The sequence below is a fragment of the Dongia sp. genome (assembly GCF_041910485.1).
Classification (GTDB): Bacteria; Pseudomonadota; Alphaproteobacteria; order Dongiales; family Dongiaceae; genus Dongia.
In genome coordinates, this window is the sequence record NZ_JAYRQR010000045.1 from 57,167 (window position 1) to 112,842 (window position 55,676).

Annotated in this window: 53 protein-coding genes and 1 riboswitch (2 of these 54 running past the window's edge); of the genes, 25 read left to right on the plus strand and 28 right to left on the minus strand. The window is 60.6% G+C overall.

The window, feature by feature from the left end:
• Positions 1 to 1,391, plus strand: partial view of a PAS domain S-box protein gene (locus ACE3PP_RS14455; protein WP_374383482.1) — the 3' portion only. 706 nt of this gene lie to the left of the window's left edge; 1,391 of the gene's 2,097 nt are visible here — the last part of the coding sequence; its start codon lies off the left edge, out of view; the stop codon is at positions 1,389 to 1,391.
• 78 nt (positions 1,392 to 1,469) lie between these two features.
• Here ACE3PP_RS14455 and ACE3PP_RS14460 read toward each other — a convergent pair whose 3' ends face one another.
• A complete protein-coding gene (locus ACE3PP_RS14460) occupies positions 1,470 to 2,402 on the minus strand; it encodes a dimethylarginine dimethylaminohydrolase family protein (RefSeq protein WP_374383484.1) in 933 nt (310 codons plus the stop codon).
• 126 nt (positions 2,403 to 2,528) lie between these two features.
• The gene (locus ACE3PP_RS14465) at positions 2,529 to 3,449 is read right to left on the minus strand and encodes a LysR substrate-binding domain-containing protein (RefSeq protein WP_374383486.1); all 921 of its coding nucleotides are present in this window, start codon (positions 3,447 to 3,449) and stop codon (positions 2,529 to 2,531) included.
• A 204-nt stretch (positions 3,450 to 3,653) separates the two neighbouring features.
• Between ACE3PP_RS14465 and ACE3PP_RS14470 the strand changes: the two genes are divergently transcribed.
• A complete protein-coding gene (locus tag ACE3PP_RS14470; protein WP_374383488.1) occupies positions 3,654 to 4,121 on the plus strand; it encodes a DUF992 domain-containing protein in 468 nt (155 codons plus the stop codon).
• A gap of 188 nt (positions 4,122 to 4,309) precedes the next feature.
• Complete coding sequence (locus tag ACE3PP_RS14475; RefSeq protein WP_374383490.1) at positions 4,310 to 4,837, plus strand: c-type cytochrome; 528 nt, start codon at positions 4,310 to 4,312, stop codon at positions 4,835 to 4,837.
• A gap of 50 nt (positions 4,838 to 4,887) precedes the next feature.
• Here the strand turns inward: ACE3PP_RS14475 and speB are convergent, their stop codons facing one another.
• The gene (gene speB / locus ACE3PP_RS14480) at positions 4,888 to 5,856 is read right to left on the minus strand and encodes an agmatinase (RefSeq protein WP_374383492.1); all 969 of its coding nucleotides are present in this window, start codon (positions 5,854 to 5,856) and stop codon (positions 4,888 to 4,890) included.
• A 216-nt stretch (positions 5,857 to 6,072) separates the two neighbouring features.
• Between speB and ACE3PP_RS14485 the strand changes: the two genes are divergently transcribed.
• A complete protein-coding gene (locus ACE3PP_RS14485; RefSeq protein WP_374383494.1) occupies positions 6,073 to 7,257 on the plus strand; it encodes a pyridoxal phosphate-dependent aminotransferase in 1,185 nt (394 codons plus the stop codon).
• A gap of 8 nt (positions 7,258 to 7,265) precedes the next feature.
• Here ACE3PP_RS14485 and ACE3PP_RS14490 read toward each other — a convergent pair whose 3' ends face one another.
• Both ACE3PP_RS14490 and ACE3PP_RS14495 read right to left on the minus strand, forming a co-directional pair.
• Positions 7,266 to 8,000 carry an MBL fold metallo-hydrolase gene (locus tag ACE3PP_RS14490; RefSeq protein WP_374383496.1) on the minus strand — a complete coding sequence of 245 codons (735 nt, stop codon included), beginning with the start codon at positions 7,998 to 8,000 and terminating at the stop codon, positions 7,266 to 7,268.
• A 2-nt stretch (positions 8,001 to 8,002) separates the two neighbouring features.
• Positions 8,003 to 8,644 (minus strand): TetR/AcrR family transcriptional regulator, encoded by a 642-nt coding sequence (locus ACE3PP_RS14495; RefSeq protein ID WP_374383498.1) that lies wholly within the window; start codon positions 8,642 to 8,644, stop codon positions 8,003 to 8,005.
• 97 nt (positions 8,645 to 8,741) lie between these two features.
• On the opposite strand from ACE3PP_RS14495, the gene ACE3PP_RS14500 reads away from it, so the two are divergent.
• From ACE3PP_RS14500 to ACE3PP_RS14520, 5 genes are read left to right on the plus strand one after another with little or no spacing between them, the layout of a single operon-like run.
• Entirely contained in the window at positions 8,742 to 9,830 is a 1,089-nt protein-coding gene (locus ACE3PP_RS14500) for a PotD/PotF family extracellular solute-binding protein (protein WP_374383500.1), read from the plus strand.
• Positions 9,823 to 10,680, plus strand: coding sequence for an ABC transporter permease (locus ACE3PP_RS14505; protein WP_374383502.1), 858 nt, complete (start codon positions 9,823 to 9,825; stop codon positions 10,678 to 10,680). The genes ACE3PP_RS14500 and ACE3PP_RS14505 overlap by 8 nt, the downstream gene beginning before the upstream one ends.
• A gap of 2 nt (positions 10,681 to 10,682) precedes the next feature.
• On the plus strand, positions 10,683 to 11,471 hold the full coding sequence (locus ACE3PP_RS14510) for an ABC transporter permease (RefSeq protein ID WP_374383504.1): 789 nt from the start codon (positions 10,683 to 10,685) through the stop codon (positions 11,469 to 11,471).
• On the plus strand, positions 11,464 to 12,516 hold the full coding sequence (locus ACE3PP_RS14515) for an ABC transporter ATP-binding protein (protein WP_374383506.1): 1,053 nt from the start codon (positions 11,464 to 11,466) through the stop codon (positions 12,514 to 12,516). The genes ACE3PP_RS14510 and ACE3PP_RS14515 overlap by 8 nt, the downstream gene beginning before the upstream one ends.
• An 11-nt stretch (positions 12,517 to 12,527) precedes the next feature.
• Positions 12,528 to 13,136, plus strand: a complete 609-nt coding sequence (locus ACE3PP_RS14520) for a dimethylsulfonioproprionate lyase family protein (RefSeq protein ID WP_374383507.1) — start codon at positions 12,528 to 12,530, stop codon at positions 13,134 to 13,136.
• Here the strand turns inward: ACE3PP_RS14520 and ACE3PP_RS14525 are convergent.
• On the minus strand, positions 13,133 to 13,723 hold the full coding sequence (locus ACE3PP_RS14525) for an ABATE domain-containing protein (RefSeq protein ID WP_374383509.1): 591 nt from the start codon (positions 13,721 to 13,723) through the stop codon (positions 13,133 to 13,135). The genes ACE3PP_RS14520 and ACE3PP_RS14525 overlap by 4 nt on opposite strands.
• A 73-nt stretch (positions 13,724 to 13,796) precedes the next feature.
• On the opposite strand from ACE3PP_RS14525, the gene ACE3PP_RS14530 reads away from it, so the two are divergent.
• From ACE3PP_RS14530 to ACE3PP_RS14540, 3 genes are all read left to right on the plus strand, one after another.
• Complete coding sequence (locus ACE3PP_RS14530; protein ID WP_374383511.1) at positions 13,797 to 14,675, plus strand: alpha/beta fold hydrolase; 879 nt, start codon at positions 13,797 to 13,799, stop codon at positions 14,673 to 14,675.
• A gap of 72 nt (positions 14,676 to 14,747) precedes the next feature.
• Entirely contained in the window at positions 14,748 to 15,617 is an 870-nt protein-coding gene (locus tag ACE3PP_RS14535) for a dimethylarginine dimethylaminohydrolase family protein (RefSeq protein ID WP_374383513.1), read from the plus strand.
• Positions 15,618 to 15,843: 226 nt separating this feature from the next.
• The gene (locus ACE3PP_RS14540) at positions 15,844 to 17,523 is read left to right on the plus strand and encodes a formate--tetrahydrofolate ligase (protein WP_374383515.1); all 1,680 of its coding nucleotides are present in this window, start codon (positions 15,844 to 15,846) and stop codon (positions 17,521 to 17,523) included.
• A gap of 60 nt (positions 17,524 to 17,583) precedes the next feature.
• Here ACE3PP_RS14540 and ACE3PP_RS14545 read toward each other — a convergent pair whose 3' ends face one another.
• Positions 17,584 to 18,456 (minus strand): helix-turn-helix domain-containing protein, encoded by an 873-nt coding sequence (locus ACE3PP_RS14545; RefSeq protein WP_374383517.1) that lies wholly within the window; start codon positions 18,454 to 18,456, stop codon positions 17,584 to 17,586.
• Positions 18,457 to 18,597: 141 nt separating this feature from the next.
• Between ACE3PP_RS14545 and ACE3PP_RS14550 the strand changes: the two genes are divergently transcribed.
• Positions 18,598 to 19,431: an N-acyl homoserine lactonase family protein gene (locus tag ACE3PP_RS14550; protein WP_374383519.1), complete on the plus strand. Its 834-nt coding sequence runs from the start codon at positions 18,598 to 18,600 to the stop codon at positions 19,429 to 19,431.
• Between the two features lie 63 nt (positions 19,432 to 19,494).
• Here ACE3PP_RS14550 and ACE3PP_RS14555 read toward each other — a convergent pair whose 3' ends face one another.
• The gene (locus ACE3PP_RS14555; protein ID WP_374383521.1) at positions 19,495 to 20,514 is read right to left on the minus strand and encodes an NAD(P)-dependent oxidoreductase; all 1,020 of its coding nucleotides are present in this window, start codon (positions 20,512 to 20,514) and stop codon (positions 19,495 to 19,497) included.
• A gap of 55 nt (positions 20,515 to 20,569) precedes the next feature.
• On the opposite strand from ACE3PP_RS14555, the gene ACE3PP_RS14560 reads away from it, so the two are divergent.
• Positions 20,570 to 20,776 (plus strand): hypothetical protein, encoded by a 207-nt coding sequence (locus ACE3PP_RS14560; protein ID WP_374383523.1) that lies wholly within the window; start codon positions 20,570 to 20,572, stop codon positions 20,774 to 20,776.
• On the opposite strand, the gene ACE3PP_RS14565 is transcribed toward ACE3PP_RS14560, so the two are convergent.
• From ACE3PP_RS14565 to ACE3PP_RS14575, 3 genes are all read right to left on the minus strand, one after another.
• A complete protein-coding gene (locus ACE3PP_RS14565; protein WP_374383525.1) occupies positions 20,734 to 21,075 on the minus strand; it encodes a hypothetical protein in 342 nt (113 codons plus the stop codon). The genes ACE3PP_RS14560 and ACE3PP_RS14565 overlap by 43 nt on opposite strands.
• A 191-nt stretch (positions 21,076 to 21,266) precedes the next feature.
• Complete coding sequence (gene serA, locus ACE3PP_RS14570; protein WP_374383527.1) at positions 21,267 to 22,847, minus strand: phosphoglycerate dehydrogenase; 1,581 nt, start codon at positions 22,845 to 22,847, stop codon at positions 21,267 to 21,269.
• 2 nt (positions 22,848 to 22,849) lie between these two features.
• Complete coding sequence (locus ACE3PP_RS14575; RefSeq protein ID WP_374383529.1) at positions 22,850 to 24,037, minus strand: phosphoserine transaminase; 1,188 nt, start codon at positions 24,035 to 24,037, stop codon at positions 22,850 to 22,852.
• A 167-nt stretch (positions 24,038 to 24,204) separates the two neighbouring features.
• Positions 24,205 to 24,404, plus strand: a riboswitch (cobalamin riboswitch).
• A 31-nt stretch (positions 24,405 to 24,435) separates the two neighbouring features.
• Between ACE3PP_RS14575 and ACE3PP_RS14580 the strand changes: the two genes are divergently transcribed.
• Positions 24,436 to 24,741 carry a hypothetical protein gene (locus ACE3PP_RS14580; protein WP_374383531.1) on the plus strand — a complete coding sequence of 102 codons (306 nt, stop codon included), beginning with the start codon at positions 24,436 to 24,438 and terminating at the stop codon, positions 24,739 to 24,741.
• On the opposite strand, the gene ACE3PP_RS14585 is transcribed toward ACE3PP_RS14580, so the two are convergent.
• The gene (locus ACE3PP_RS14585) at positions 24,742 to 25,134 is read right to left on the minus strand and encodes a hypothetical protein (protein WP_374383533.1); all 393 of its coding nucleotides are present in this window, start codon (positions 25,132 to 25,134) and stop codon (positions 24,742 to 24,744) included. It abuts the gene before it with no gap.
• Positions 25,135 to 25,352: 218 nt separating this feature from the next.
• Positions 25,353 to 25,949: an NAD(P)H:quinone oxidoreductase gene (gene wrbA, locus ACE3PP_RS14590; RefSeq protein ID WP_374383536.1), complete on the minus strand. Its 597-nt coding sequence runs from the start codon at positions 25,947 to 25,949 to the stop codon at positions 25,353 to 25,355.
• Between the two features lie 136 nt (positions 25,950 to 26,085).
• Here wrbA and ACE3PP_RS14595 point away from each other — a divergent pair, with 136 nt between their 5' ends.
• Together ACE3PP_RS14595 and ACE3PP_RS14600 are read left to right on the plus strand one after the other, a co-directional pair.
• Positions 26,086 to 27,000, plus strand: a complete 915-nt coding sequence (locus tag ACE3PP_RS14595) for a LysR family transcriptional regulator (RefSeq protein WP_374383538.1) — start codon at positions 26,086 to 26,088, stop codon at positions 26,998 to 27,000.
• Between the two features lie 176 nt (positions 27,001 to 27,176).
• On the plus strand, positions 27,177 to 28,073 hold the full coding sequence (locus tag ACE3PP_RS14600; protein ID WP_374383540.1) for a cytochrome c: 897 nt from the start codon (positions 27,177 to 27,179) through the stop codon (positions 28,071 to 28,073).
• A 57-nt stretch (positions 28,074 to 28,130) separates the two neighbouring features.
• Here the strand turns inward: ACE3PP_RS14600 and ACE3PP_RS14605 are convergent, their stop codons facing one another.
• Positions 28,131 to 28,568 (minus strand): cytochrome c, encoded by a 438-nt coding sequence (locus tag ACE3PP_RS14605; protein ID WP_374383542.1) that lies wholly within the window; start codon positions 28,566 to 28,568, stop codon positions 28,131 to 28,133.
• A gap of 212 nt (positions 28,569 to 28,780) precedes the next feature.
• Between ACE3PP_RS14605 and ACE3PP_RS14610 the strand changes: the two genes are divergently transcribed.
• Positions 28,781 to 30,337 (plus strand): CHAD domain-containing protein, encoded by a 1,557-nt coding sequence (locus ACE3PP_RS14610; protein ID WP_374383544.1) that lies wholly within the window; start codon positions 28,781 to 28,783, stop codon positions 30,335 to 30,337.
• Here ACE3PP_RS14610 and ACE3PP_RS14615 read toward each other — a convergent pair.
• Positions 30,334 to 30,849, minus strand: coding sequence for a histidine phosphatase family protein (locus ACE3PP_RS14615; protein ID WP_374383546.1), 516 nt, complete (start codon positions 30,847 to 30,849; stop codon positions 30,334 to 30,336). The two genes, ACE3PP_RS14610 and ACE3PP_RS14615, sit on opposite strands and share 4 nt — an antisense overlap.
• A gap of 161 nt (positions 30,850 to 31,010) precedes the next feature.
• On the opposite strand from ACE3PP_RS14615, the gene ACE3PP_RS14620 reads away from it, so the two are divergent.
• Complete coding sequence (locus ACE3PP_RS14620) at positions 31,011 to 33,167, plus strand: RNA degradosome polyphosphate kinase (protein ID WP_374383548.1); 2,157 nt, start codon at positions 31,011 to 31,013, stop codon at positions 33,165 to 33,167.
• A 3-nt stretch (positions 33,168 to 33,170) separates the two neighbouring features.
• A complete protein-coding gene (locus ACE3PP_RS14625) occupies positions 33,171 to 34,676 on the plus strand; it encodes a Ppx/GppA family phosphatase (RefSeq protein WP_374383550.1) in 1,506 nt (501 codons plus the stop codon).
• 55 nt (positions 34,677 to 34,731) lie between these two features.
• Here the strand turns inward: ACE3PP_RS14625 and ACE3PP_RS14630 are convergent, their stop codons facing one another.
• A complete protein-coding gene (locus tag ACE3PP_RS14630) occupies positions 34,732 to 35,697 on the minus strand; it encodes a 2-hydroxyacid dehydrogenase (RefSeq protein ID WP_374383552.1) in 966 nt (321 codons plus the stop codon).
• A gap of 150 nt (positions 35,698 to 35,847) precedes the next feature.
• On the opposite strand from ACE3PP_RS14630, the gene ACE3PP_RS14635 reads away from it, so the two are divergent.
• Positions 35,848 to 36,648 (plus strand): EipB family protein, encoded by an 801-nt coding sequence (locus ACE3PP_RS14635; RefSeq protein WP_374383554.1) that lies wholly within the window; start codon positions 35,848 to 35,850, stop codon positions 36,646 to 36,648.
• Positions 36,649 to 36,652: 4 nt separating this feature from the next.
• On the opposite strand, the gene ACE3PP_RS14640 is transcribed toward ACE3PP_RS14635, so the two are convergent.
• Positions 36,653 to 37,960, minus strand: coding sequence for a DNA polymerase IV (locus ACE3PP_RS14640; protein WP_374383556.1), 1,308 nt, complete (start codon positions 37,958 to 37,960; stop codon positions 36,653 to 36,655).
• A gap of 179 nt (positions 37,961 to 38,139) precedes the next feature.
• Between ACE3PP_RS14640 and ACE3PP_RS14645 the strand changes: the two genes are divergently transcribed.
• The gene (locus tag ACE3PP_RS14645; protein WP_374383558.1) at positions 38,140 to 38,547 is read left to right on the plus strand and encodes a response regulator; all 408 of its coding nucleotides are present in this window, start codon (positions 38,140 to 38,142) and stop codon (positions 38,545 to 38,547) included.
• A 19-nt stretch (positions 38,548 to 38,566) separates the two neighbouring features.
• A complete protein-coding gene (locus tag ACE3PP_RS14650) occupies positions 38,567 to 39,949 on the plus strand; it encodes a PleD family two-component system response regulator (protein ID WP_374383560.1) in 1,383 nt (460 codons plus the stop codon).
• Between the two features lie 5 nt (positions 39,950 to 39,954).
• Here the strand turns inward: ACE3PP_RS14650 and ACE3PP_RS14655 are convergent, their stop codons facing one another.
• From ACE3PP_RS14655 to ACE3PP_RS14705, 11 genes are all read right to left on the minus strand, one after another.
• Positions 39,955 to 40,890: a dimethyl sulfoxide reductase anchor subunit family protein gene (locus tag ACE3PP_RS14655; protein WP_374383562.1), complete on the minus strand. Its 936-nt coding sequence runs from the start codon at positions 40,888 to 40,890 to the stop codon at positions 39,955 to 39,957.
• A 9-nt stretch (positions 40,891 to 40,899) separates the two neighbouring features.
• Entirely contained in the window at positions 40,900 to 41,649 is a 750-nt protein-coding gene (locus ACE3PP_RS14660) for a 4Fe-4S dicluster domain-containing protein (protein ID WP_374383564.1), read from the minus strand.
• Positions 41,646 to 44,555, minus strand: a complete 2,910-nt coding sequence (locus ACE3PP_RS14665) for a molybdopterin oxidoreductase family protein (protein ID WP_374383566.1) — start codon at positions 44,553 to 44,555, stop codon at positions 41,646 to 41,648. The genes ACE3PP_RS14660 and ACE3PP_RS14665 overlap by 4 nt, the downstream gene beginning before the upstream one ends.
• A 34-nt stretch (positions 44,556 to 44,589) precedes the next feature.
• Positions 44,590 to 45,900: an aminotransferase class III-fold pyridoxal phosphate-dependent enzyme gene (locus ACE3PP_RS14670; protein WP_374383568.1), complete on the minus strand. Its 1,311-nt coding sequence runs from the start codon at positions 45,898 to 45,900 to the stop codon at positions 44,590 to 44,592.
• A gap of 117 nt (positions 45,901 to 46,017) precedes the next feature.
• Positions 46,018 to 46,818 (minus strand): nucleotidyltransferase family protein, encoded by an 801-nt coding sequence (locus ACE3PP_RS14675; protein WP_374383570.1) that lies wholly within the window; start codon positions 46,816 to 46,818, stop codon positions 46,018 to 46,020.
• Positions 46,819 to 46,825: 7 nt separating this feature from the next.
• The gene (locus ACE3PP_RS14680; RefSeq protein WP_374383572.1) at positions 46,826 to 47,962 is read right to left on the minus strand and encodes a dATP pyrophosphohydrolase; all 1,137 of its coding nucleotides are present in this window, start codon (positions 47,960 to 47,962) and stop codon (positions 46,826 to 46,828) included.
• A gap of 25 nt (positions 47,963 to 47,987) precedes the next feature.
• On the minus strand, positions 47,988 to 48,776 hold the full coding sequence (locus ACE3PP_RS14685; RefSeq protein WP_374383574.1) for a sterol desaturase family protein: 789 nt from the start codon (positions 48,774 to 48,776) through the stop codon (positions 47,988 to 47,990).
• Between the two features lie 112 nt (positions 48,777 to 48,888).
• Positions 48,889 to 50,049, minus strand: coding sequence for a CDP-alcohol phosphatidyltransferase family protein (locus tag ACE3PP_RS14690; protein WP_374383576.1), 1,161 nt, complete (start codon positions 50,047 to 50,049; stop codon positions 48,889 to 48,891).
• A 54-nt stretch (positions 50,050 to 50,103) separates the two neighbouring features.
• Complete coding sequence (gene lptG, locus ACE3PP_RS14695; RefSeq protein WP_374383578.1) at positions 50,104 to 51,195, minus strand: LPS export ABC transporter permease LptG; 1,092 nt, start codon at positions 51,193 to 51,195, stop codon at positions 50,104 to 50,106.
• Positions 51,192 to 52,397, minus strand: a complete 1,206-nt coding sequence (gene lptF, locus ACE3PP_RS14700; protein ID WP_374383580.1) for an LPS export ABC transporter permease LptF — start codon at positions 52,395 to 52,397, stop codon at positions 51,192 to 51,194. The genes lptG and lptF overlap by 4 nt, the downstream gene beginning before the upstream one ends.
• Before the next feature lie 41 nt (positions 52,398 to 52,438).
• A complete protein-coding gene (locus ACE3PP_RS14705) occupies positions 52,439 to 53,419 on the minus strand; it encodes a metallophosphoesterase (RefSeq protein ID WP_374383582.1) in 981 nt (326 codons plus the stop codon).
• A 197-nt stretch (positions 53,420 to 53,616) separates the two neighbouring features.
• Between ACE3PP_RS14705 and ACE3PP_RS14710 the strand changes: the two genes are divergently transcribed.
• Both ACE3PP_RS14710 and ACE3PP_RS14715 read left to right on the plus strand, forming a co-directional pair.
• Entirely contained in the window at positions 53,617 to 54,732 is a 1,116-nt protein-coding gene (locus ACE3PP_RS14710; RefSeq protein WP_374383586.1) for a CDP-alcohol phosphatidyltransferase family protein, read from the plus strand.
• 18 nt (positions 54,733 to 54,750) lie between these two features.
• On the plus strand, positions 54,751 to 55,676 hold the 5' portion of the coding sequence (locus ACE3PP_RS14715) for a diacylglycerol kinase family protein (protein WP_374383588.1). Its footprint extends 31 nt past the window's final position; the window shows 926 of its 957 coding nt (coding positions 1-926); it begins with the start codon at positions 54,751 to 54,753; its stop codon lies off the right edge, out of view.

A 55,676-nucleotide genomic window follows, 5' to 3' on the forward strand; every position in this document is an offset into this window, starting at 1 on the left:
GGACTTATGTTCACAAGAACGGCAGTCGAATTCCGGTTCTGCTGAGTGTGACGGCTCTCCGCGGCGAGGAAGGAGATGTGACGGGCTTTCTCGGCATGGCGGTGGACATTTCGGAACGGCGCGAACGCGAAGCCGCTTTGGCGCGCGCGCAGTCGGAATTGCAGCGGCGGCTGGCCGACCTCGAAGTCGCCAATGAGCGCATCGAGATGGAAGCCGCGCGCCAGGTCACATTGCTGGAGACTTTGGCCGAAGCCCGGGATGAAGCCCAAGCCGCCAATGTCGAGAAGTCCCGCTTTCTGGCGACAATGAGCCATGAAATCCGAACGCCGATGAACGGCATCATGGGCGTGTTGGGATTGCTGAAATCCACCGATCTGTCGGTCGAGCAGGCCAATCTGGTTGCGACCGCGATGCGATCGGCGCATGAACTGATCCAGACCACGTCGGACATTCTGGATCTGTCCAAGCTTGAGGCGCACAAGACCGAACTAGAGAAAGTTGATTTTGCCCTTTGTGAGCTGATTCATGATGTGGTGGGGCTTCTGCGTCCCTCAGCCAATGCCAAGGGAATTGATCTTACCTACGAAATCGAGAATGAGCCGCCAAAATTCCTGCGCGGAGATCCACATCGCATACGTCAGGTCCTGCTCAACCTGATCTCCAACGCCATCAAGTTCACTCTGCAGGGTTCGGTGACTCTGTCAGTGGCATGGAAGCCGCGGGGCGATGAGGAGATATTGCTGATCGCACGCGTCCGCGACACGGGGATCGGCATCGATCAGGAATCGGCGAAGCGTCTTTTTGCTCGCTTTACCCAAGCCGACAGATCCACCACAAGGCAGTATGGCGGTACGGGCCTGGGGCTTGCCATCTGCAAGCAATTGACCGAGTTGATGGGGGGCGAGATCGGTGTCGAGAGTCAATTCGGTGTCGGCAGCACGTTCTGGTTCCAGATTCCGCTCGAAATCGGTCAGGCCCCCAACGAATCCGGCGAGCCGCAGAAGCGTGGTCTTGAAGACCGTGCGTTGAGATTGCTGGTGGCGGAGGATAATGCCACCAATCAATTCTTGATGCGCGCTGTCCTAGAAGCGCTTGGGCATACTGTCACCATTGCCAGCAACGGTTCAGAAGCTGTTGCGATGGCGCAGAGCCAAGAGTTCGACGCCATTCTGATGGATGTCCAAATGCCGGTCATGGATGGCCCGACCGCGACCCGTGAAATCAGGCACCTGCCGTCAAGGGCGGCAAATCTGCCAATCGTCGCACTGACCGCCAATGCGATGCCGGGGGACCGAGAGAGCTATATCGCCGCCGGTATGGACGACTATGTCAGCAAGCCCGTCGATCCGGCCAAATTGATGGAAGTTCTGGCGCGGATCATGTCGCGGTGAAGATCCGGTAGCTATGTCCGAGGTCGTGCCGAAGGGATGACCCTCGCCGACTTTCGCCGGCGAGGGTCGATATCCAGATCAGGCAGCTTCGCGGTTGAGCGGCTGGCACATGCAGTGAACGCCACCGCCGGCCCAGGTGAACATGGTCATGTCCGGGTCATAGACGGTGAAGCCATTGGCGCGCAGCTTGGTGTTGAGGTCCTTGGCGCCCGCCGTTGAGAGGATGCGGTCTTTGCCAAGGGCGACGACGTTACAGCCGAGAGCCATCGTTTCCTTGAACGTTGCCGGAATGATTTCGATCTTCTTCTGCTTGAGGAAGTCGATGATATCGTCCTCGGTCGTCTCCAGGCAAACAGCCGCGACATGCTCGTTGAGCATGCAGACCATTAGATCGATATGGACGTAGAACTGGTCGATCGGCGCGAATTTGATCTCCCAACCTTCTTCCTTCATCCAGCCGGAAATCTGGCGCGCCGAGATTTCCTCGGATCGATGGTCGGTGTAGCCGATGAGCGCTGTCTTGTCGGCGATGATATTGAAGTCGCCGCCTTCAAAGTTGCCCGAGCTGACCATATCGTAGATCGGAATGTCATTCTCCAGATAGAAGCGGAGACAGGAGGCGTACTCACCGCGGCGGCGCGGGTTCGCCATCTGGCAGATGACGGCGCCATAGGGCGTCATGAACGACGAGTCACGCGCGTAGACCTGATAGGGATTGTCTTCATCGAGCGGCAGGAAATGGCAGTTGACGCCGGCACTCTCGTAAGCGCTGACCATTTCGCGGTGCTGACGCATGGCGAGCTGCTTGTCGAACTTGTAGCCCTTGCGCATGGTATCGCGCACGAGGGAGGACCAGGCGGCGTTCTCCAGCCCCATCCAGCGGAAGCCTTCGGCCGGGCCGAGGAGCACGTCCTTGAGGGCGCCGGATTCGGAGGCAAGATTCCATTTTTTCATAAGCGGCGTGCCGCCGCCGACGACACGGGCGCGGAGCGGGGTTTGCGGGCTGGTCATCCGATCGTTCCCTGATCTGGTGGAAGGGGTGGCAAGAGTAGCAGCCCGCCCGGCACGCGGCCCAGGGAGTAAAATTGCCGGCTTCATCCACTTTAGTTCACAGGTGGCCGAAGCGGGTTTTGCGTTTCAAAGCGCCGGGTCGGCCATGAACAGCGCAATCTCTGCCTCCAGCCATTCGGCAAAGGCTCGGGCGGCCGGCGACACCAGCGGCGGCAGGACCACGAAGTAGGCGCCGAGATGTTCGATGGACTGGCGGAAGGGGCGCAGCAATTGACCCCGAGCCAGGTCCTCACCGGCCGTGAGCTCGTCGGCAAGGCAGAAACCGAGGCCCTGGCGGGCGGCAGCAAGAAGTAGATTGAAGTCCTGGAAATAGAGCGTGCGGGTGATCTCGGCATTGGGCAGGCCGGCACCGGCGAGCCAGCGGCGCCAATTCGCTCCTGCGGGGTCGTCGAGGAGCAGCGTGTGCCGCAAGAGATCATTGGGTGTGCTGAGGGCTTCGCTGCCGGACAGAAGGACCGGGGAGCAGACCGGGAAGGAACCGACATGAGACAGCAATCTGGCTGTTCCATCCTTCCAGACCGGCTCGCCGAAGCGGACGGCGAGATCAAGTCCGTCGCCGAGGACATCGGCAATGGCCGGGTCGTAGCTGGCATGTGCGGAAAGGAGCGAAAGCTTGAGCTCGGGCGCCGCATCGGTGAACTTGGCCAAGCGTGGGATCAGCCATTTTTCGGCAAAAGCAGACGGGACCGAAACACGTAGTTCGCCGGCAATCGCCTGGCCCTCAAGGCGCGCGATGGCATAGGACAATTGGTCGAAGGCATTTCCAGAAGCCTTTAAGAGCTTGAAGCCGGGTTCGGTCAGTTCCAGCCGGTTGCCGATGCGGCGAAAGAGGGCGAGGCCCAGCTGTTCCTCGAGATTGACGATCTGCTTGGAGACTGCGCCGTGAGTGACGCCGAGCTCGTCCGCAGCCCGTCCCATGTGCAAATGGCGAGCGGCGGCTTCGAAAGTTCGCAGGGCATTGAGGGGTGGAAGATGTCGCTTCTGCAAGGTCTTGGCGGCTCTTTAAGAACTTGTCCGGCGATAGTTCACGGATCGGCCGGAGATGTCCATAGGGCGATAAATGCCTAGAAATTAAGGGTTTGTGAGGGCCGTCACAACCTCTGGTCTGGGAGATTCGGGGGACGAGTGCTAGATTGCAATCACCGCCGCGGACGGGCGACGGAGCACTTTTCATTCAAGGGAGCTTCAAAAATGAAAGTTGGTAGCCTGATCGCCGCGGCCGCGGCATTGATGATTTCTGCTGCCCCGGCCTTTTCGGCGGCGGGTGTGAATGTGGGCTCGCTCAGCTGCAATGTGGCTGGCGGGATGGGGTTCATTTTCGGCTCTTCGAAGTCGATGTCCTGCGTGTTCACCCGCGCCGACGGTTCGGCCGAAGTCTATAACGGTGAGATCAACAAGTACGGTGTCGACATCGGCTTCACCAAGGAAGCCCATATGATCTGGGTCGTCTTTGCGCCGGGCAATGTCGCTCCGGGTGCCCTGGCCGGCGATTACGGCGGAGCGACCGCCGATGTGGCGGCTGGCCTCGGCCTTGGCGCCAATGTGCTGGTCGGCGGCGGCAACAGCCAGATCGCCCTGCAGCCGGTGAGCGTCACGGGCAGCGTCGGCGTTAACGTCGCCGCCGGTGTCGCGCAGATCACACTTCGTCCGGGTATCTGATCCGCGTCAAACAGTTAGCTGCTGTTTTGGAGAGGGCTGCGGTACTATCCGCGGCCCTCTTTGCATATGGGGGTTACCGGGAATGGGTGGCTCCGCAGACCCGTTTAGCATTGTCTTATGTTTTCTCTTTGCGCCTCCGACCGTAAAGAAGCGCCGCGAAATCACGGGCTGATCCGGAAATCGGGGACGTGACCGGTCGCTCTATCGAGGAGCCAGGAAAGATGAAGAACCTCATTCCGGTCATGCTGGCCGGTGCAATGACCATTCAGTCGGCCGGATACGCGCTGGCGGATGCAAACGCAAAGCGCGGCGAATATCTGAGCCACATCATGGATTGCGGCGGCTGCCACAATAGTGGGGCATTCACGCCCAAGCCCAATCTGGAGACGCCGCTGGCGGGATCCGATATTGGATTCGAGATACCGGGGCTCGGTGTCTTTTATCCGTCGAACCTGACCCCGGACAAAAAGACCGGTCTCGGCGATTGGACCGACGAGCAGGTGATTGCCGCCTTCACCCAAGGCGTGCGCCCAGACGGCCGTCAGTTGGCGCCCGCCATGCCGTGGATGTCCTACAGCCATATTTCCAAGGAAGATGCTGCCGCTCTGGTCGCGTATCTGCGGACCTTGCAGCCGGTCGAGCATCAAGTGCCCGGTCCTTTCGGTGCGCAAGAAAAGCCGACGGCACCCTACATGACCGTGAAGATGCCGGAATAGGAAACACGCCCGGACGAGGTGTCCGGGCGTGTTTCATTCTTGAGCTGACTTCAGGCGCGATATTTAACGCCCGGCAGAACGCAGAGCATTTCATATAGCAGGTTGGCGGCCAGCAGCGACGTGTTACCGCTGGGGTCATAGGGCGGCGAGACTTCGACAAGATCGCAGCCGACGAGATCGAGGCCGCGGCAGCCGCGGATAATCTCAAGGCCTTGGATGGTGGTGAGGCCGCCCACTTCCGGCGTGCCTGTGCCCGGCGCGGATGAGGGATCGAGCCCGTCAATGTCGAAGCTGAGATAGACCGGACCCTTGCCGAGCTGTTCCCGGATTTCGGCCATGAGCGGGGCGAGGGACTTGTACCAGCATTCCTCGGCCTGAACGACGCGGAAGCCTTGGGAACGCGGCCAATCGAAATCCTCGGCCGAATAACCGGTGGCGCGCAGCCCGATCTGGGCGACGCGCTTGCCGTCGAGCAGGCCTTCCTCAACTGCGCGGCGGAAGGGCGTCCCGTGGGCGATCTTCTCGCCGAACATGGTGTCGTTGATGTCGGCATGCGCATCGACATGGACCATGCCGACCGGGCCGTATTTCTTCTTCATGGCGCGCAGGATGGGGAGGGCGATCGTGTGATCGCCGCCCATCGTCAGCGGAATGCAATCGTGGGCGAGGATCTCGTCATAGGCCGCCGCGATGATGGCGATGCTCTTTTCGAGATTGAAGGTATTGATGGCGACATCGCCGATGTCGGCAACGCTCAATGAATCGAAGGGGGCGGCGCGCGTCGCCATATTGTAGGGGCGGATGAGGCAGGATTCGGCCCGGATCTGGCGCGGACCGAAGCGTGTGCCGGAGCGGTTCGAGGTGCCGATGTCGAAGGGCACGCCGACAAAGGCGGCGTCGAGGCCGGCAGCACTCGTCTTGGTCGGCAGGCGCATCATGCTGGCATGGCCGCCGAAGCGCGGCATCTGATTGCCGCCCAGTGGCTGGTGGAAGACTTTGTCCTGCGGAACCTTGTTCATGATCTTGACCTCATTTGTCGTAGTAAATGGCGAAACGCCGAGAAGGCTGGCGAAACGCCGTTATTGAACTCATTCTAGCACGCGTTTCCGAGCGGCGAGATCGCCTTTCAACTGCTTGAAAAGACACGTCTTGACCCCATTCGGCGCGGACTCTACTCCTTGTGCGAATCCAACTGGCACAAAAAAGAAAAGTGCCGCGACTGTCGGGGTCTCATCATGCGCTTTTCCCAACTGACCGAACGTGTTGCCGGCGAAGGTGCTGCCGCCTGGGATCTTCATGTCGAGGCGCTCACTCAGAAGCGGGCCGGCAAGGACGTCATCATCCTTTCCATCGGCGATCCCGATCTCGATACGCCGAAGGAAATCACCGAGGAAGCGGTGCGTCTGCTGCGCGCCGGTGACACGCATTATGCCGACATTCTGGGGTTGCCGCGGGCGCGCCAGGCCGTGGCCGCCCAGCACAGCCGCACGACCGGTCAGGCTGCGACGGTCGACAATGTGGCGATCATGTCGGGTTGCCAAAGCGGCCTCTTTGCCGTCGCCATGACGATCCTCGATCCGGGTGACGAGGCCATCGTCCTCGAGCCGATGTATGTGACCTACGAGGCAACCATTCAGGCGAGCGGTGCCAAGCTGGTGCGCGTGCCGCTGAAGGCCGCCAACAATTTCCGCCTCGACATCAACGATCTGGCCAAGGCGATCACGCCGAAGACGCGCGCGATCTTCTTTGCAACGCCGAGCAATCCGACCGGCGTCGCTTTCAATCGGGCCGAGCTTGAGGGCATAGCCGCTCTGGCGAAGAAGCATGATTTGTGGGTCGTGGCCGATGAAGTCTATTCGACGCTGATTTTTGACGGCGCGCATGTCAGCATCTGCGGTCTTGACGGCATGGCGGAACGGACGGCGACGGTGAGCAGCCTCTCCAAATCCCACGCCATGACCGGCTGGCGTTTCGGCTGGGTCGTCGGTCCGAAGGCGCTGATCGATCATTGCGGCAATCTGGGGCTTGCCAATCTCTATGGCCTGCCGCCCTTCATCCAGAACGCCTCGGCGATGGCGCTGGAGCATGAGGTGCCGGAAGTCGCCGAAATGCGCGAGATCTATCGACACCGTCGTGACATGGCGGTGCAGGCGCTGAGCCAGCTTCCCGGCATCGTCTGCCGCAGCCCCGCCGCCGGCATGTTCATGCTGGCCGATGTGCGCGGCACCGGCATGAGCGGCCATGAATATTCCTGGGCCCTGTTCCGGGCGACGGGGGTGGCGACGCTTGATGCGACGGCGTTCGGACCGAGCGCCGAAGGTCATATCCGCATTTCGTTTGCGATCGACGAGATCAGCCTGACCGAGGCCTGCCGCCGGATTGCCGATTTCACGCGCCAGCTGATGGAGAAGGTGGCTTAAGCCGCCACTCACCGATCGAATTCCGCGAGGAACGCCCGCGCGATCGCCAGCATCCGGTCGCGGCCGAAACTCGGGTAATGTCCCCCGTGGACCATGCGGACAGGCAGATCGAGCAGCCGCTTCATGCTGGCCACATATTGGCGCATCTCGTCCGCGTTCCCGGCATCATAGGCGAGCTCGCCGTCATAGATGACATCGCCTGAGAAAAGCGTCTCGGTCGCGCGCTCATAGAGCGCGATGGAGCCGTCGGAATGGCCGGGGAGATGGAAGACTTCAAACGACCGGTCGCCGGTATCGACGATGCTGCCTTCCTCAAGCAGCGTTTGGGCCGGTGCCGGCATGACTTCGTATTTAAGCGCTTTCCAATCGCCGGGTGGGAGAGCGGTAAAGATGGAATCATCGGCAACGTAATAATCGGCGGCTGTGTTTGCCCTCGTTGGATGAGCGAGAATTTCTGCTTCGGCCGGGTGCACGGCGCGGTCGGCAAATTCGTGATGTGTGCCGATATGGTCGAAATGGGTATGCGAGGCGACCGCGAGGATCGGCCGTTCCGCCAACCGAGCAATTTGCTCGCGCAGCGAAACGACGCCCATGCCGGAATCGATCAGCAGGTCCCGGTCGCGCCCCCGGACATGCCAGATATTGCAGCGGTAATATTCCTTGATGAAGGGCTCATAAATCCAAGTGACGCCGTCGCCGATCTGGCGCGTTTCGTACCAATTCTCTGCCGACGCGATCTGCATGTTCAGGCGCGCCTCCGTTGCGGCTGCGCGGGTTCGATCAGGCCGCTTACCAGGACCGCGAGCTGATCGCGCAGGCGTGTGCTCAGCGCTGATTTCGGCATCTTGTCTTTGGCGACGAACTGCATGAACAGGCCGTTGACCAGGATGAAGAGAGCTGACCCGGCCGCCGTGGCGTCAAGATCGGCACGGACCCTGTCGGCCGTCTGAAGGGCCGTGACGAGCTCGGCGACCTGTGCCGCCATCAGCCGGTCGTTTTCAGCATAGCTAATGCCGAAAGGAGAATCCGCCTGGGTGAGGGCGGTCGCCATCGCGTTGCGCCACAATTCCTTGGTGAGATGGATGAGGGCATGGTCGACATACATTGAGAGGAGGCCGAAGATTGCCTCCATAACATCGTCGTGGGCGCGCTTGATGTATTTCTCGCCCTTGGCCCGGGCCTGCTCGCCGTCGAGGGCCACCAGGGCCATCAGCAGATCGCCCTTGGACGAGAAGTAGTTGTAGACAGTGCCCGTGCCGACCTCAGCGAGGGCGGCAATCGCTTCGACGGAGGTGTCGGCAAAGCCGTTCTTGCGGAACAACTGGCTGGCGGCGGCGAGGATATCGCGGCGGCGGCCGGCTTTCTGTCTTTCGCGGAGACCGGTCATCGAGGCTCTCGAAAATCTGAATTGACTTTATTTTGGAGTTCATTCACTTTTTTCGCAATAAGAAAAACGCGAGGCTTCGCTTCTTTTAGGGAGACGGATGATGATCAGTTCCATGGGTCGACACATGATTTCGCGCCGCCGCGCATTGCAGGCCGGTGCCGGCGCGTTGGCGTCGCTGAGCTTCATGCCGAAGGGCGCGCGTGCCGCGGATGAACTCAACCTGCTGGTCTGGTGCGATCACACGGGTGCGGCCTTGCTGGATCCCTTCGCCGAGAAGCACGGCATCAAGATCAACACCAAGGAGTACGACCTGCCGGGTGTTGCCTACAGCATTCTCGAGCAATCGCAGCCCGGCGATTGGGATGTCTTCGTCGCCGATACCGGGGATATCATGAGCGCCGTTGCCAAAGGCTATCTCGGCGAACTGCCGGATGCGGAAATGCCCTGGGCCGACATCTTCCCGGAATTGAAGCAGCCGGATTCGCATTACAAGGACGGCAAGCTTTACGCGGTACCGGAGAAGTTCGGCTACAACACCATCGCCTTCAACAATACCAAGGTGAGCCAGGAAGAGGCGCGCCAAGCCAAGGTGATGTGGGACCCGAAATATGCCGGCCGCATCGCTATCTATGACTATTACATCCCGACGATGGAGATGGTCGCGATCGCGCTCGGTATCAAACCGCAGGAGATCACCAAGATGCATCTCCCCGCCATCAAGGAAAAGCTGGTGGAGATGAAGAAGCTGTCGTCACTGGTGGGCGACGTGCCGACCACGCAGAACGCGCTGGTTACGGGGTCGGCTGACATTATCGTCGGCGGCGGCGAATTCGCGGTGGCCGGGCTGATGGCCGAGAAGCCGGAACTCGACTGGGTACTGCCCAATGAGGGCGGTGTGCGTTGGTCGCAGTCGATCGGCATTTTCAAGGAGTCGACCAAGAAGGACCTGGCCGTCGAATTCGTGAAATACATTGTCTCGCCCGAGGGTCAGGGCCGTTTGGCCACGGCTGACTGCTATTGGGCGATGCCGTCCAATTCGAAAGCAGACCTCAACGACGAGCAGAAGAAGCGCCTGCGTTGGGACCAGCAGCCGGAATTCATCGCCAAATCCTATCCGTATTTCTTCGGCGATGCGGAGCTGGATGCAGCGATGCAGGAAGTCTGGACGGAAGTGCTCGGTGCCTAAATCCAAACTGCCGGGCTTGAAGAGCTGGGGTCATGCCCCGGCTCTTGCCTGGACTGTCCTGTTTTTCATCCTGCCACTCGTTGCCATGCTGGTGATGAGCTTTTCGGCACGGATCGACGGCAAGATTGAGCTTGTCTGGACGCTCGACAATTACCGCGCCTTCCTGACCCGCGCCGATGGCACCTTCGTCGGCGCCTTGTGGAATTCGATTGAGGTGACGGTGATCACGTCGATCGTCTCTGTCGTGGTTGCTTATCCGCTGGCTTACATTCTCGCCTACAAAGTCCCCAGGCATTGGCAGCGTTTCGCCCTGGTGCTGACTGTCCTGCCGTTTTGGACGTCCTACGTGGTGCGTTCCTACAGCTGGCTGCTGGTGCTGTCGGAGAACGGGATCATCAACCAGTTTCTGCTCTCGGCCGGCATCCTCGACACACCCATCGGCATGGGCAACAGCCGCTTTGCGACCGTGCTGGGCTTCGTTCACTTCTTTGCCATGCTGCTGACCCTCACCATCTACGCCAATCTGGTGCAGATCAAGGAGAGCTACCGCAAGGCTGCAGCCGATCTCGGCGCCAACGGGTGGCAGGTCTTCTGGCACGTGACGCTGCCCTTGAGCCTGCCCGGCGTTTCGGTGGGAGCGTTTCTGACCTTCGTTCTGGCGATCGGCGACTACATCACGCCGCAAATCCTGGGCGGATCGAAGGAGATGCTGCTGCCGCAGGCGGTGATGCTGCAGATCGGGCGGCAGGCGGACTTTCCGCTGGCCTCGGCTCTGTCCATGATCCTGATGCTGGTCATCACGGCGGCGTTCCTGGTCTTCGCCAAGCGCCTCAAGATGGAGCGCGTCTGATCATGAAGGCGCTCGGCCGCGCGGTACCCTGGGTCTATCTCGCCTTGATGCTGCTGTTCATCTTCTTGCCCGTCCTGGTACTGATCCAATTCTCGTTCCAAGGCGGCCTCGCCCCCGTGCCGCCATTCGACGGACCCAGCCTCAAATGGTGGGCGAAGGTATTGGCGAACCGCAAGATCACCGACGGATTGACGAATTCGCTTCTGGTGGGGCTGGGTTCGGCCTTCATGGCGACGGTGCTCGGTTTTCTCGCCGCCTATGCGATGGCGCGGCAGAAGCGGCGCCTAGCCGGCTTCTACCAGTTCCTGCTGATGGCGCCGATCACGGTCTCGTACCTCATCATTGGTATGGGTTTGCAGATCACATTCAACTATCTGGGAATCTCCAAATCGCTGTGGGCCATCGGGATAGGCCACGTAGTGATCAATCTGCCACTCACTTTCGCCATTCTTTATGCCCAGCTCGGCGAGCATCAGGCCAATATCGAGCGGGCCGCCTATGATCTGGGCGCCAAGGATTGGCAGGTCATTCTGCTGGTAACGGTGCCGATGCTGTGGCCGGGATTGCTGGCGGCCTTCTTCATCGCCGCGACTTTGTCCTGGGATGAGTTCGTCATCGCCTTTCTGCTCAGTCGCTTCGACGTGACCCTGCCGGTCGTGATCTGGAGCATGCTGAAATCGGGCCTGTCGCCGGAACTCAACGCCACCGGCACTCTGGTCTTCATCATTTCCATTCTGGCCGTCGGCTTGGTCGAGTTCCTGCTGTGGCGATCGAGGAGAAGCAATGTCTGACCGCGTCGAACTCAGACAAGTGAGCAAGGTCTATGAGGGCGTCACGGTCGTGGAAACCCTTGACCTTTCCATGAAGGCCGGGGAGTTCGTCGTCCTGTTGGGGCCGTCAGGCAGCGGTAAGACCACGCTTCTCAACATGATCGGCGGCTTCGCTGAACCCAGCGCCGGCCAGGTTCTGATCGACGGCATGGACGTGACCGACTTGCCACCGGCCAAGCGGCCGACAGCGACCGTGTTCCAGGATTACGCGCTCTTTCCACATATGAGTCTTGCCAACAATGTCGCGTTTGGCCTCCGGATGCGGCAAGTCCCGAAGGCAGATCGCCTGGCCAAGGCAGCCGAGATGCTGAAACTGGTTGGGCTGGAGGGTTTTGGCAGCCGCGGCGTGCACCAGCTTTCCGGCGGCCAGCGCCAGCGCGTGGCGCTCGCCCGTGCAATGGCCGTAGAACCCAAGGTGTTGCTGCTCGATGAGCCGCTGGGTGCCTTGGATCTTGCCTTGCGCCGGCAGATGCAGGAGGAACTCGTTCGTCTGCAGCGCCGTTCTGGTGCGACCTTCGTCCATGTCACCCACGATCAGGAAGAGGCGATGTCGATCGCCGACCGTATTGTCGTCGTGAATAAGGGGCGTATCGAGGATATGGGGCCCCCGGACCGGGTCTATCTGAGACCCGCCAGTCTCTTCGCTGCCCAATTCATGGGCGAGAGCAATGTGATTGCCGGGCGGGTGGTCGAGTGTGTTGGTCCCGACATCAAGATCGAAACGGCGTTCGGTGCCGTCGTGATCGCGGGCGACGGCACGCCGGGAGCAGCGGTTCATATAGCCCTGCGACCTGAGCAATTGATGCTGACGCCAGTGGCGGACAGTGTCGGCCTCGGTCACGGCACGGTCGCGGAAATGTCGTTTCAGGGAACCCATTGCCGCTGCCATTGCCGGATCGGCAACCTGGATCTCATCCTGCGTGCACCCGTTTCGGCCGGCTTGACGCCGGGCCGTGACGTCGCATTGTATGCGGCCAGAAGCGATCTGGTTCTGCTCCAGCGATAGGAAACCGGTAAATGAACGCACGCCCCCGCGATCTTCAGGCATTCCTGGACCGGTCGCAGGCGGCGATCATTGCCTGCCTGTCGCCGGATGGCGAACCCATGCGGGTTGCGCGCCGGATCGGGGAAGGATTGCGGCTCGATGCGCCGCAAGCGCCCCGGAAGCCCAATCGATTACCGGTCTGTGGCCAGATTGCGGGTGCCTTGCAGACCGCCCGTGCACAAGGTGGCGCGGTCGCGGCCTTAGCCGATTCATTTGCCGCCATCGAGCCGCAACTTGCATGGGACCGCCGTTGGACCGCCAAGCCCGGTGACGCGCCGTTCTATGACGGTCATGCCAATGCGACGATTGTCGGACCGGACGGGCTGGAAAAGCGGGATGATATCTGGATCGGCGTCAGCTTGTTGGCGCCGCATGTACGCTATCCCGATCACCACCACCCACCACAGGAAATCTATGTGGCGCTGTCGTCAGGGGATTGGATGCAGGGTAGCGACGACAACTGGGTCACCCCAGGTATCGGCGGCCATGTCTACAACAGATCGAATATCCTGCATGCCATGCGTTCGCACGATCGGCCGCTGCTCGCGATCTGGAGCCTGTGGGTCACGGACCGGGTTTAGGGCGCCGACTGCCGCTGCCGAAAGGCAAGCTTCTTCACACGATTGCCGCAGCGACTCATCGAGCACCACCGGCGCTTTCCTGGGCGCGAGTGATCGACGAACAGGACCGAGCAGGAATGTTCTTCGCATTCGCGCAGCTTAGCTAGGTCGTCGCTCGTAACCAGGTCGATGGCATCGCGTGCAAGGTCAGCAAGTGCGGCCTCGAAGGCTTTTCCGGCCCGCCAGGCGACATGCCTGGCATCGGCAGAAAGCTGCGGTGCTGCCACGGGCTTTGCCGCCCATTGGTTGACCATGTCGATATCGACCGGCTTCGGTCTTTTTCCTGAATTGGCGGCGGTAACGAGGCGATAAATCGTCTCACGCAATTCCCGGGCCGTCTGAAGGTCGTTCGCGCCGACATGGGCGGGCGCGTCGTACCCCGCTTCGGCAAACCAGCGCGCCAGGTCTTCTGCCTTGCGCCAGCGGTCGAACTTGCGGCCATTCCGCTCGGCCATCGTTGCCGTGAAATTGAGGCAGGAGCGACCGGTATCGAAATGGAAGGCCCAATCGCCTGGTTCGATCGACGCCATGTGGTCGTGTTCTTTCATGGAACTTGTATAACCGGTTCCCCTCTGATATGCAATGGAACCTGTTAAAGGGGTTCCATCGGCGGAGGCAGAGATGTTTGAAGGGTTCGAGCGGCAACGGGTTGCGATCGACGAGACGGACCTCCATGTGGTGACGGGGGGGCAGGGGCCAGCCTTGCTCCTGTTGCATGGTTTCCCACAAACCCATGCCGCCTGGCATCAGATGGCGCCGCTCCTGGCGCGCGATTTCTCACTGATCATTCCGGACCTTCCCGGCTATGGCGCAAGCCGCGGGCCGGTACCGGATGCCGAGCACCGTCAATACGCCAAGAGGAATACCGCGCGGATCATGGCGCGACTGATGTCGATGCTCGGTCATGATCGGTTTTATGTGGCGGGACATGACCGCGGTGCGCGCGTCGGCTTCCGCCTGGCGCTCGATCATCCCGAGCGGGTCAGGGCCTATGCAGCCGTCGATATCTTGCCGACCCTGGCGGTGTGGGAAAACATGGACTGGCAGCATGCGCTGTCGGCCTATCACTGGCCGTTCCTGGCGCAGCCGGCGCCAATGCCGGAGCGCATGATCGGCCATGATCCCGTCTTTTATCTGGATCATCTGATTGAGCGCTGGGCGGGTGATTCCAAGAAGTTGACGCCGGAAGCGCGCGAAGCCTATCGCACCGCCTATCGCAATCCGGATGTCATCGCCGCAAGCTGTGCCGATTACCGTGCTGGGGCAAGTACCGATATCGTCGACGACCGCCGCTCGCGCGACGCGGGGCAGCGGATCGTGGCACCGGTGCTGGCCCTGTGGGGGCGCGACTATCTCGACGATGGGGTTTCGCCGCTGACCGCATGGCGGGCATGGGCCGATGATGTGCAGGATATTCCTTTCGATTGCGGACATTTTGTACCGGAAGAACAACCCCAAGCGTGCGCCGGGGCTTTGGCTGATTTCTTCAAGCTGCATTGACGGAGTGGGGCTTGACGTCTCGTCGCTCCTTGCGTCCTATGCGCCCTGCTTTTGGCAATAGGATGAGCAACCATGCTGTCGGGTATCAATGAATTCGGTCGTCTGAAGCGCGTGGCTATGCGCCGGCCGGCAGACGCCTTTGTGGGCGATGCCAAGATCGATGCCGAGTGGAAGGATCTCAACTATCACACCCGCCCGGACATGACGAAGGCGGTGGCGGAGCATCAGCGCTTTGCCGATATCATCAGGAGCGTTGGCGCCGATATCCTCTATCTGCCGCCCGCCAAGGAACTGACCATGGACGCGCTCTATGTGCGCGATGCGGCGGCTGTTTGCCCCAGGGGCGTCATTCTCGCCAACATGGGCAAGAAGCAGCGGGCGGGGGAGCCGGCAATCCACGGTACCTATTTTGCCGAAACGCAGATTCCCGTGATCGGTGCGATTCAGGGAGACGGCAAACTGGAAGGTGGCGATCTCATCTGGCTGGATGAGAAGACGGTCGCCATCGGCCGTACCTATCGCACCAATGACGAAGGTATTCGCCAGTTCAAGCAATTGGTCGGTCCGGACGTGCATGTCGAAGTGGCGGTGATGCCGCATTACAAGGGACAGAGCGACGTCTTCCATCTGATGTCGGTGATCTCGCCTTTGGACAAGGACCTGCAACTGGTCTATTCGCCGCTGATGCCGATTCCCTTCAGGGAATGGCTGCTGGCGCGGGGGCAAAAGCTTGTCGAGGTGCCGGACAGTGAGTTTGCCTCAATGGGCTGCAACGTTCTCGCCATCGCGCCGCGAGAGGTGGTGATGGTGCAGGGCAATCCCGAAACGAAGGCCCGCATGGAGGCGGCTGGCTGCAAGGTCCATGTGATCGAAGCCGATGCCATTTCGGTCCCGGGCGAAGGTGGTCCCACCTGCCTGACACGGCCTTTGGAACGGGTCTAAATTCCCGACCCCTAACCAACGGGCCGGAATGAGAATTCCGGGCCAGACGAATGAGAAAATGACGCCATCGCGACATTGACGGCGGCGCGAAATCGACAAAAATCAGTCGCCGCTAGGCAGATGGGGCCCCTGAATCGGCCCTAGTCTTGCGGCGACGCGTTCGGGCCGATCTTTCGAGTGGGGTTGCGAGCGTAGGTTAAACGACTTGATCCATAGGGGAATCTGCATGTCGAAGAAGGTCGGCAGCGATATCGAAATCGCCCGCGAAGCCAAAATGAAGCCGATCCGCGAAGTCGCGGCGAAACTGGGGATCAAGGAAGAGCATTTGATGCCCTTTGGCCATACCAAGGCCAAGATCTCGATGGACTACGTCAAGTCGCTGAAGGGCAACAAGGACGGCAAGCTGATCCTGGTGACGGCGATCAACCCGACCCCGGCCGGCGAAGGCAAGACGACGACGACCGTCGGCCTTGGCGATGGTCTCAACCGCATCGGCAAGAAGGCCATCATCTGCCTGCGCGAGCCGAGCCTTGGTCCATGCTTCGGCGTGAAGGGTGGTGCGGCTGGTGGCGGTTACGCCCAGGTCGTTCCGATGGAAGATATCAACCTGCACTTCACCGGTGACTTCCACGCCATCGGCTCGGCCCACAATCTGCTCTCGGCCCTCATCGACAACCATATTTACTGGGGCAATGAGCTGGGCTTCGACACACGTCGCGTCTCCTGGCGCCGCGTCATGGACATGAACGACCGTGCGCTCCGCCAGATCACCAATTCGCTGGGCGGCGTTTCCAACGGCTTCCCGCGTGAAGACGGCTTCGACATCACCGTGGCGTCGGAAGTCATGGCGATCTTCTGCCTGTCGACCGACCTTGCCGATCTGACCAAGCGTCTCGGCAACATCATCGTCGGCTATACCCGCGACAAGAAGCCGATCTATGCCCGCGACCTCAAGGCCGACGGTGCCATGACCGTCCTTCTCAAGGACGCAATCGCGCCGAACATCGTGCAGACGCTGGAAAACAACCCGGCCTTCATTCACGGTGGCCCGTTCGCCAACATCGCCCACGGCTGCAACTCGGTCATTGCCACGACGACCGCGCTGAAGCTTGCCGATTATGTCGTGACGGAAGCCGGCTTCGGTGCCGATCTCGGCGCCGAGAAGTTCTTCGACATCAAGTGCCGCAAGGCTGGTCTGAAGCCGTCGGCGGCCGTGATCGTCGCGACCGTCCGTGCGCTGAAGATGCACGGTGGCGTGGCCAAGGAAGACCTCGGCAAGGAAAATGTCGCGGCGGTGAGGAAGGGCGGCGAGAACCTCGCCCGCCATATCGAGAACGTGAAGAAGTTCGGCGTGCCGGCCGTGGTGGCGATCAACCGCTTCGTCGCCGACACCGATGCCGAGCTTGATGCCGTGCGTCAGCTTTGCGCTGAACTCGGTTCGGAAGCGATTGAGTGCAACCACTGGGCCCTGGGTTCGGAAGGCACCGAGAAGCTGGCTCACGCCGTGGTGAAGCTTGCCGACGGTACCAGCAACTTCAAGCCGCTCTATCCGGACGATATGGGTCTGTGGGACAAGACCCGCACCATCGCCCAGACGCTCTATGGCGCGCAGGGCATCATCGCCGACAAGGCGGTGCGTGACCGCTTCGCCGAGTTCGAGAAGATGGGTTTTGGCCATTATCCGATCTGCATGGCCAAGACCCAGTACAGCTTCTCGACCGATCCGAACCTCAAGGGCGCGCCGTCGAACCATGTGGTGCCGATCCGCGAGATTCGTCTGTCGGCCGGTGCCGAGTTCATCGTCGTCGTCTGCGGCGAGATCATGACCATGCCGGGTCTGCCGCGCGTTCCGTCGGCGAACCATATCCGCCTCAACGACAAGCTTGAGGTCGAAGGTTTGTTCTAAGCCTGGACCATGTCCAATTTGGGCCGGCGCAGCGATGCGCCGGCCTTTTCTTTTGGGGTGTCAGCGGACGCGATGTTCGCTGGGAGCTGCGCCGAAGATGCTGCGGTAGCGGCGCACAAAATGGGATCGCGATGCGTAGCCCGCCGCTTCCGCCGCCGCGCTGATATTGACCGTGCCGCTTTCGAGCAAGCTACGCGCGACGCGCATGCGGGCACTGGCCAGGACCTCGCGCAATGAGGTGCCGTCCTGCTGCAAGCGACGACGCAGTGTCGAGGCGCCCATGCCGATCTTTCCGGCAATCCGCTGCGCCGTCCAGTCCATGGTCGGATCGGCCGCCACCATCCGCGTGATCCGCTCGACCAGCGAGACATCGTACAGCGAGCGCGCCGCCGGATCACCGTGCAGCAGCATCAGAACTTCATTGAGGCGGTGCTTGGCGATCGCCAAAGCCTGATCGGAGGCGGCGAGACTCAGCGCAGCATGGCTGAGCGCGTCGACAAGGGCCGGCGTCAGCTTAACCTCGCCATCGAAATGTCCGCGATGGCCTGCCTTCGTTTCGGCTATGGCGAGGGACGGTGGAACTTCGAGGACCTGGACGCAGAGCGATTCATAGAGGCCGTGACGTTCGTCCGGGATGTTGACGACGTCGACCTTGATGTCCTTGGGCAGGATGAAGACATGGCCGGCGGTATAGCGATGACCCTGGTCGCCGATCCAGAATTCCTTGGCGCCGCTGAGGACGATGCCGATGACCGCATGCGGTGGCTCGAAAGCGACGACGCGCTCGGCGGCAAAACAGCAATAAGTGAACATTTGGCTGCAATGATGATGCATGCCGGGTTGCCCCCCAATCCCGCCAGCCGGTGAGGCGAGGGGGCGAAGGCGAGATAGCAGCTGCTGGCGCAGCGCGTCCTGTTGGCCGAGGTAATTCATGGCTGGAAGCTTAAGGCGGCGGTGATCCGCCGCGCAAACGGGAAGTGAGCGTTTCGGGCACAGAATTTGATCAATTCCGGCACATGCGTTCATGCTGGATTGGCCATCTTGTCTCCACAAACGCGCAATTGGAGGAAGATCATGAAATCGTTTTTGGCGGCTTTGATTGGCATCATCGCCTGCGCCACGGCGTCCACCGCCTCGGCGGCCGATGTCAAACTGTGGCGGCTCGATTGCGGCAGCATCCTGGTGAAGGATCTCAGCGCCTTTTCCGACACGTTCGACTATGCGGGGAAGAGCCGGACGCTGACCGACAGCTGCTATCTCATCCGGCACGATGCCCAATATCTGCTGTGGGATACTGGGTTGCCCGCCGAGCTTCTCAACGCCCCGCTCGACCCGAACGCACCGATGGCGCCGACATTGAAGGCGACGCTGGCGGATCAGTTGGCGAAGATCGATGTTAAGCCGGACCAGATCGAACTGGTCGGTATCAGCCATTATCATTTCGACCACACCGGCCAAGCGGCGGCATTTCCCCAGGCGAAGCTGCTGATGGGCAGCCTGGATCTGGCTGAGATGAAGCGCGATCCGTTACCCTTTGCCGCCGTGCCGCAGCATCTAAAGCCTTGGCTCGCCGACGGCGCGCCGGTCGAGGCGGTGACGGGCGACAAGGATGTATTCGGTGATGGTTCGGTGACGATGCTGTCGATGCCGGGCCACACGCCCGGGAGCTACGCGCTTCTGGTGAGGCTCGCCAAGACCGGGCCGGTGCTGCTGAGCGGCGACATCGTCCATTTCGAGGAGCAGATCAAAGTGAAGGGCGTGCCCCCGTTCAATACCGACCGGGCGGAATCGCTGGCGTCGATGGATCGCCTCACGCATATGGCGAAATCGCTGGGTGCTCTGCTCATCGTCCAGCACGACGCGTCGGATATCCGGAAGCTGCCGGCCTTTCCACGGGCAGCCGATTGATCTTGCTGAAGTGCCTCAGGGGTCGCGAGACACTGTCGGGGCGGGAGCGTCTGAGGCTGAAGCTCAGCGCCCCGCCACGCGGCGATCGGCCGTGACGCCGAAGGGCAGGGCGCCTCGGCGGCGATCTTCCGAAACGACCTGGCGGTAGGGCTGTTGATCGGCCAGGTACTGGGCAGCAAGGTCGCCGGTCCGCTGATCGGCCAGGCAGATCTCCTCAACGCAATCGTCGAGGGCCCGGCGCCAATCCGGTGCTGCCAGTCGAAGCAATCGGCTGGCTGTGCGGCAGTCGAGTTCCGTTCGGCGGGCAGGCGCACCCGTGACGCCGAAGCGATTGGGCGTGATGGGGATGAGCTCCGGCGGTGCCTGGAATGGCGTCGCCTGGCGCAAGGCATGACTGGCGAACTCAAACCAGGTCGCCGTCGGCGCCCCGGCAAAGTGCAGGATGTTGCCGCCGGCAATCTCGCCTTCGATGAGGGCGAGGCCGAGGCGCCGCAGCGCCGCGCAAAGATCGCGCACCGGCGTCGGCCCGGAAATATGATCGTTGGGGACATGCACGCGGCCACCGCGTCGGCCTAGCGACAGCATGGTTTTCAGCATGTTGTGCCCCTTGGCGCCAAACAGCCAGCCAGTGCGCAGGATGGCGAAGTTGGCGCAATGGACGCCCACTTCGGCCTCTCCGGCGGCGAGTGCCTGACCGAACACGCTGACGGCGTCCGGCCGGTCGGTTTCAAGATAGGGGGCACCCTTGTCACCGGCGAAGACCTGATCCGACGAAAGGTGCAGCAAGGGAATGCCGAGCGAACCGGCCGCCTCGGCAAGGTCGCCTACCGACCAATGGCTGCGAGCCTGGGTAAGGACGCGCTGATTTTCGGCGCCGTCGGCCGAGGCATAGCCGATCGTGTTGATGATGAGGACCGGCGACAGGGTTGCGAGGTTCCGGCGCAATCGGTCGATGTTGAGGATCCCCAGCTCCAGCCCGGTCAGGGCGCGGGCTTCATAGCCGGCAGGCCAGATCATGTCGTCGAGTTCCTGGGCGAGGACCGCGTTGCGGCCGGCGATCAGGATGAGCTTGCGGTTTGGCATGGGCGGCTCACCGATAAGCAGGGTCATTGAGTCGATGCGTGAAAGATAGCACCAGATGACCCTGCGCGAAATGGCCGCACAGAAATATTACAGTAAAATCAATACGATAAAGCGAAAATTCGAGACAAATCCGGGGCTGCATCAGGATGGCGGATTAGCAAGAAAAAGGCCGCTGGGCGAACAGCCCAGCAGCCTCTTTCAAGCGAATGCGATCAGCCGTTACGGCTTCGGCGCGCGGGCACCGATGCAGGCGGCGTCATAATCATTCCAGCGCAGTTCGGTATGGCGCCAGTAATCGTTGGTCGGGGCGCTGCCACCGGCCGCCGCGATTTCCGGGTAGTCACCACCGAGCAGGTCGGCGACGGCCGAATCGACCGCAACAGTGTTGCTGCCCTTGTATACTTCGGCAGCGGTCGACGCTTCGGCATCGGCCAAGGTCTTCATTGCCGTTTCGGCATTGCCGCACAGGCCGGACACCTGCTGGTGAATGTCAAACTGCGGCTCGACAGCGCAGGCCGTCAAGGCGAGAGCGCCCAGCACGGGCAAGAAGATCTTCATCATGCGATTACCCCTTTTGATTGGTTTGGAGCGCCGGTCACCAAGCCGAACTTGCGTCGTGCAGGCCCCCGATTCCGGCAAAATCTCTCAAGCGCGGATCAAATCATAATAATAGGTTAACCGCAAGAGTCGAAGTACTTCCGCCCGTTCTGGTCGGTGCTGCCAACCGCTTGTCAAGAAATGGCAATTTCCTTTCAGAAGACCAGATGCTTGGCTTGCTGGACTTGGGGCAGGCCTTGGACATCCTTAAGCAGGGCTGGGGGAATGGGACCGTCGATCTCGACCAAGGCGATGGCGTCCCGTCCCGGGGCCGACCGGCCGAGGGCAAAGGTCGCGATATTGATCCCTTTGTCGCCAAGGAGGGTCCCGAGCTTGCCGATGAAGCCCGGCTTGTCGTCATTCGTCACATAAAGCATGTGCGGCCCAAGTTCGGCATCGATCTTGATGCCCTTGATTTCGACGACGCGCGGCCGCTGGTCGGCAAAGAGCGTCCCGGCGATCGAGCGCGACCAGCGCTCCGATTGGACGGTCAGGCGGATGAGGGTGTGATAGTCGCCCTCGCGATCATGCTTCACCTCCGTCAAATCGATGTTGCGCTCCTTGGCGACGAGTGGCGCGTTCACCATGTTGACGCTGTCCGAGAGAAGCGGCTTCAACAGTCCCTGGAGGATGAGTGCCGTGAGCGGGCGCGTGTTGAGCGTCGCGACTTGGCCCTCATATTCGACGACCACCTTCATGATGCCGGTTTCGGTCGCTTGGCCGGCGAAGGCGCCAAGCTGGTCGGCAAGCTTCATATAGGGTTTGAGCTTCGGCGCCTCTTCGACTGTGACCGAGGCCATGTTCAGTGCATTGGTGACGGCACCATGCAGCAGGAAGTCCGACATCTGTTCGGCAACCTGGATTGCAACGTTGAGCTGCGCTTCGGTCGACGAAGCGCCGAGATGCGGTGTACAGACGACGTTGGGATGACCGAAAAGGATATTCTCCGTCGCCGGCTCGACCGGAAAGACGTCGAGCGCAGCACCTGCCACATGACCGCTGTCGAGGGCGGCCTTCAGATCTTCTTCGACGATAAGGCCGCCGCGTGCGCAATTGATGATGCGGACGCCAGCCTTGCATTTGGCAAGTGCTGCCTTGTCGATGAGGTTCCGCGTCTGGTCCGTGAGCGGGGTATGCAGGCTGATGAAGTCGGCCCGCGCCAGCAGGCCATCAAGTTCGACCTTCTCCACGCCCAGGTCGAGCGCGCGCTCAGGTGACAGGAAGGGGTCGAAGGCGATAACCTTCATCTTCAACCCCTGCGCGCGGTCGGCAACGATCGAGCCGATGTTGCCGCAACCCACCAGACCCAACGTCTTGGCATAGAGTTCGACGCCGACGAAACGCGATTTCTCCCACTTCCCGGCATGGGTCGATTCATTGGCGAGTGGAATATGCCGGGCCAGCGCCATCATCATGGCGACCGAATGCTCGGCCGTGGTGATGTTGTTGCCGAACGGCGTGTTCATGACGCAGATGCCGCGAGCGGTCGCTGCCTTCACGTCGATATTGTCGACGCCGATCCCGGCGCGGCCGACGACTTTCAGATTCTTGGCGGCGGCAATGACGTCGGCGGTGACTTTGCTGGCCGACCGGACGGCAAGGCCATCGAACTCGCCGATGATGGCAGCAAGTTCTTTCGGCTTCATGCCGGTCTTTTCGACAACTTCGATGCCGCGCTCCTTGAAGATCTGCACGGCGGCGGGCGAAAGTTCGTCCGAGATGAGTACTTTGGGCATGGTCAGGCTTCCTTGGCGATCGGGGCGGCATTGGCTTTGACGGTGGCATAGGCCCAGTCAAGCCACGGCAGAAGGGCGGCAACATCGGCGCGGTCGACGGTAGCACCGCACCAGATGCGCAAGCCCGGCGGCGCATCGCGATAGGCGCCGATATCGAGCCCGACCCCTTCCTTCTCAAGCAGGCTCACAATGTCCTTGGCGACGGCCTGCTGCCTGTCCTTGTCTTGCGATGAGAACCACGGGTCTTTGATCTGCAGGCACACGCTGGTGCATGAACGCGTGGCTGGATCTTGGGCCAGGAAATCGACCCAATTCGACTGCTTGGCCCAATCGGCAATCTCGCGCGCATTGGCTTCGCTGCGGGCAATGAGGCCCGGCAGGCCGCCGATCTCTTCGGCCCAATTCAGGGCATCCAGCTGGTCCTCGACGCACAGCATCGACGGTGTGTTGATGGTCTCGCCCTTGAAGATGCCTTCGATCAGCTTGCCGTTCTTGGTCAGGCGGAAAATCTTGGGCAGCGGCCAAGCCGGTTTATGGCTCTGCAGGCGTGCGACGGCGCGCGGCGACAGGGCCAGCATGCCATGCCCGCCTTCACCGCCCAGTACCTTCTGCCATGACCAGGTGACGACATCGAGCTTCGTCCACGGCAGGTCCATCGCGAAGACGGCCGACGTTGCGTCGCAGATGGTAAGACCCGTGCGGTTGTCGGCGATCCAGTCGCCATTGGGCACGCGCACGCCGGACGTCGTACCGTTCCAGGCAAAGACGATATCGTCTGCCGGATCGATGTTCGATAAGTCCGGCAGCGCGCCATAGTCGGCTCGGCGCACCTTGGTCGGCAGATGAAGTTCGTTGATGATGTCGCCTGCCCATTCATCGCTGAAGCTTTCGAAAGCCAGCACGGTGATGGGGTTCGGCCCCAGCAGCGACCACAGCGCCATCTCAACGGCACCCGTGTCCGATGCCGGGACGATGCCAACGCGATAGTCGGCCGGGATACCGAGGATGCGCCGCGACTGTTCGATGACGGCGGCAAGTTTGTCCTTGCCGGCTTTCGAGCGGTGCGAACGGCCGAGCGTTGCGGTCTTGGGGTCGCGATTGTCGAGGAGGGTTGGAGTCCAGCCGGGGCGCTTTGCGCAGGGTCCCGACGAAAATAGCGGCCGAATCGGCCGCTGAAGCGGTCTAGTCATGGCGTTCCTTCCAAACGCTGGCGCTCCGTTGGGGGAGCGTGGCCCACGGCCGATATGGCTCATGCGCCGATCCATGTCAAGCTGGGAATGAAAAGCGTCGCTTCTTGAACGATTGGGGAGGAACAGTCGGCGCGGCGTTTCGATCTTTGCCTTTTGCCTGCCGCTGCACTAGCTTGCGAACCGATGGTTCTCGCGATCCGAAAGGGTCCGGGATTAATAGGGAACGCGGTGTAAGACCGCGGCTGCCCCCGCAACTGTGAGCGGTGAGTGCCCGCCGATCGAGCCACTGGAATGCTGCATTCCGGGAAGGCCGGCCGGGCACTGAGATCCGCAAGCCAGGAGACCTGCCATCATCCGTTGTAACTCATGTGACCGGGCGGTGGGCCCGGCGGAGGCAGATGATGACTCTCGTTCCCAATCAAAGCTGCAATGCTGCTGAACTGCGCGCGTCGTTGGCAGCGCTCGACAGCGTGGTGCACGAACCGGTGCAATTGAAGCTGTTGGCCTGGATCATGGGACTTCCCAATGATCTAGACCCTGCAATAGCGGCGCAACTAGTGCTGGGCAAAACGGTCGATAGCCCCGCAGCGACGATGCAGCCGAGCGGTATTTCGGGTGCTCTTCTAAAACTTGTCGAGACGGTTGCCGAATATCCGCGCGAAAGACTGGCGCAGATGGCGCGCCGTCGCTCGACACTCAACTGACTAATCTCCGTTCTTCAGAACATTCTTCTCGAACCAGCCGGGCGGCCTGAGAAGGCCGTCCGCACGGAAGGTCATGCGCAGCGCCCCGTTCATGTCGGGCCGCTGCCCCTGAGCCCGTTTGGCGCCCAATCTTTCAAAGAACCGAATGTTGGAGCCCCAGGCGAGCAGTGAGACTACTTCAATGTCCGATATCGCCATCGACGTCGCCAGCATCACGAAGAGTGACGAGCCCAACCGCATGTTGCGGATATCCGGTGGAACATAAATCGCCTGCAAGACAGGCTCCGTATCGACGCCGACGATGAAGAAGGAGATGGGATCCCCATTGTAGCGACCGATGGCCATCAGGCTTGCACGGTTTTGATCCAGTGCAGACAGCGCATTGCCCAGCACGGTGGCATCTTCGGGAAAACAGCTCGTGGCAACTGGCCACAAGCGAATAGAGGGTGTCGAAGTCGGCCATGTTCGTGACCGGCGCGACGGCGAATGTATTTTCATTCATCTTGCACCCATATATACAATCGGAACCATATATACGCGTAATAAGAGTGCAGATAAAACGAAAAATGGCGCCGGACTGCGGCGCCATTCTCGACCGATTGTCTACGAAATTACTTCAGCTTGGCAGCGATCTTGGCGACATGCTCGCCCTGGAAACGCGCCATGCCCAGTTCCTGCTCGGAGGGCTGGCGGCTGCCGTCGCCGTTGGCAATCGTGGTCGCACCATAGGGCGAACCGCCTTTGACTTCATCGGTACCCATCTGCGCGGCGCAGGAATAGGGAAGACCGACGATCACCATGCCATGATGCAGCAAGGTGGTGTGGAACGAGAGGATCGTGGATTCCTGACCGCCATGCTGCGTCGCCGACGAGGTGAAGACGCTGCCCACCTTGCCGATGAGTGCGCCTTTGGCCCACAAGCCGCCGGTCTGGTCCAGGAAGTTGCGCATCTGGGATGCAGCAACGCCGAAGCGGGTCGGCGCGCCGAAGATGATCGCGTCATAGTCGGCCAGTTCGTCGACCTTGGCGATGGGTGCGCTCTGGTCGAGCTTGAAGTGGCTGGCCTTGGCGACATTTTCCGGCACCAGTTCCGGCACGCGCTTGACGGTGACATCGGCACCACCCTTGCGCGCGCCCTCTGCAACCGCCGCCGCCATCTGTTCGATGTGGCCATAGCTCGAATAATAGAGAACAAGAACCTTGGTCATGAAAGCCTCACGCAGTTTGGGGAAATAAGTTGGGTGAAGAACGAGTCGGCAGACAATTTGGTCCTTGGCAGGGTTGGCGACAATTCTATCTGTCGTGATAAGATCGTTCACATTTAGATGACAATCGGTAGCCGAAATGGACCAACTTTCTGCGATGCGCACCTTTCGCCGCGTGGTGGAACTCGGCAGCTTCACTGCAGCTGCGCGTGGCCTCAATCTCAGCAAGGCGGCAGTTTCGAAGCAGATTGGTGAACTTGAAGCGCATCTTGGTGCGACGCTCATTCATCGCACCACGCGGCGTCTCTCGGTCACCGAAGTCGGGCATGCCTATTTCGAACGAACGGTCCGTTTGCTCGACGAGATGGAAGAAGCTGATGCGGAGGTGAGGCATTTGCAGGCCGAACCCGCGGGCTCGCTCCGCCTCAGTGTCCCAAATGCCTTTGGTGCCGCTCAGTTTCCGGTGATCATCGGCGAACTGGCGGCACGCTATCCGAAGCTGCGCCTCAGCATTGAAGCCAGCGACCGTTTTGTGGACCTTATCGAAGAAGGCTTCGATGCAGCCATACGCATCCGCACGGAATTGCCGGATTCAAGCCTCGTTGCGCGCCGGCTTTGCACCATTCCACGCTATGTCTGTGCCGCGCCGAAATATCTGAAGCGATTTGGCGAGCCCATGCGGCCGGAGGATCTCAAGGAGCACAATTGCCTGATCTACACGCAATCGCCGGCACCGTTTGATTGGGGCTTCAAGACGGCGCAGGGGCGTAAGACGGTGCGCGTCGGCGGAACAATACAAAGCAATAACGGTGCGCTTCTGCTCCAGCCGCTGATGGCTGGCCTCGGGATCGCTCTGCTGCCGATCTTCTCGATCGAGCAAGAACTCGCCAAGGGAAAGGTTGTGCGTCTGCTGAAGGATGCACCGACTGATGCCGTGACGCTCTATGTGGTCTATCCGCAGAACAGGCACCTCTCGCCCAAGGTCCGCGTTTTTATTGATCTGATGGCCGAATATTTCGGTGAACGGCATCCCTGGATGGATGCAGCGCTTTAGGATCGAATTCAGAGGGCTGACGTGGCCCGACAGATAGATGACAGTTCATCGCGCTATGAAAGTTCGCGGGGTCAGCCAACGCATCTTTGCGAAGCAGCGCGTGCTACACGCGTTACTGGACGTCCTGCTGGTAACTTGCCAATCTTGAAGTGTCGTTCAATTGAAATGGGTTGCATATGAAAACGCGTTTGACCGTGGCGATCCTCCTGCTGGCCGCGCTCCTCGGCGTCGGTCTGTTCTGGGCGTCGTCGCCGACCCATGTTGATGCGGCGGCGCTGCCCATTCACACGCCGGACCTTGCCAATGGCGAGCGCCTCTATCATATCGGCGGCTGCATTTCCTGCCATCATCCAGCCGACGATAGTGGGGCCGACATGAAGCTGCCCTCGGGTGGCGCGCCCTTGGTAACACCCATCGGCACGCTCTATCCACCCAACATCACGCCGGACAAAGCGACCGGCATCGGTGCGTGGACCGACGCGAATTTTGTTGATGCAGTCCAGCACGGTGTCAGCCCGGTGGGCGCACATTACGTGCCTGCGTTTCCATACGTTTCCTATGGGCGGATGAAGACGGAAGACGTGCTCGATCTGCATGCCTATCTGATGACTCTGCCTGCTGTGTCCGCGCCGAGGAAGGAAGACGATATTCCGTTTCCGTGGGTGCTCCGACGCGGCGTCGGCCTCTGGCAAAAGATGGCGGCTTTGCCGCAAATCACCGAAGACTCTTCGCAGTCCGCTATCTGGAATCGGGGTGCTTATTTGGTGAATGGGCCAGGACATTGCGCCGAGTGCCACACGCCCCGAAATGCCATGATGATAATGGACACCGACCAGGCTTTCGCCGGTGGTCCGCATCCGGAGGGGCGCGGCCAAGTCCCAAGCTTGCGCGATTTGATCGGGCGCAAAAAGTATAAGGACGCTGGCGAACTTGCCGATGCGCTGAAGCAGGGTGAGGAAGGCTTCTATAACGATCTGTCGAAGGGCGGCATGGCGGAGGTACAGCATAATATCTCGCTGCTGCCCGATGAGGATATCCACGCCATCGCCGAATATCTCTCCAGCCTGAAATAGAGAAGGCGGCGTGGGGTGTCCACGCCGCCTCTCCAACTGCGCGCCTTGACGCCGCTGTCAGTTGGTCTTTTCGCGATAGGCCTTGTGGCAGGCACCGCAGGCGCCGCCGACCTTTTCGAACTGCGCACCAACCGTCGCGATATCGCCGCCACCGGCTGCGGAGACCAGCAGATTCGCTTCGTCCTGCAGGGATTTCCCCTTGGCGGTGAAATCGTCCCAATTCTGCCAAATGTCAGCCTTGGCCTCGTCGTCCGGCGTATCGGAGCCTTGCGGGAACAAGTCGGGGATCTTGGCGGCGATTTCGGCAATTTTCTTGGCCGGATCGGTTGCATCGGCGGCGGGCCCACCGGCGCTGATCAGATCCTTGATGGCCTTCATGCTCTTGCCCATTTCTTTCATTGCGTCTTCGCGCGGCGATTCCGCGGCAACCTGTGCCGCGCCGCCCAGCGCGAAAAGTACCGCCGCGACGCCCAACATCGACTTCACGTGCTTCATTTGGCTTTTCCCTCCGATTTCAGGGTGTTGGCTGCTCCCTAAGGGGGTGAAGTATGCCGTCTTCAACCTGACAGGGCGATGAAGACGGATATGGTTCACGTTTTTGTGAATATGTAGGACTTTTTTGACGTGAATTGAGCAAATTGTCATTAAACCGTCATTATTTATCCAGCCTCAGCCTGATTAGGATCGCGCCGGATGCGGTTGGGACAATGAAAAATCACGAAATCGAGCTGAAGCTGGTTCTGCCGGAAGGCGTTCCCGCCCCGAAACTGACTGTCTTGCGCGCCCTCCTTGAGGTCGGCAAGCCAAGCCACCATCAATTCGAAACGACTTATTTCGATACGGGCGATGAATGGCTGAAGCGCCACGGCATGGCCTTGCGCATTCGCCGCGCGGGCGGGCGGCGCATCCAGACGTTGAAGGCACCGGGCGAGAAGGTCGATGGCCTGCAATCCTTCTTGGAGTTCGAAGCGGAAATCAAAGGCACGCGACCTCTTGCTGAGGCGATCGCTGATGCCAAGCTGCGGAAGAAATTGCAGAAGGAAGGCGTGTTCAAGAAGCTGCGCGCCGTCTTTACCACGCATTTCGAACGGTCGGCCTGGATGGTCATGCGTGGCGGCAGCTCGGTCGAGGTTGCATTCGACCGCGGTGAAATTGCCGTACGCGCCAACAAAGTGCCCATCGCCGAAATCGAGCTGGAACTGAAGAGCGGCGAACCGGCCGACCTGTTCCTGCTGGCTGAACGGCTGGCCGATGATATCCCGGCGCGGCTTGGGCGCTCGACCAAGGCGGCGCGTGGTTATGCCCTCGCCCAGGGAACGCGCGCTCTGCCCATTCGGGCGGAGCCGCTCACGCTGATGCGCAAGGGGACGGCGGCCGATGCTTTTGCAGCACTTGCCCGGAACTGCCTCGAGCAACTCCGCGCCAACGAGGCAGCGATCGAGGAATCTGAGGATGACGAGGCGATCCACCAGTTCCGGGTTGCCATTCGCCGTTTTCGCGCCGGGATCGGTGCCTTCCGCGAATTGATCGATGATGGTGCCCACGCCGTTATGTCGATCGATCTGCGTTGGTTGCAACGCGAATTCGGTCCGGCGCGCGATCTTGATGTTCTGATCGCCGATACGCTTCTGCCGATGCAGCGGCGCTTGCAAAACCAGCAGTCGATCGGTGCGCTCGTGACGCTTGCCGAGACGGCCCGGGCTGAGGCGCGGCGGCGGGCGCATCTGGCTCTCGGAAATCCCCGCTATACTGTCATGTTGCTGCAGATCTACCGGCATCTACTGACAAGTTCATGGCGCGGCCACACCGACGAGGCCCTTGCCGTGATCGACCAACCGGTGCGTGACTTCGCCGACAATTGGCTCGCTCGCGCGCACAAACGGCTTGTCAAACTGGGTGGCGAGCACGGCCAATTGTCCGAACCGGAGATGCACCGTCTGCGCCTTCTTGCCAAGAAGATGCGCTACGGCGCGCAGGCGTTCCAGTCGCTCTATCCGGCCAAGAAGGCCGAGAAGTACCTGCTCCATTTGGGCCTCATCCAGGACCATCTTGGCTCGCTCAACGATGCCGTCGTGGGGCGACACTTGCTGGTCGATCTGATTGATCGACTGAGCCGGGAAAGCGGCCTGTCACCGGCCGATGCGGCGTACCTGCGCGGCGTGGTTTTGGGTTGGCAGAATGCCCGCATCGCGCGCGATCTCGGCGGTTTCGAGGAAACCTGGGAAACGTTCCGGGCGCAGAAGAAATTCTGGGGCGAGCGTTAGTCTTTCGACATTTCCTTGGGGCAGGCGAAATGCACCAGACGCCCCTGTTCACCATCGATATCCTGCCAGGAATCCACGTTGAACTCGATGATGGCGACTGCCCCGGTCGGGAACTTCTCCTGCATCCTGGCAAGCTGCTTGGGGTCGCCCTCGCCAGCCAGCCAATGCGCCAGGCTGCCGATGCCTGGGTTGTGGCCGATGAGCATGAGCGTCGCCGCCTTCTCCTGGGCGATGGCCGCGAGGATCTCGCGCGGAAGGGCCATATAAAGGCTCTCCAAACGGCGTGTTTGGGTCGTTTTCGGGAGGTACTCAGATACCAGTTCGAGCGTCTCTGTGGCGCGGGCCGCTGTTGAACAGAGGATCAGATCAGGGCGCACGCGGTTGCTTTTCAGCCAGCGCCCCATGGCAGGTGCTGCTGCCCGGCCGCGATCCGACAACGGCCGGTCATGGTCGGGAAGATCATCGGCATCCCAGGCCGATTTCGCATGCCGCATAAGGATCAGTGTCTTCATTCTGTCATCAAATTGAAGTAATTGATTTATATGGAATACCCAGCATCAAGTAGCTGGCTTATACTGTAGAAGAGCCGCCGTACCAACACCAGCGGCGGCTTCGAGAAAGCAGCGGCCGGCAGTAGCTTCAACGTGAACCGGACTAGGATAGGGACCTGCCTGTGGACGACGCACAATTGGTTGAACAGAAATACCAGCCGGACGCGCTCAATCGTTTCATCAACCGGGAACTTTCCTGGCTGGCCTTCAACGAGCGCGTGCTCCAAGAGGCCGGAAACCGCGCGCACCCGCTGTTGGAACGCGTTCGCTTCGTTTCGATCTCGGCCAACAATCTCGACGAATTCTACATGGTGCGCGTCGCGGGTCTGCGCGGGCAGGAGCGCGCCAACGTGAACGTCATTTCCGCCGACGGGCTGACGGCGACGCAGCAGCTGGCGGCGATCAACCAACGTTCCGGCGAACTGATGCGCACCCAGCAGACGCATTGGCGATCCTTGCGCGAGGAGCTGCGCGAGAACGGCATCTCGGTGATCGAGCCATCGGAAGTGACTGGCGCGGAGATGGAATGGCTCGACAACCATTTCATGGATCAGATCTTCCCCGTGCTGACGCCGATGGCGGTCGATCCGGCGCATCCGTTCCCGTTCATTCCCAACCTCGGCTTCTCGGTCGTTCTAGAGCTGCGTCAGCAGAGTGACGGCAAGCCGATGCGGGCGCTGATCATGTTGCCCAACTTGCTGCCGCGGTTCGTGCGCCTGCCGGGCCGCGATCCCTATAACGTGCGCTTCCTGACGCTGGAATCCGTGGTCGGCCTTTATCTTGATCGCCTGTTCCCCGGCTTCGAGGTCATCAGCAAGGGCTACTTCCGTCTCATCCGCGACAGCGAAATTGAGGTTTTGGAAGAGGCCGAGGATCTCGTCCGCCATTATGAAACAGCGCTGAAGCGACGCCGTCGCGGCATGGTGATCCGCCTCAAGGTCAATGCCGAGATGCCGGAAGATCTGCTATCGTTCGTGATCGACGAACTTGATGTCGACCGCGAGGATGTGTTCGTCCTCGATGGTCTCATCGGCCTTGCTGCGACGTCGCAGCTCATCATCGGTGACCGGCCGGACCTCAAATTCCAGACCTTCAATCCGCGTTTTCCGGAGCGCATCCGCGAGATGGGCGGCGATTGCTTCGCTGCCATCCGCACCAAGGACATCGTCGTTCATCACCCATACGAGAGTTTCGACGTGGTCGTGCAGTTCATCTTGCAGGCCGCGCGTGATCCCAACGTGGTGGCGATCAAGCAGACGCTCTACCGCACCAGCGATGACAGCCCCATCGTCAAGGCCCTGATCGAAGCAGCCGAAGCCGGTAAGTCCGTCACGGCACTGGTTGAGTTGAAAGCGCGTTTTGACGAGGCTGCGAACATCCGCTGGGCACGCGATCTGGAACGGGCCGGGGTGCAGGTCGTCTATGGCTTCGTCGCACTGAAGACCCATGCGAAAGTGTCGATGGTGATGCGCCGCGAGGGTGGCGGACTTAAAACATACGTCCATTTCGGCACCGGCAACTATCATCCGATCACAGCCAAGGTCTATACCGACCTCAGCTTCTTCACCAGCGATCCAGGCCTGTGTCACGACGGCGCGCGGCTCTTCAATTACATGACCGGTTATGCGCGGCCACAATCCACTGAGAAGATTGCATTCGCCCCGAGCACTCTCCGCACGACGATCCTGAAGCTCATCGACGATGAAATCGAGCATGTCAAAGCGGGTAGGGCTGGCGTCATCTGGGTGAAGCTCAATTCACTGGTGGATAGCGGCCTCATCGACGCGCTATATCGCGCAAGCCAAGCGGGCGTCAAAGTGCTGCTGATCATCCGCGGCATTTGCTGCCTGCGTCCGGGGGTGAAGGGCCTGTCCGAGAATATCCGAGTCAAGAGCATCATCGGCCGCTTCCTGGAGCATTCGCGCATTATGTGCTTTGGAAACGGGCACGCGCTGCCGTCGCGGCACGCAAAGGTCTTCATTTCCTCGGCCGACTGGATGCCGAGAAATATGGATCGCCGTCTGGAAATTATGGTGCCGATCGAGAATCCGACGGTGCATCAGCAGGTCCTCGACCAGATCATGATGGCCAATCTGAAGGACAATCTTCAGAGCTGGGAGTTGGATTCGGAAGGTGTCTACCATCGCCTTGCTCCCGCCGACGGAATCGTCGGCTTTAGCGCCCATACTTATTTCATGACCAACCCCAGCCTCTCTGGCCGAGGCTCGGCTCTCAAGAAGCAGAAGAAGATCTCCAAACTGGATTTGCCGAAGGCCTAATTCGTGACCGCATCACTCCGCAAGGCAACAGCTACCGCCCGGGCCACCAAGTCCGGGCGCGCCGCCGTCATCGATATCGGTTCGAACTCGTTGCGCTTGGTCGTCTTCGACAGGCGTTCGCGCTGTCCGGTGCCGGTGTTTAATGAGAAAGCGCAGCCCGGATTGGGCAAGGGGCTCGAGCGGCACGGCATGCTCAATCCGGATGGCACCGAAGCCGCATTGGTGAACATCCGGCGCTTTGTGAACATGGCCGAAGCGATGGGTGTCGACAGCATCGCCTTGCTGGCAACAGCCGCTGTCCGTGATGCGAAGGACGGCAAATCTTTCGCCGCGACCATCGAAAAGCAAACCGGTCGCAAAGTGCAGATCGTCACGGGTGAGGATGAAGCCAAGCTTTCTGCGATGGGGGTCCTGGCAGGCATTCCGGAGGCGGATGGCCTGATGGGCGATTTGGGGGGCGGTAGTCTGGAACTGGTCCGGCTGGTTGCCGGCCAGATCAAGGAACATGTCACATTGCCGCTGGGTCCGCTGCGTCTGGTCGAAGCGACGAACGGAAGTATCGACGAGGCGCAGCGCGTCATCGACCGGCACCTGGAAAAGCTCCCGTGGCTCACAGAAGTCAAGGGCAAGATGCTCTATCCCGTCGGTGGCACCTGGCGGTCGCTGGCGCGCATTCACATGGAGCAGACGCACTATCCGCTCCACGTCATTCATGAGTATCGCATGTCGCGCAGGCAGAGCGAGGAATTGGCAAATGTCCTGGCGCACCTCGGCAAAAAGTCATTGGCCAACATCGCCGGGATGTCGCGCCGGCGTCTTGAAACTTTGCCTTACGGCGCGCTGGTTCTTGAACGGCTCCTTAAAGCGGTGAAGCCGGAATGCGTGCTGTATTCAGCTTACGGACTGCGTGAAGGCTACCTCTTCAGCACATTGGATGCTCAGGCGCAGTCGAGTGATCCGCTGCTGGTCGGCTGTGCGGAGATCGGCGGCGCCGATGGCCGTTTTGGTTCGGTGAGCGATCTGGTCGACGATTGGCTGGCGCCCCTTTTCCGTTCAGAGGGGAAGGCGCGGGCGCGCCTGCGCGAGGCCGCTTGCCTGTTGTCGGACATCGCTTGGCGCGAGCATCCGGATTACCGGGCGGAGCATGCCTTCCTTCGGGTGCTGCGATTGCCCGTAGCGGGTATCACCCATCCGGAGCGGATCGTCCTGGCGCTGATCATCGCCACTCGCTACGGCGGCAACCAGGAGGCCTCCTATGCCCAGCAATTGACGGGCCTGCTGGAAGAGGAAGACAGGTCGTTCGCTGCACGCGCTGGTGCCGCCCTGCGCCTTGCCTATGCGCTGAGTGCCGGGACGGAGCAAATGCTGAAATTGACGTCGATTGAAAAGCGCAACGAGCGCCTGGAACTGCACCTGCCCAAAGATGGTGGCGCGCTGTTCGGCGAGGCGGTGCAGCGGAGACTGGATGCCGTCGGCAGGGCCTTCGGCCTGCCGGTCGCTATCGTCTAATCCTGACGGCCAGAATCATGCCCGGGGCGAGCCCGGGCATGATCCATTTCAGTCTTTACGCAATCGGGTCGACCAGCGGTCGGCCGGCGAAAAAGGCGTCGAGATTGTCGAGCGCCTTGAAGCCCATCGCGTTGCGCGTCTCGATTGTGGCGCTGCCGAGATGGGGCAGAAGGAACACGTTCGAGAGTTCGCGATAGGCCGGGTTGAGATTGGGTTCGTTCTCGAACACATCGAGGCCGGCGGCGAAAAGCTTGCCGGACTTCAGCGCCGCAATCAGGGCCGCATCATCGACCAGGCCGCCGCGCGCCGTATTGACGACGATGGCACCATCCGGCATGCGGGCGATGCGATCGGCATTCAGCCAATGCTGCGTTTCCGGGCCGCCCGGTGCATTGATCGACAGGAAGTCGCAATGCGACAGCATGTCTTCGGCCGACTTGTGGTAGATGGCACCCTGTTCAAGGTCCGGCGACAGCCGCGAACGATTGTAATAGTGGATGGTCATGTCGAAGGCGCGAGCACGCTTGGCGACAGCTTGGCCGATGCGGCCCATGCCGAAGATGCCCAGGCGCTTGCCGGTGGCGTGAACGCCCAGCATGTAGACCGTCGACCAGGATTTCCAGGTGGCGTCGCGAACCGCACGCTCGCCCTCATAGGCACGGCGGGCGGCACCGAGCATAAGCAGCAGCGCGATGTCGGCCGTCGCATCGGTCAGCACATCCGGCGTGTTGGAGGCGCGGATGCCACGGGCCTTCAGGGCGGGGACGTTGATATGCTCGAAGCCCACCGAGAAGGTCGCGATCATCTTGATCGAGGCCGGCAGGCGTTCGACCAGTTCCGGGGTGATCTTGTCGACCGGGGTAACCAGAAGCGCGTCCTTGCCCTGGGCCTTGCTGACCAATTCATCCGGCGTCATGACATGGTCGTCGATGTTGAATTCGGCGTCGTAATGGGTCTCGACCCGCTTGGTGACGGCATCGGGCAAGCGACGGGTGATCAGCAGTTTGGGCCGGGCGGTCATTCATTTTCCCCTGGAAGCGCGGCTCGGAGCCGGGCACTTTGCCCGGAGCCGGCCGACGGATTGAGCCGTCTATCATGCAAAGTGGGCACATGCCATACTTGCCAGGAACGGCTCCTATTGCCCCGTAGACGACAAGAAAGGGCGCTCTGTTTGTCGATTTCCCGCAAATTCCTGGTCGGGCTGTGCAGTTTTTGCGCCGCCGGCTCGCTCGCCTTGCCCGTCCGGGCCGACCTTCTGCCCCACCGGGTGGTCTATGAGCTTGACTTGGGAAAGGGCGGTACGCTCACCGGCGGCAACGGCCTGATGACCTTCGAGATCAAGGATGTCTGCGACGGCTGGGCCATGGATCTGAAGGCTGAAATCGCCCTGGCCGGAGAGGACGGCGAGATTCACCGGCTGGGCTGGAGCCAGGTGAGTTGGGAGTCAAAGGACGGCAAGCGCTATCGCTATTTCACGCGTGAACTTTCCGACGGGCAGGAAACGTCGCGCAGACGAGGCGAAGCTCGGCGCGATTCGGCGGATGGAGAAGCCAAAGTGATTGCCGATCTGCCGCAGCAGGCCGAGTTCACCTTGCCGGCAGGAACCTTGTTTCCGGTTCAGCACACAGTGGCGATGATCAAGGCGGATACCGATGGTGCCCCCTATTTGCTGGCCAATCTTTTCGACGGGTCGATCGACAATCAAGCTGTAGAAGTCGGGGCAGCGCTTGGGCCCGGCGATGCCAAATGGAAGCCGGACGGCAAGGAGTTCGGCGGCCTTAAGGGCGTGCGGTCCTTTCCTGCAGCCTTGGCGTTTTACATGAGCGGATCTCCGGAAGGCGTACCCGACACCGAGCAAAGCATGCGCCTCTATGCCAACGGTGTTGTGGGCAGTCTGGTTTTTGCACTGGGCGATCTGAAGGTTCACGCCGTCATGGACGAATTGACACCATTGGCCGGCGAGGGGTGCTGAGCGCCTATTTGAGGGTCTTGAGGCTGCGGCCCTTCACGATGGCATCCTTGCCGAGTTTGGCGCGAACACTGTCCATCGCCTGCTCGACGCGCCGCCGCCGATCGGCATCAGGATCGGCAAGATCGACCGGGTCCGCGTCCTCGGCCCCCTGCAGAGCATCGACGCCGATGCCGATGAGGCGGTACCAGTCGCCGGCTGCTTCCTTTTTCAGCAGCGCGAGACCTGCCCTGTAGAGCGTTTCGGCCAGTTGAGTGGGGGCCGGGAGACGTACTTGCCGTGTGACCAGACGAAAGCCCGCCGTCTTCAGTTTCAAATGAGCGACCTGACCGGCGAGATCGGCCGCCTTCAATCGATAAGCGACTTTCTCGCAAAGTGGCCACAACTCCGCCGACAAAGTATCGAGATCGGCAATGTCGACATCGAAAGTCGTTTCTGCAGAAATACTTTTGGCAGCGGTGTCGGGTTCCACCCGGCGGTTGTCCTGGCCGCGTGCCAAACGCCAGATATGCGTGCCCATCTGGCCATAACGTGCGGCAAGTACCTCGACTTCCATCCGCTGGATCTGGCCCATTTTGACGATGCCATCTTTGGCCAGATGTTCGCGCATGACCTTGCCCACGCCCCAGATCATGCCGACGGGGCGTTCTGCCAGGAAGGTCAGTGTTTCCGCTACGCCAATGGCGGAAAAACCGCGCGGCTTATCTAGATCGGAGGCCAGTTTGGCGAGGAACTTGTTGTGGCTGAGGCCGATCGACACAGTGACGCCAATCTCACGCTCGACCCGCAGGGCAAGCCGGTTCAACGATTGCGCCGGGCTCATTTTATGCAGCGCCGACGTGCCGGTGAGATCGAGAAAGGCCTCGTCAATGGAGAGGGGTTCGACCTGTGGCGTGAGGTCGAGCATCATGGTGCGGATCTGGTGGCCGACCTTGCGGTATTTCGCCATGTCCGGCGGCAGAACCACCGCTTCAGGGCAGAGTTTGCGGGCGGTGAACATCGGCATGGCGGAGCGGACCCCGCTCAACCGGGCGATATAGCAGCAGGTCGAAACGACACCACGATGTCCGCCGCCAATGATAAGTGGCTTGTCGCGAAGTTCCGGGCGGTCCCGTTTTTCCACTGCCGCGTAGAAGGCATCGCAATCGACATGGCCGATGCTGAGTGAGGTCAGTTCGGGGTGGGAAAAAATCCGGGGCGACCGACAGACCGGGCAGCGAAACGGGTGTGTGGGCCGGTCGGAATCGTTGCTGGACAACGCCGCTCCAGGCGGATCAGGCAGGAATGCTTCACATTCGCGACAAATGCTGGGCATTGTCAGGGACCCTGTCAGGTGATCGAAACTTACCAAAGTTCGGATTCACCTTGGAATTTTCGTCGAACATTTACTAATATGGCATTGAAAAACCGGCGGGAATAGGGTCGAGTGACCCCTATGCCGCACAGGTTGAGTCGGATAGCGGGGTGCCGGTAGCGGGGCCGGTGGGAGGATTTATGGCAGAACAGCTTTCGTCCGAAGAAAAGCGCAAAAAAGCGGCGTCGAAGACAATTCTGATCGTCGAAGACAACGAACTCAATATGAAGCTTTTCCACGACCTCATCCAGGCGCAGGGCTATAACATCCTGCAGACCAAGGATGGCATGGACGCCCTGAAGCTCGCCCGCCAGCACAAGCCGGATTTGATCCTGATGGATATCCAGCTGCCGGAAGTGTCCGGCCTGGAAGTCACCAAGTGGATCAAGGAAGATGACAATCTTCGTGCGATCCCTATCATCGCCGTGACCGCCTTCGCCATGAAGGGCGATGAGGAGAAGATCCGAGAGGGCGGCTGCGAGGCCTATATTGCCAAGCCGATCTCCGTCGTCCAGTTTCTGGAAACCGTCGACCGCTTCCTGCAATAGCACCGAGCAGGCCCGCTAGATGTCTGCTCGCATTCTGGTCGTTGATGACATACCGGCGAACGTGCGCCTGCTTGAAGCCAAGCTTGCCGCCGAATATTTCGAAGTCGTCAGTGCCTCCAGCGGCAAGGAAGCACTGGAACTCATCGACAAGCAGATTCCCGACATCGTGCTCCTCGACGTGATGATGCCGGAGATGGACGGGTTCGAAGTCTGCGCGCGCATCCGCGCCAACCCGAAAACGCATTTCCTGCCCGTCGTGATGGTCACTGCATTGAGCGACCCCAGCGACCGCGTGCGCGGGCTGGAAGCCGGCGCCGACGACTTCCTCACCAAGCCGGTCAACGATCTGGCTCTCTTCGCGCGGGTCCGCTCGCTGGTCCGGCTGAAGATGATCATGGACGAATGGCGGATGCGCGAGCAGACGTCGGGACAATTCGATCTGCTCGGTTCGAATGAGCCGGAGGTCAATGACGACCGCAATGCCGCCGTGCTGCTGGTCGAGAGCTTCGCGCCGGCGGCGCAGCGCGTTGTCCAGGTGCTAGCCAAGGACAATGATTCGGTCGAAGTCAGCGACAATGTCGCAAAGGCACAGGAGCTCGCCGCCAACAAGCGCTTCGACCTCATCATCACCAATATCCAAGTGGGTGGCGAGGACGGATTGCGCCTTTGTTCGCATCTGAGGTCGCAGGAAGAAACGCGGCAAGTGCCGATCCTCCTCATCGTCGAGGAGTTCGACATGCCGCGCCTGATCAAGGGCCTTGATATCGGCGCCAGCGACTACCTGATGAAGCCGATCGATCCCAACGAGCTGCTGGCGCGCGTCCGCATTCAGGTGCGGCGTCGGCGCTATCAGGATCGGCTGCGGGCCAATTACGAGCGCAGCTTGTCGCTGGCCCTGACCGACAGTCTGACTGGGCTCTATAACCGCCGCTATGCCATGCGGCATCTCGACGGACTGATGGACCGGGTGAAGGAAAGCGGCAAGGCTCTGAGCGTCCTGGTCTGCGATCTCGATCGTTTCAAGAACGTCAACGACACCTATGGCCATGCCGCCGGCGACGAGGTGCTGAAGCAATTCGCGCAGCGGGCGACCGCGGCGATGCGCAATTTCGATATGGTGGCGCGGACCGGCGGCGAGGAATTCGTCTGCCTGTTGCCTGATACCGACGGACCGGCGGCGTTGAAAGTGGCGGAACGCCTCTGTAAGCGCGTGGCCGAGACGCCGATGAAGGTAGATGGGGCACCCAACAGCGAATTGTCGGTCACGGTCTCTATCGGGCTTGCTGCCACAACCAAGGTGATACCGGGCGAAGAACTGTTGAAGTTCGCCGACGCTGCGCTCTACCGGGCCAAGCAAAGCGGTCGCAACCAGGTGGCCGCAGACCCCTCGGCCCTGCTCTAACTCCTTTAGGCGGCTTCCGCCCCGTAATAGAGCGTCACGACGTGGCGCGCCTCGGCAAAGAACAGCCAGCGCTCGGTGACAGTCCCGATCGCGTTCGCCGCCAAGGCCAACAGCAGCAGCGGTACTGCTGCCGAGGGCAGCGACAGCGCCATGAGCAAGGCGAGAAATGGGCCGCCGAAGCCGGCGAGCCAGGCGATCCGCCGCAGCTTCAGCGCATGCTTGCGGGCGACCTTGTAGCCCATTTCCTGCAGCAGGTAGTTTTCTTCCGTGTGCGGGGCGGTAAAGAGGCGCACGCGGCCGAACCGGCCGAGGCCTGTAGCCGAGCCGGCCGTGGCGGCGCCGAGCTCGGTATCCACGAAGCGCCAGTAGCCGATCTTGAGGGTGGCTGCAGCGGCCAAAGCGAGCAGGGCGACGAAATCGACCGTGATGCTCGTCGCGTCGAAAAGGCAGTTGAGGAAAGCGAGCCACAGGGCACCGCTCGCCAAGCCCATCGAAAGATAGCCGGGGAGGGTCCAGCCATTGTTCCAGCGCCGGATCGTCTTGAGGCTCGCATAGATCATGGCGGTAGCGGTGACGGTTGCGAGCGTCAACAGCGCGAGGAAAAGCGCCGGCAGCCACCAGATCTCTTGAAAGATGACCCAGCCGAGGGCAGTGAGGCCGGCCGGGACATAGGTAGCGACGGCGAGAACGCCTTCGCGCGAAAGCCAGGACGAGCGCCATTGCGAGAAGGCACGCCAGGCTCGCTCCGGTCGGCCCAGATGATAGGTCGAAGAGAGCAGCCCGGCGGTGACCGCGATGAGGCCGACAAGGAAGCCGGTCAGGCCGAACCAGCGGTCGGCCGGCAGGATTCCCAGGGCACCGAGCAGGCCGAGCAGACCCAAAAGGCCATAGCCGGCGCCTGATGCGCAGGTAAAGAAGATCACGGAATAGGCGGGATGCATGCTGGGCCTTTAGCGGGTGAGCAGCCGGTCGACCCAGCGCAGGAAGGGATGTGCTGCCAGTTCGACATGCCCAGGCGATGGTGGTGCCGGCTGCTCGGCGCAAGACGTCGTCACCTGACGCGGCCGGGGCGGCAGATATTTGTTGGTCGGGCGGTAGCCCATTTCCGGCATCAAATCATAGCCGTCGCGTTCCGCGACCAGCTGGGAGACGCTCGATTGCGGATCGCCGAGATCGCCGAAATGGCGCGCGCCCACCGGGCAGGTAGAGACACAGGCCGGCACCCGCTCAATAGCATCCAATGTCTCGTTGTAAATGCGGTCGACGCAAAGCGTACATTTCTTCATGACGCCGACATCGGCATCGAACTCGCGCGCGCCATAGGGACAAGCCCAGGAACAGAGCTTGCAGCCGATGCACATATCCTCATTCACGAGGACAATGCCGTCGGCCGAGCGTTTATAGGAAGCGCCGGTTGGGCAGACAGTGACGCAATCCGGCTTTTCGCAATGAAGACAGGATTTCGGAAAGTGTACCGTACGGCCGCTGGCGCCTTCGCCGGCTTCGAAGGTGTGGATGCGGTTGAACCAGACACCGCTCGGTTTCTCACCAAAGGCGTCGAAATCGGTCAGCGGCGCCATATGGCCGCCAGCATTCCATTCCTTGCAGTTGACGGCGCAAGCATGGCAGCCGACGCAGATGTCGAGATCGATGACGAGGCCGAGGCGCCGCGACGACGGATTGGCGGGAAGGGAGGTCATTCGGCGCCCTTCTTGAATTCAGCGCCGTAGCGGACGGTCCGCGCCGGTTCGGACCCGCGCGGCGGCTGTGGCGCGAAGCTCGGCTCGGTCGCCCCTTCTTCACCGGCGGCGCATTTCCGAAGGCGGATCTTCAGGTCGAACCAAGCCGCCTGCCCGGTGACGGGGTCGGAATTGGTGTACCGGTAACCATCTTCGCGCGGCGGCAGCAATTCGCTGATGACGTGGTTGAGGAGGAACCCGGACTTTGCCTCCGGTGCCTGCGGCACCAGGTTCCAGGCACCCTTGCGCTTGCCGATCGCGTTCCAGGTCCAGACCGTGCCGGGATGGACGCCATCCATCAGCTTGACTTCGGCTTTGACGCGGCCATGCGCACTTTCGATCCAAACCCAGTCACCGTCGGCGAGGTCGAAGGTGGCGGCCGTCTCGCGATGGACGAAGAGCGGGTTGCGTGCCTGCAATTGCCGCAGCCACACATTGTGCGTGCCCCAGGAATGATACATGTGCATCGGGCGCTGGGTGAGCGCATGGAGCGGAAAGCCATCCGCCGTCTCCGCCTCGCCGAGCGGTGCGTACCAGACAGGCAGCGGGTCTGAATAGGCGAGGAGACGTGCGCGATCCGCGTCATTGGTCGGCTGTTTAGGCCCGAAACCTTCGGCGGCCAGTTGGAAGCGCCGCAGGGGTTCGGAATAGAGCTGCAGAATCATCGGGTCCGGACTGTCGATCAGACCGCGCGCTGTCGCCCATTTCAGGTAATCGAGATTGCCGAAGCGGTTGAAGCGCGCCTCCTGCGGAATCACCATTTTATGGAAGCAGCCGTTGGCGATGTAGCGCTCGATCTGATTGGGGTTCGGCTTGCCGCGGCCTTCCTCGGTTCCATCGCCTCGGAAGCCGCTCAACATGCCGATGCCGGGCTTGCGCTCGTGCTTCAGGATATAATCCTTGAGGCCGTCCGGATAGAGCGCGCGGCCATCTTCCGTCACGAGGCCCGGCAACTTGAGCCGTGCGCCCAAATCGAGCAGAACGTCCTGGAACGGTCGGACATCGCGGTCCGGCTTGATAACAGGCTGGCGGATAGCATCGCCGGCCGCGTCGGCATGACTGATCGGCCGATCGAGCAGCGAAATGCAATCCCAGCGCTCCAAGTAGGTCGTGTCGGGAAGAACCAGATCGGCGAAGGCAACGGTCTCGGAATAATAGGCGTCGCTGTAGATGACGTAAGGGATGCGATATTCGCCGGTCGTGGGGTCTTTGTCCTTCAGCATGTCCATGGTCCCCGCCGTGTTCATGGACGAGTTCCAGGCCATGTTGGCCATGTAGAGGAAAAGCGTGTCGATCGGGTAGGGATCGCCCTTCCACGCATTGTGGATGACCATGTGCATGAGGCCGTGGAGGGCAAGCGGCGCTTCCCACGAATAGGCCTTGTCGATACGCAGTGGTCGACCGTTTCCATCGACCAGCAGATCCTTCGGCCCCTGCGGGAAACCGAGCGGCATACCGGCAAGTGGCTGATTTGGACCGACCATCGGCGACGGCGTCGGCCCCGAGCCGGGCACGCGCGGGAAAGGCGGCTTGTAACGCCAGCCACCGGGGCAATCGACGCTGCCAAGCAGCATCTGCAGCACGTGAATGGCGCGGCAAGTCTGGAAACCGTTGGAATGGGCGGAGACACCGCGCATCGCATGCATCGAGACCGGGCGACCGATGAAGCTCTCGTGGCGACGGCCGGCCCAATCTGTCCAAGGTGTCTTGATCTCAATAGTCTGTTCGAAGGCGACATCCGCTAGCTCGGCAGCGATGCGCTCGATTGTTGCTGCCGGCAAGCCGATCTGCGGCCCGACCTTGTCGGGCGCATATGCCTTGTCGAGATAGCGATTGACCATCAGGTCCAAGACCGTCCGCGCCGGCCTGCCATCGGGGAGGATGACGGGGCCGACGAGATGCGGTGCAATCCCGGCCTGCAGCGCGTCGACGAACTGTCCCGTCGAGCGGTCGAGGCAAAGTGGATCGCCTTCCTGATTGCGATAGACCAAGCCGTGTTCTTCGGTATCAGGTGCCTGGATGATCAACCAAGGCGCATTTGTGTAGCGCACCAGGAATTCGAGGTCGATGCGATTCGTGCGCAGCAATTCGTGAATGAGCGACAGAACGAAGAGCCCGTCGGTGCCGGGCTTGATGCCGATCCATTCGTCAGCAATGGCCGAATAGCCGGTCCGGATCGGATTGACAGAGACGAACTTCGCACGATTGTCGGCCGGTCGACCCTTCAGTTGGCCGAGGCCGATCTTGATCGGATTGCTGTCATGATCCTCGGCGACACCGAACATCAGGAAATATTTGGTGTGCTCCCAATCCGGCTCGCCGAATTCCCAAAAGGCGCCGCCCAGGGAATAGAGACCGGCTGCCGCCATGTTGACGGAGCAGAAACCACCATGAGCGGCAAAATTCGGGGTGCCGAACTTTGAAGCCCACCAACCGGTCAAGGCCTGGCTTTGGTCCCGCCCAGTGAAGAAGGCAAGGCGCTTCGGGTCCGTGGCGCGAATTTTCGCCAAGCGTTCGGTGGCAAGGGCGAGCGCTTCGTCCCATTCGATTTCGACAAATTCGCCGGCCCCGCGCTCGCCGACGCGCTTCAGCGGCTTGGTGAGCCGTGCCGGCGAATATTGCGTCATGATCCCGGCCGAACCCTTGGCGCACAGGACACCCTTGTTCACCGGGTGATCCCGATTGCCTTCGATGTACCGAATACGGCCGTCTTTCAAATGCACCTTGATGCCGCAACGGCAGGCGCACATGTAGCAGGTCGTCGTCTTGACCTCGTCGTCGGCCGGAACCGAGTAAGCAATTATCTGCTCACCTGGCTGATCGGCGGGTGCGGCGATCTTCTCGGCAAGAAAGCGCGGCTTGCTCATGAGATTTGGGGAAATCCGGCTTGCTGCGTCGGCATCAATACTCGCTGAACACTTCCTTGAAGATCTTCCATATCTCGTCGATATCCGCCTTGGTGGCGACGAGTGCCGGGGCGCAAATCCCTGCATCACCGGTGAATTTGATGTGAAGCCCCTTGGCGAACAGCCGCTTGGTGGCGTCAAAACCGCGCAAGCCCGGACGTGCGGCTGGCGCCAGATCGATCCCGCACAGCATACCATAACCACGAATGTCGGTAACTGCCTTGACGCTCTGCAACGAATACATGCGGTCGAGGAAGTAAGGCGACATTTCGGCCGCCCGCTCGAAAAGGCCTTCCTTTTCGTAGACGTCGAGTGCGGCGATGCCAGCAGCACAGGCAGCCGGGTGGGCCGAATAGGTATATCCGTGGAAGAATTCGACAGCGCCGTCGAGCGCTGAACTCGTCACCGTGTGGTAGATCTTTTCACTGACGGCAACAGCGCCCATCGGCAGTGCGCCGTTCGTCAGCGCCTTGGCCATGGTGATGATATCCGGGGTTACGCCAAAGCTCTGTGCGGCGAATGCCTTGCCCGTGCGACCGAAGCCGCAAATGACTTCATCGAACACCAGCAGGATGCCGTTCTTGTCGCAGATTTCGCGCAGGCGCTCGAGATAGCCTTTCGGCGGAATGAGAACACCGGTCGAGCCGGCAATCGGTTCGACGAAGCAGGCCGCGATCGATTTCGGACCGTAGAGATCGACAAAGCGCTGCAGGTCGTTGGCGAGATCGGCCCCGTCTTCAGGTTGACCGCGTGTGAAGCGGGCGTCGGGGCTCCAGGTGTGGCGGAGGTGTGCGACACCCGGCATGACAGCGCCGAAGGCTTCGCGATTGCGCACCATGCCAGAAAGGGAGACGCCGCCGATGTTGACGCCGTGATAGGCACGCTCGCGGCTGACAAAGCGGGTGCGCTGCCCTTCGCCCTTGGCCACGTGATAGGCAAGGGCGATTTTGATTGCCGTTTCGACGGCCTCGGAGCCCGAATTGCAGAAAAACACATAGTCGAGGTCCGACGGTGTGATCTTGGCGACCTTGCGGGCGAGCTCAAAAGATGAGGGGTGCCCGACCTGGAAATGGGGGGTGTAGTCGATTTCCTTCATCGAGGCGTGAACGGCCTCGGTGATCTCGGTCCGGCCGTGGCCGGCGGCGCAACAGAAAAGGCCGGACGAAGCGTCGATCAGCTTTTCGCCCTTGTGGTTCCAATAGTGCATGCCCTGCGCCTTGACCATCAGGCGGGGCTCCGCCTTGAAGTCGCGGTTGGAGGTGAAGGGCATCCAGTGGTTTTCGAGGGTGTTCGCCGTGTATTGCATCGTCAGATCTCCCGAATCGCCGCAGCCATTTCACAGGCCCATTTGCGACAATCCTAGGTCCCGGCGCCAGCAAAAGCCAAGGGGGCAGGTAGGGCGAATTCCGGGGGCCAGGGGCCCTTATGCTGTCCCTTCGCGGCGGCGGAGAATTTCGCTGACTAACTGGTAGTCAGCGGGCTTGTCGACGTCGATCGGGGCTTCGGCGAATGGGAGAAGCACTGGCCTGATGCGAGCGCCAGTCAATCGAGAGACATAGTCGAAGGCGGCATCCAGGCTGAGTTGGCCCAGGACCATGCGGACGAGGGCAATCGGGCCGATTTCCCAGACCAAGCGCAGCGGCCGCTTACGATGGCGCTCCATCCGCTGCCAAAAGGCTGCCACCTTTCGGGCGCCGTCGCCGGTGGCCAAGAAGAGATTGCAACCGCTGACGCGTTGTTTCTGGAAGCGGTAGAAGGTCCTGATGGCGTCAGGATAAACGGCTGTAACGGTTCGCGCGTCGGCAAGTCCCACGCAAAGTTCCGCATCAGCCGGCGCCTTGGCGAGGATATGGGCAACCATCTCGGGCGTGAGGAGGGGATGGTCGGCTGTGGTAGTGAGGAGCGGTCTTTCGAGCCCGATCTCCATCAGGGCCTTGGCCAAGCTGGCGGCCGGGCTTTCAGCGGGCGATATGACCTTCAGCATGCCGGATGCATGAGCCGCGGCCAGTTCCGGAATCCCCTCCAGCAGCGAGCTATCGTCAATGCAGACGTGAACATCGCCAACGCCAGCACTGTTGCGCAAGGTGCGGTATAGGCGCAGCAGCATCGGTATGCCGTTGATCGGCGCCAGGGCCTTGTGACTGACGCCAGTGAGGGAAGCGACGCTGTCGCCCTCGCGCCGGTTGCCGGCCAGGATCAGTGCATTGAAAGCCGAAGCGGACATATGCCGATCAGGCCAGGGACTTTTCGTAGATGCGATAGGTCTTGTAGACCTTGCCGCCCACCCCCTCGATCACGCGCCGCATCGGCTGATTGTCTTCGAGAATCCAAGACATCTCGACCCGCTCCAGACCCCGCTTCAAGAAGGGGGCCTTGAGGCGGTCGAACATCAGGGGCAGAAGGGTTGCGCCGAGAACCGAACCATGATGTTCGCGACGAATGCCCATCAAGGGAATGCGGCTGGTCTTGAGCTTGTTCATCTTCAGGCGCCAGATCAGCTTGAAGACATTGAAGGGCAACAGCGACCCGTCGAAGTCGCGAATGGCCTCCATCAAATTGGGGAGGCAAACGAGCATGCCGGCAGGTTTTCCCTTCACTTCGGCAATAACGACCAAATCGGGGTCGATGAGCGGTTTCATCGATTTGGCCGCGGCGGCGATCTCGTCGGCCGTGAAGGGGATCATGCCCCAATTGTCCGCCCAGGCATCATTGAAGATGTCGAGGATGAAGCCGAGATCGCGGGTGTAGTTCTTCATGTCGAGGCCGCGCATGCGGATCGTTCCATCCGCCTGCAGCTTGTCCAGCATACGCGACGATCCGACCGGCTTGTAGTTTGTCTTGTCGAGATCGTAGGCGATGACGTCCTTTAGCTTGACCAATCCGGCAGCCTCGATATGGCCACCGGCATAGGGCGCATGATAGGGCATCATCAGCATCGGCAGGCTGTCGAAGCCATCGACCAGCAGGCCGGTTTCTTCGTTGCTGGAGAAGCTGAACGGGCCGACCATCCGCGCGGCGCCATTCGCCTTTAGCCACTGGGCTGCGGCATCGATCAGTGCCTTGTAGATTGCCGGGTCGTCCTCGGCATCGATCCAGCCGAATTGCCCGGTACCAGGGCGCAGCTTCTGTTCCAGCTGGCAGATCTGTGCCGAAATGCGACCGACGACCTTGCCGTCACGCTTGGCCACAAACAACTGGGCCTTCGCATGCGTGAAATAGGGATTCTTGCTGGTGGAAAGAACTTCGTCGCGCTCCATGTCGAGGGGCGGAACATAGCCCTTTTGGCCACGATAGAGGCGCTTGGGCAGCGCAATGAAAGCCTTCACGCCGGCCTTGTCGTTGACCGGGAGAACTTCAATCTGGGCCATCTGGCGTGCCTCTAAAATGGAATTGTCAGGCGGCCGGATTGCTGTCCGAAGCGCTGTCGTTCATGCGGAAGCGGCGCGGGTTCCCGTCGCCACGTGTGTTATTGGAAAGCTTCGCCACCCAGGGATAGCGCTCCGCCATCTCGGCCGTGTAGCCGATATTGAACACGGTGGGGCTCTTGGGGACCATCGAGGCCTTGGTGTAATAGGTGCCGCCCAAGCGGTCCCAAAGGAAGTTCGTGATCCCGTAATTGCCCTGCTCATTGTGGAAGTGATGCCACATATGCAGTTGCTTCAGGCGCTTCATGAAAGCGGTCTTCGGGCTGGTATTGAGATGCTGTACGCAGTGGCAGAATTCGTAGAAGCAGGTGGTCAGAAGGCCCGTGCCGAAAGCCATTGCGGCCGCCGGCAGGCCACCAACGGCATAACCGATCGGCATCGTCACAATGGCGATGGTCGGCAGCGTGGTGTAGAGCGCGCCGAACAAAACGACCAGATTGTGCGGGTCCTGGTGATGATCGAAATGGATTCGCTTCCAGACCTTGGCGGTCAGCGGCGATTTATAGAGAAACTGGCTGTGCAAGACCCAGCGGTGCAGCGCGTACCAGACAGCCGGATAGACGAGGACCGCGAGGGCGAAGGCCGCGACCAGCGGCAGCCAACCCGTGTACCAGCGATAGACGAAGTAGAAGCTGATGGCTGCCAGTCCGACATAGGCGTGAACGGAGGGGTATGTGGCAAAGGCCGCCACAAGATCGCCCAGCGACATGCGGGACAAGTTGTGGGTCCGGTCTTTCCAAAAGCCGAAACGAAGCATGGCGGTCGACTCGCTCGCTAGAATTCTCAAAGGTTCAGGATTTGTCGGTAATCTAGTCGGATCAACGTTTTACAGCAAGCAGGCGATGCCCAATGCGCAACTTCGCCGCGGCTCAGTCAAGGCCCGGTGATGCCGGTCGGTAGGTTGCCAGGATCCAAAGCGTCCTCAGCCCGTGATAGGCGCAAGTGATTGCCTGCCACAGGACAATGAAATAGAAGGCTTCTTCACCCCATCCGACCGCATAACAAACTGTAAATAAAGGAAGATTTATGTTGCGGCGAGAAATGAACGTACGCACAACACCATCCATCGGTGCGTGTGTATGGAGGCCCTTTTTGTATTTGGCCCGATAGATGGACAGGATTAGGCGGTCGAGGATATAGAGGCCCAGCATCCACCAAGCAGCCTGCCACAGTGGATTCTCAATCGTCGCCATTGACCATCCGCCCAATAACCCGATGGCCCACCCGAAATACCAGAACGGCGGATGCACGATATCCAGCCCGTGGTCCAGCACATTGCCGAGTGCGGAATCCGTGAAGGTCAATCGCGCGAGCTTGCCATCGACAGAATCCAGCACGCTCATGCCATAGGCGCAGAGAAAGCCCCACCAGAAATGACCGGCCGCGAACAATGGCACGGCGAGAATAGTCAGAATGATGCTGACGATCGTCACCGTGTTGGGGTGTATCCGGGCGCGTGCCAATGTCGGCACCATCGCCCAGACGAGCGGCGGGTAGACATATTTGGTGAAGAAGTCGGTCGAGCCCTTGTAGTTCGACCAGAAGAGAAACTTCTCCACATCCTTCCGCTCTGCTTCGTTGCTGACCGTGAATAGGTAGTAGGGCAAAGAGCGCCGCAGCTTGGCCACGAAGGATGGGAAGTCATCTTGGCGGACTTCGGGTAGGTGGGCGAGGGCGGCATCCAATGTCGGTGCCGACAAGATGGACGCTGCGTCCGCCGGTTCAATGCGGCCGATGGCACTTCCGTTTTCACGAACGGCGCCGCTTTGCATCCGATCGGCCAGGAAGCGATACAATCTTGCATCGGCAAGGCTTGCTGCGTCCGTGGCAATCAGCGTCTCGCCTTTCGCCAGGGCCTGCTGTAACCGTTGACCACAATCGCCGATGCCGGAAACGATGGTGACGGAGCAGGCGAGCTGGGGATCAGTCTTCCATTGCGGCGGAACCCGATCACCAACGTCGATGATCACCTCGCTGAGGTCGAGCTTCTGGTGCCGAACAGCCTTCAGGTGGCGCTCGATCAGGTCCATGCCGAAGACCCGCTCGGAACTCGAGCGCGCGGCATCGATCCACAGCTTCATGCCTCAATAGCCTTCCTGCTTGATCAGCCACGCGCCGCCGACCGCAGCAAAAAGCAGGATGGGAAGCCAAGCGGCGAGGAAGGGCGGGACGGCGCCAGATTCACCTAGCGAGAGCACTAGTCCATCAGTCAGGAAATAGAGAAAGCCCAGGCCAAAACCGAAGGTCATCCCCATAGCGAGTCCACGTTCGCGTCGATGCAGTGAGTGCGCGACAGGTGCTGCAAGAAGGATCATGAGGATGGAACTGACCGGGAGCGCGATGCGCTTTAGCATCCAAGTCTTGTAGAAATAGGTCGGACGCACGCCCACCTGCGTCGATGCCACAAAGCCAGTGAGCTTTCCCAGAGTCATAGCCTGCGGTCTTTCAACAAGGTCTGAAAACTCGGCCGGCGTCAGGCGCGTCTTCCACTCCCAAGTCGCACTATATGTCGTCTGCACCGCATCGTCAGCCGGGACAACGGCAGTCCAGACATTGGACAGTTTCCATTTTTCATCTTTGGCATCGAAGCGCGCTTCGTTTGCGTAGATCTGGCTGACGATCTTACCCACGTCATCGCGTTGATAGATCCGAACATGGCTGAGGATGCTACCTTCCTGCCCGACAGCTCCAGCCTCGACGACCGAATTTCCTTCCTGAACGAATAACGGCTCATCCTTGGCTTCGTTTTTGGATTTTGAACGTTCGACCGAAAGATCGCGGGCGATCAATGCCTGGATGGATCGCGGTACGACCTGATCGGCAACAATGAAGTGAAGAAAGGCGACAATGCCAACGGCCGGGAGAAATGCCCAAAGAACGGTGAAGTAGGGAGCGCCCGCCGCCTTGTAGGCCATAATCTCGTTGTTGGTTTCCATCTTGCCCAAGGTTACCAGCGCGCCCATGAGGACGGCGAAGGGGACGAGGAAGGAGACGATCTCAGGCACGCGCAGCGCGGCATACTCCAGCAGCGCGCTCATCTGCCCCATATGATCCTGCAGGATGTCGGCGCTGTTGTTGAGCAGATCGAAAAGCTGCAACAGTGCCGTGAAGCCGATCAACAGCAGCATGAACTGCCAGAGGAAGTTCTTCAGCACGTAGCGCGAAAAAGTGCTCATTCCGCAGCCTCCCGGCGGCGCGGCAGATATCGCCGCACACGGGCCATCACCCAATCCGTGCCGTCGGAGATCGATTCAAACACGTGCGCCAAGGGGTCGGCGCCGGGGCGCGAGTTCGCCAGATGAAACAACCAGATGCTGACCGCGCCGAAGATCGCGAATGGAATCCACAATGCCACCATTGGCCCGAGAATGGCGCTGCCTACCGCATCTCGGCCGAACTGCAGAATCTGGAAATAGGCAACGAGGAACAGAATACCCGCTAGCATACGAACACCTTTCGATGTTCGTCGTGATGAGACGCCGATTGGCATGGCGAGCAAGGGCAGAAAGACGATGGAAATCGTACGGACGAGACGGCTGTTCAATTCGGCCTTGATATCCTCGATATGCAATGTTGTGGGCGGGTTGAAGTAAGCCTGCAGCAATTCGATGAAGTCTAGCTCGCTCTCGCGTTCCCCGCGATTGCGGAACGGCTCTGGAGCGATCGTCTCCATCGGCAGTTCCAGTTCCTTGAAAGCGACGGCTTTTGTGTCTGTCGTTCCCGGGACGGCTTCGGTGCGGATTCCGTTGTGCAACGTCAGCACAAGTGTCAGATCGGAACTGCGCTCCAGCTGACCAGTTTCGGCAGTCGTCACCAAATCTTTGCCGTTCTCATCAACTTCCTTGACGAAGATCTTGGACAGGCGATTGCCACCCTCGGAAATATCGCCGATGAGGATCGTCTTCCCGCCGAAGCCAGTGAAGAAGGCGCCACGCTCGATCGCCGAATCCCAGGCGGTCTCGACCACAAGATGGACAAGGGCGCGATAGCCAAAGCGGGTGTAGGGCTGCAGGAAACCGATGAGATAGGCGCTAGCGATGACAAGGACGACCGACAAAGCGAGGATCGGCAACATCAGGCGCCGCAGCGACAGCCCACTGGCGCGCATGGCATCGAGCTCGCTGTCGGATGAGAGACGCATGCTGGCATAGAGAACACCGACGAAGAGAGCTGCCGGCACTGCAATCCCCAGGTAATGCGGCACCAGGTTGGCGAGCATTTTGAGGACGATGTTCATCGGCCCGCCGCGATTTGCAAAAAGGTCGAGAAGACGGATCAGGCGCTCCAGCAACAGAGCGGCCATGGCAATGCCGACCGTGGCCAACAGCGGCAGGGCGACACGCTTCAAGATGTAAATATCGATGCGGAGAAACTTCATCGAAGAGTAACTGCCTCAAGCCGTTGGTCTGGCGCGGGTTGTCATGCGGCGGCCCCGGTAGTCACTCCAGGTGCCATATTGGTGTCTGATACTATCAAGGGAATCGCCAGTTCCATACTCCCCTGGGCGGTGAAGGCATCCTGTGCGAGATTTAGGCCGCGAACGTCAATACCAAGCCGCCAGCCGCCCTCGGTCCGGTTGATTCGATAGAGATGGTAACGCGATTCGTCCTTGTGTCCCGCGGGCGCCGCCGAGGCGGAAGGGACGCCAATGACAGGAATCGGTCCCTGCGGTCGCTTAATGTAGGCCAGGCCGGACACGTGGGTATGTCCGTGCAGAACCAGTTCAGCGCCGGCTTCAGCCAGAACCTGCTGGAACGCAGAGGCATCCAGCAGTGCCTTGCGCTTGTAGGCACCACCGCCGAATGGCGGGTGATGAATGAGCACGATGCGAAACAGTCCCTGCCGCCCCAGATCGGTCAGGAGGGTCCGCAGACGTGACAATTGAGCCTCGCCCAATCGCCCGGCCGCAATGAAAGGCGGCATCGGCAAGGCGGTTGACGTGCCGATCAGGGCGACATCGCCGAGCCGGCGAACGAAGGGAAAGTCTTCAAAACTTGCCGGCTGAGTGTCCTGCGCGCCGACCGTGCGACTACCGTGCATATAGTCTGCCCATAGCCCCAGCGATTGCGCCCAGGGAACTTCCACATAGGCATCATGATTGCCTGGGATGATTGTGACGTCAGCCGGTTTCCCGACACGCTGCAGCCAGGCCGCTGCAGCTTTGAATTCATCCGGCAGGGATATATTGATCAGGTCCCCCGTGATGGCGAGATGATCGTATTGCTGTGCCTTGAGGTCCTGGAGAAGGAGGTCGAGGATGCGGGGCTGGTGAATTTTCACCCGGTTTCGTTTCCAGGAAAGAAAACCTGTGATCCGCTTGCTGGCGAGTTCCTGCCAACCAGCGGCGGGAAGTGGCCCAAGATGAGGGTCGCTGAAATGCGCCAGGGTAAAGCCAGTCACGCAACGATCCTTATTGGGAATCCAATCGGTGGCGCCGCCGATGGACGAACGCCTCGCCAAGTCGCCCTATCTGGGCCGATTATCCCGTCCGGTCAAGCATCTAACGCAGGGTCTGGCGACTGAATGATTTGGCTGGACGGGCTGCCCCAATCAGGTTTAACAAATCTCCTTCAAGTCGCCACGGGCGAAATAATATCATGTCTGATCAAATAGATAGCCGGAGTGGCCCAACCTTCGTCCACGAGTCGGATGCCGCTGTCTGGGGCCTGACGCCCCGCCAGCGCCTGGAGAAGGCGATTTCGCGCGCTGGAAGCGAAGGGAGCAACCCTCGGCACCTGGTCATACGGGCCGACGTCATCTACGACGAGGCCCTGGTCAAAGCACTGCTTCAACAGCCGGGTAAGGTCCTGGTCGATCAACGGGGGCGCCCGGTCGCGGCTCACGGACGCACCGACGCTGAAATTTCTGCAGCGCAGGCGGCAATTGAAGCTGGTGCGACGGCGCTGTTATCGCCCGATCTTACCACCGTCGACGCTGCTGGCCTCGCCAGCAACTACAACAAAGCATTGCGGCGCAAAGGTGCCCCTTATCTGCTGCGCTTGGATGAAATCGGCGTCGCTGCCATCGAGCGGCGCATGTATCTCGAATCCTACAAGGGGGTCACCGACGTGGTGACCAAGCATATCTGGCCGGTCCCGGCACTCTATGTGACCCGCTTCTGTGCACGGTCCGGCATTTCGCCGAATATGGTAACCCTGGTCAGTTTCATCTGCGTCCTGCTGGCGACTTGGGCCTTTGCTGTCGGGGCCTTTGGGCTTGGTCTGATCGCTGCTTGGGCCATGTGCTTTCTAGACACGGTCGACGGCAAGTTGGCGCGGGTCACGCTGACGTCCAGCAAGTGGGGCAATGTCTTCGATCACGGAACGGATCTCGTCCATCCACCCTTTTGGTACTGGGCGTGGTATGTCGGATTGGGTGGCGCTGCGGTCGTCGCGCCCTGGACTTTCTGGGTCATCATCGCCGGCTATATTCTCGGTCGTGGCCAGGAAGGCCTGTTCATCTGGCAGTTCGGAATTGAAATGCATATCTGGCGGCCGCTCGACTCTGCCTTTCGGCAGATCACCGCGCGGCGCAATCCGAACCTCATCATCTTGACGATGGCGGTCATTTTCGGTGCGCCGGCCCTCGGTTTCGAGCTCGTCGCTTGGTGGACGATTATCTCATTCGTCTTCCATTGTGTTCGCATCGGCCAGGCTTTTGCAGCGCGTGCCAGTGGCGCGCGGCTGCAGTCTTGGCTGACGGAAGCGGCCTGAAGAGGTGGCGGCGGCACAATGGTAAAGATCGGCGTCATCAGCAATGCGCACAGTAAACGCAATAAGATCTCGATGCGTGAGATCCATCAGTTGCTTGCCGCACATCCGCAGGTGAAGCACCATTCGTTTCATCACATCAATGAACTGCCGGGATGCCTTGCCGAGCTGGCCGAGGCCGGCGTCACACATCTTGTTGTGAGTGGTGGTGATGGTACGGTGCTCGCGGTCGTTTCCGCGCTGCTCAACAACAGTCCGTTCCAGAAGCCACCTTGCGTCAGTCTTCTTTCGGCCGGTATGACCAATGTGATTGCCCACGAAGTTGGTCAGCCAGGGCTTCCTGCAGCCGGCTTGAAGCAATTGGTCGAGCGGGTGGAGGCGGGCGAGCCTGGTGAAGTTATGGAGCGGCCGGTTCTTTCCGTCGATTTTGGGGATGACCGCGTGATCGAGCGTGGCTTTCTGGTCGGCGGTGTCGGTTTCTATCAGGGTACCCAGCTCGTGCGCCGTGACATTCACTCGTTGGGCGCCAAGCAGACCTTTGCAGCCAAGCTCGGCATCGCCTGGTCCATATTGAAAATCCTCGCTTTCGGGCCGGGCCCGCGTTCCGGGTTTCATGGCGAATCCATCGGCTTCACGATTGATGGCCGGTATGAACGCCGCGACTGTTTCATGTTCCTGGCGTCTACTCTGAATTCGGTTCTGCCTGGCGTTGCTCCGTTTTGGGGCGATGGGCCGGGGCGCCTGAAATTGACGTCGATCGATTCTCCACCGCGTCGCTTCGCCAGGGCGGCGCTCGCCGTGTTGCGGGGCAAGCCCAGACCTTGGATGGCGGAAGCAGGTTATATCAGCCGGCGCATGGAAAAGCTGGAGCTTGAAATGAGCACGCCCGTGATGATTGATGGAGAATGTTTCGAGCCCCCGGCCAATGGGCGTGTTGTCATCAGCGC

What these genes read in the sequence shown, in the direction of transcription:
- ACE3PP_RS14525 (WP_374383509.1), bottom strand. Translation starts at nt 13,723, where the DNA reads ATGAAAGAACACGACCACATGGCGTCGATCGAACCAGGCGATTGGGCC.
- ACE3PP_RS14665 (WP_374383566.1), bottom strand. Translation starts at nt 44,555, where the DNA reads ATGAGCAAGCCGCGCTTTCTTGCCGAGAAGATCGCCGCACCCGCCGAT.
- ACE3PP_RS14580 (WP_374383531.1), top strand. Translation starts at nt 24,436, where the DNA reads ATGATGACTCTCGTTCCCAATCAAAGCTGCAATGCTGCTGAACTGCGC.
- lptF (WP_374383580.1), bottom strand. Translation starts at nt 52,397, where the DNA reads ATGAAGTTTCTCCGCATCGATATTTACATCTTGAAGCGTGTCGCCCTG.
- ACE3PP_RS14600 (WP_374383540.1), top strand. Translation starts at nt 27,177, where the DNA reads ATGAAAACGCGTTTGACCGTGGCGATCCTCCTGCTGGCCGCGCTCCTC.
- ACE3PP_RS14595 (WP_374383538.1), top strand. Translation starts at nt 26,086, where the DNA reads ATGGACCAACTTTCTGCGATGCGCACCTTTCGCCGCGTGGTGGAACTC.
- serA (WP_374383527.1), bottom strand. Translation starts at nt 22,847, where the DNA reads ATGCCCAAAGTACTCATCTCGGACGAACTTTCGCCCGCCGCCGTGCAG.
- ACE3PP_RS14630 (WP_374383552.1), bottom strand. Translation starts at nt 35,697, where the DNA reads ATGACCGCCCGGCCCAAACTGCTGATCACCCGTCGCTTGCCCGATGCC.
- ACE3PP_RS14500 (WP_374383500.1), top strand. Translation starts at nt 8,742, where the DNA reads ATGATGATCAGTTCCATGGGTCGACACATGATTTCGCGCCGCCGCGCA.
- ACE3PP_RS14460 (WP_374383484.1), bottom strand. Translation starts at nt 2,402, where the DNA reads ATGACCAGCCCGCAAACCCCGCTCCGCGCCCGTGTCGTCGGCGGCGGC.
- ACE3PP_RS14530 (WP_374383511.1), top strand. Translation starts at nt 13,797, where the DNA reads ATGTTTGAAGGGTTCGAGCGGCAACGGGTTGCGATCGACGAGACGGAC.
- ACE3PP_RS14685 (WP_374383574.1), bottom strand. Translation starts at nt 48,776, where the DNA reads ATGCTTCGTTTCGGCTTTTGGAAAGACCGGACCCACAACTTGTCCCGC.
- ACE3PP_RS14540 (WP_374383515.1), top strand. Translation starts at nt 15,844, where the DNA reads ATGTCGAAGAAGGTCGGCAGCGATATCGAAATCGCCCGCGAAGCCAAA.
- ACE3PP_RS14575 (WP_374383529.1), bottom strand. Translation starts at nt 24,037, where the DNA reads ATGACTAGACCGCTTCAGCGGCCGATTCGGCCGCTATTTTCGTCGGGA.
- ACE3PP_RS14660 (WP_374383564.1), bottom strand. Translation starts at nt 41,649, where the DNA reads ATGACCTCCCTTCCCGCCAATCCGTCGTCGCGGCGCCTCGGCCTCGTC.
- ACE3PP_RS14565 (WP_374383525.1), bottom strand. Translation starts at nt 21,075, where the DNA reads ATGATGAAGATCTTCTTGCCCGTGCTGGGCGCTCTCGCCTTGACGGCC.
- ACE3PP_RS14680 (WP_374383572.1), bottom strand. Translation starts at nt 47,962, where the DNA reads ATGGCCCAGATTGAAGTTCTCCCGGTCAACGACAAGGCCGGCGTGAAG.
- lptG (WP_374383578.1), bottom strand. Translation starts at nt 51,195, where the DNA reads ATGAGCACTTTTTCGCGCTACGTGCTGAAGAACTTCCTCTGGCAGTTC.
- ACE3PP_RS14670 (WP_374383568.1), bottom strand. Translation starts at nt 45,900, where the DNA reads ATGCAATACACGGCGAACACCCTCGAAAACCACTGGATGCCCTTCACC.
- ACE3PP_RS14490 (WP_374383496.1), bottom strand. Translation starts at nt 8,000, where the DNA reads ATGCAGATCGCGTCGGCAGAGAATTGGTACGAAACGCGCCAGATCGGC.
- ACE3PP_RS14615 (WP_374383546.1), bottom strand. Translation starts at nt 30,849, where the DNA reads ATGAAGACACTGATCCTTATGCGGCATGCGAAATCGGCCTGGGATGCC.
- ACE3PP_RS14520 (WP_374383507.1), top strand. Translation starts at nt 12,528, where the DNA reads ATGAACGCACGCCCCCGCGATCTTCAGGCATTCCTGGACCGGTCGCAG.
- ACE3PP_RS14515 (WP_374383506.1), top strand. Translation starts at nt 11,464, where the DNA reads ATGTCTGACCGCGTCGAACTCAGACAAGTGAGCAAGGTCTATGAGGGC.
- speB (WP_374383492.1), bottom strand. Translation starts at nt 5,856, where the DNA reads ATGAACAAGGTTCCGCAGGACAAAGTCTTCCACCAGCCACTGGGCGGC.
- ACE3PP_RS14535 (WP_374383513.1), top strand. Translation starts at nt 14,748, where the DNA reads ATGCTGTCGGGTATCAATGAATTCGGTCGTCTGAAGCGCGTGGCTATG.
- ACE3PP_RS14550 (WP_374383519.1), top strand. Translation starts at nt 18,598, where the DNA reads ATGAAATCGTTTTTGGCGGCTTTGATTGGCATCATCGCCTGCGCCACG.
- ACE3PP_RS14655 (WP_374383562.1), bottom strand. Translation starts at nt 40,890, where the DNA reads ATGCATCCCGCCTATTCCGTGATCTTCTTTACCTGCGCATCAGGCGCC.
- ACE3PP_RS14650 (WP_374383560.1), top strand. Translation starts at nt 38,567, where the DNA reads ATGTCTGCTCGCATTCTGGTCGTTGATGACATACCGGCGAACGTGCGC.
- ACE3PP_RS14690 (WP_374383576.1), bottom strand. Translation starts at nt 50,049, where the DNA reads ATGGACCTGATCGAGCGCCACCTGAAGGCTGTTCGGCACCAGAAGCTC.
- ACE3PP_RS14610 (WP_374383544.1), top strand. Translation starts at nt 28,781, where the DNA reads ATGAAAAATCACGAAATCGAGCTGAAGCTGGTTCTGCCGGAAGGCGTT.
- ACE3PP_RS14605 (WP_374383542.1), bottom strand. Translation starts at nt 28,568, where the DNA reads ATGAAGCACGTGAAGTCGATGTTGGGCGTCGCGGCGGTACTTTTCGCG.
- ACE3PP_RS14560 (WP_374383523.1), top strand. Translation starts at nt 20,570, where the DNA reads ATGACCCTGCGCGAAATGGCCGCACAGAAATATTACAGTAAAATCAAT.
- ACE3PP_RS14555 (WP_374383521.1), bottom strand. Translation starts at nt 20,514, where the DNA reads ATGCCAAACCGCAAGCTCATCCTGATCGCCGGCCGCAACGCGGTCCTC.
- ACE3PP_RS14675 (WP_374383570.1), bottom strand. Translation starts at nt 46,818, where the DNA reads ATGTCCGCTTCGGCTTTCAATGCACTGATCCTGGCCGGCAACCGGCGC.
- ACE3PP_RS14710 (WP_374383586.1), top strand. Translation starts at nt 53,617, where the DNA reads ATGTCTGATCAAATAGATAGCCGGAGTGGCCCAACCTTCGTCCACGAG.
- ACE3PP_RS14510 (WP_374383504.1), top strand. Translation starts at nt 10,683, where the DNA reads ATGAAGGCGCTCGGCCGCGCGGTACCCTGGGTCTATCTCGCCTTGATG.
- ACE3PP_RS14470 (WP_374383488.1), top strand. Translation starts at nt 3,654, where the DNA reads ATGAAAGTTGGTAGCCTGATCGCCGCGGCCGCGGCATTGATGATTTCT.
- ACE3PP_RS14485 (WP_374383494.1), top strand. Translation starts at nt 6,073, where the DNA reads ATGCGCTTTTCCCAACTGACCGAACGTGTTGCCGGCGAAGGTGCTGCC.
- ACE3PP_RS14545 (WP_374383517.1), bottom strand. Translation starts at nt 18,456, where the DNA reads ATGAATTACCTCGGCCAACAGGACGCGCTGCGCCAGCAGCTGCTATCT.
- wrbA (WP_374383536.1), bottom strand. Translation starts at nt 25,949, where the DNA reads ATGACCAAGGTTCTTGTTCTCTATTATTCGAGCTATGGCCACATCGAA.
- ACE3PP_RS14640 (WP_374383556.1), bottom strand. Translation starts at nt 37,960, where the DNA reads ATGCCCAGCATTTGTCGCGAATGTGAAGCATTCCTGCCTGATCCGCCT.
- ACE3PP_RS14645 (WP_374383558.1), top strand. Translation starts at nt 38,140, where the DNA reads ATGGCAGAACAGCTTTCGTCCGAAGAAAAGCGCAAAAAAGCGGCGTCG.
- ACE3PP_RS14495 (WP_374383498.1), bottom strand. Translation starts at nt 8,644, where the DNA reads ATGACCGGTCTCCGCGAAAGACAGAAAGCCGGCCGCCGCCGCGATATC.